The sequence below is a fragment of the Mariprofundus ferrooxydans PV-1 genome, from assembly GCF_000153765.1.
GTDB lineage: Bacteria > Pseudomonadota > Zetaproteobacteria > Mariprofundales > Mariprofundaceae > Mariprofundus > Mariprofundus ferrooxydans.
Genome location: NZ_DS022295.1, coordinates 1325192 through 1382231, shown reverse-complemented (window position 1 = coordinate 1382231; position 57040 = coordinate 1325192). Strand labels below are relative to the sequence as shown.

Annotated in this window: 59 protein-coding genes (2 of these 59 cut by a window edge); 36 read left to right on the top strand and 23 right to left on the bottom strand. The window is 54.1% G+C overall.

Annotated elements, in window-relative coordinates:
* From SPV1_RS13250 to SPV1_RS13235, 4 genes are all read left to right on the top strand, one after another.
* Positions 1 to 278: the 3' end of an AsmA family protein gene (locus tag SPV1_RS13250; protein ID WP_231288412.1), read on the top strand. Its footprint begins 2005 nt before the window's first position; the window shows 278 of its 2283 coding nt (coding positions 2006–2283); its start codon lies off the left edge, out of view; the stop codon is at positions 276 to 278.
* Positions 279 to 291: 13 nt separating this feature from the next.
* A complete protein-coding gene (locus tag SPV1_RS13245; protein WP_009851738.1) occupies positions 292 to 909 on the top strand; it encodes an L-threonylcarbamoyladenylate synthase in 618 nt (205 codons plus the stop codon).
* A 77-nt stretch (positions 910 to 986) separates the two neighbouring features.
* Entirely contained in the window at positions 987 to 1514 is a 528-nt protein-coding gene (locus tag SPV1_RS13240) for a YqhA family protein (protein WP_009851737.1), read from the top strand.
* Between the two features lie 36 nt (positions 1515 to 1550).
* Positions 1551 to 2237: a potassium channel family protein gene (locus SPV1_RS13235; RefSeq protein ID WP_009851736.1), complete on the top strand. Its 687-nt coding sequence runs from the start codon at positions 1551 to 1553 to the stop codon at positions 2235 to 2237.
* A 33-nt stretch (positions 2238 to 2270) separates the two neighbouring features.
* Here SPV1_RS13235 and SPV1_RS13230 read toward each other — a convergent pair whose 3' ends face one another.
* From SPV1_RS13230 to SPV1_RS13190, 9 genes are read right to left on the bottom strand one after another with little or no spacing between them, the layout of a single operon-like run.
* Positions 2271 to 2981, bottom strand: a complete 711-nt coding sequence (locus SPV1_RS13230) for a deoxynucleoside kinase (protein WP_009851735.1) — start codon at positions 2979 to 2981, stop codon at positions 2271 to 2273.
* Positions 2975 to 3472 (bottom strand): 2-amino-4-hydroxy-6-hydroxymethyldihydropteridine diphosphokinase, encoded by a 498-nt coding sequence (gene folK / locus SPV1_RS13225; protein WP_009851734.1) that lies wholly within the window; start codon positions 3470 to 3472, stop codon positions 2975 to 2977. The genes SPV1_RS13230 and folK overlap by 7 nt, the downstream gene beginning before the upstream one ends.
* Positions 3469 to 5064, bottom strand: coding sequence for a gamma-glutamyltransferase family protein (locus SPV1_RS13220; RefSeq protein ID WP_009851733.1), 1596 nt, complete (start codon positions 5062 to 5064; stop codon positions 3469 to 3471). Before SPV1_RS13220 ends, folK begins: the two co-directional genes overlap by 4 nt.
* Complete coding sequence (locus SPV1_RS13215; protein ID WP_009851732.1) at positions 5061 to 5639, bottom strand: SPOR domain-containing protein; 579 nt, start codon at positions 5637 to 5639, stop codon at positions 5061 to 5063. Before SPV1_RS13215 ends, SPV1_RS13220 begins: the two co-directional genes overlap by 4 nt.
* Positions 5640 to 5645: 6 nt before the next feature.
* On the bottom strand, positions 5646 to 6032 hold the full coding sequence (locus tag SPV1_RS13210; RefSeq protein ID WP_009851731.1) for a response regulator: 387 nt from the start codon (positions 6030 to 6032) through the stop codon (positions 5646 to 5648).
* An 18-nt stretch (positions 6033 to 6050) separates the two neighbouring features.
* Positions 6051 to 6875: a M23 family metallopeptidase gene (locus SPV1_RS13205; protein ID WP_009851730.1), complete on the bottom strand. Its 825-nt coding sequence runs from the start codon at positions 6873 to 6875 to the stop codon at positions 6051 to 6053.
* Positions 6872 to 8347 (bottom strand): exodeoxyribonuclease VII large subunit, encoded by a 1476-nt coding sequence (gene xseA / locus SPV1_RS13200; RefSeq protein WP_231288411.1) that lies wholly within the window; start codon positions 8345 to 8347, stop codon positions 6872 to 6874. Before xseA ends, SPV1_RS13205 begins: the two co-directional genes overlap by 4 nt.
* Positions 8348 to 8377: 30 nt before the next feature.
* Positions 8378 to 8572: a hypothetical protein gene (locus SPV1_RS13195; RefSeq protein WP_009851728.1), complete on the bottom strand. Its 195-nt coding sequence runs from the start codon at positions 8570 to 8572 to the stop codon at positions 8378 to 8380.
* A gap of 46 nt (positions 8573 to 8618) precedes the next feature.
* Positions 8619 to 9077 carry a hypothetical protein gene (locus tag SPV1_RS13190; RefSeq protein ID WP_009851727.1) on the bottom strand — a complete coding sequence of 153 codons (459 nt, stop codon included), beginning with the start codon at positions 9075 to 9077 and terminating at the stop codon, positions 8619 to 8621.
* Between the two features lie 177 nt (positions 9078 to 9254).
* Here SPV1_RS13190 and ppk1 point away from each other — a divergent pair, with 177 nt between their 5' ends.
* From ppk1 to SPV1_RS13175, 3 genes are all read left to right on the top strand, one after another.
* On the top strand, positions 9255 to 11339 hold the full coding sequence (gene ppk1 / locus SPV1_RS13185; RefSeq protein WP_009851726.1) for a polyphosphate kinase 1: 2085 nt from the start codon (positions 9255 to 9257) through the stop codon (positions 11337 to 11339).
* Positions 11340 to 11445: 106 nt separating this feature from the next.
* On the top strand, positions 11446 to 12108 hold the full coding sequence (locus tag SPV1_RS13180; RefSeq protein WP_040881884.1) for a hypothetical protein: 663 nt from the start codon (positions 11446 to 11448) through the stop codon (positions 12106 to 12108).
* The gene (locus SPV1_RS13175) at positions 12096 to 13097 is read left to right on the top strand and encodes a GGDEF domain-containing protein (protein ID WP_009851724.1); all 1002 of its coding nucleotides are present in this window, start codon (positions 12096 to 12098) and stop codon (positions 13095 to 13097) included. Before SPV1_RS13180 ends, SPV1_RS13175 begins: the two co-directional genes overlap by 13 nt.
* A 52-nt stretch (positions 13098 to 13149) precedes the next feature.
* On the opposite strand, the gene SPV1_RS13170 is transcribed toward SPV1_RS13175, so the two are convergent.
* Positions 13150 to 14952, bottom strand: coding sequence for a hybrid sensor histidine kinase/response regulator (locus SPV1_RS13170; RefSeq protein ID WP_009851723.1), 1803 nt, complete (start codon positions 14950 to 14952; stop codon positions 13150 to 13152).
* Positions 14953 to 15109: 157 nt separating this feature from the next.
* Positions 15110 to 16666, bottom strand: coding sequence for a Ppx/GppA phosphatase family protein (locus SPV1_RS13165; protein WP_009851722.1), 1557 nt, complete (start codon positions 16664 to 16666; stop codon positions 15110 to 15112).
* Positions 16667 to 16675: 9 nt separating this feature from the next.
* Between SPV1_RS13165 and ppk2 the strand changes: the two genes are divergently transcribed.
* The gene (ppk2, locus tag SPV1_RS13160; RefSeq protein ID WP_009851721.1) at positions 16676 to 17716 is read left to right on the top strand and encodes a polyphosphate kinase 2; all 1041 of its coding nucleotides are present in this window, start codon (positions 16676 to 16678) and stop codon (positions 17714 to 17716) included.
* A gap of 114 nt (positions 17717 to 17830) precedes the next feature.
* Here the strand turns inward: ppk2 and phoU are convergent, their stop codons facing one another.
* The 6 genes from phoU to SPV1_RS13130 all read right to left on the bottom strand — a co-directional run bounded on the left by phoU (position 17831) and on the right by SPV1_RS13130 (position 23554).
* Positions 17831 to 18541 carry a phosphate signaling complex protein PhoU gene (gene phoU, locus SPV1_RS13155; protein WP_009851720.1) on the bottom strand — a complete coding sequence of 237 codons (711 nt, stop codon included), beginning with the start codon at positions 18539 to 18541 and terminating at the stop codon, positions 17831 to 17833.
* Between the two features lie 11 nt (positions 18542 to 18552).
* Entirely contained in the window at positions 18553 to 19326 is a 774-nt protein-coding gene (gene pstB / locus SPV1_RS13150; RefSeq protein WP_009851719.1) for a phosphate ABC transporter ATP-binding protein PstB, read from the bottom strand.
* Positions 19323 to 20174: a phosphate ABC transporter permease PstA gene (pstA, locus tag SPV1_RS13145; RefSeq protein WP_050754746.1), complete on the bottom strand. Its 852-nt coding sequence runs from the start codon at positions 20172 to 20174 to the stop codon at positions 19323 to 19325. The genes pstB and pstA overlap by 4 nt, the downstream gene beginning before the upstream one ends.
* A gap of 1 nt (position 20175) precedes the next feature.
* Positions 20176 to 21111, bottom strand: coding sequence for a phosphate ABC transporter permease subunit PstC (gene pstC, locus SPV1_RS13140; protein WP_009851717.1), 936 nt, complete (start codon positions 21109 to 21111; stop codon positions 20176 to 20178).
* A 230-nt stretch (positions 21112 to 21341) separates the two neighbouring features.
* Positions 21342 to 22382: a phosphate ABC transporter substrate-binding protein PstS gene (gene pstS / locus SPV1_RS13135; RefSeq protein WP_009851716.1), complete on the bottom strand. Its 1041-nt coding sequence runs from the start codon at positions 22380 to 22382 to the stop codon at positions 21342 to 21344.
* An 83-nt stretch (positions 22383 to 22465) separates the two neighbouring features.
* A complete protein-coding gene (locus SPV1_RS13130; RefSeq protein ID WP_009851715.1) occupies positions 22466 to 23554 on the bottom strand; it encodes a hypothetical protein in 1089 nt (362 codons plus the stop codon).
* 177 nt (positions 23555 to 23731) lie between these two features.
* Here SPV1_RS13130 and SPV1_RS13125 point away from each other — a divergent pair, with 177 nt between their 5' ends.
* From SPV1_RS13125 to SPV1_RS13100, 6 genes are all read left to right on the top strand, one after another.
* Positions 23732 to 24247: a Crp/Fnr family transcriptional regulator gene (locus SPV1_RS13125; RefSeq protein WP_040881883.1), complete on the top strand. Its 516-nt coding sequence runs from the start codon at positions 23732 to 23734 to the stop codon at positions 24245 to 24247.
* Between the two features lie 41 nt (positions 24248 to 24288).
* The gene (locus tag SPV1_RS13120; RefSeq protein WP_231288409.1) at positions 24289 to 25011 is read left to right on the top strand and encodes a winged helix-turn-helix domain-containing protein; all 723 of its coding nucleotides are present in this window, start codon (positions 24289 to 24291) and stop codon (positions 25009 to 25011) included.
* A gap of 16 nt (positions 25012 to 25027) precedes the next feature.
* Positions 25028 to 26188, top strand: a complete 1161-nt coding sequence (locus tag SPV1_RS13115) for a sensor histidine kinase (RefSeq protein ID WP_009851712.1) — start codon at positions 25028 to 25030, stop codon at positions 26186 to 26188.
* Between the two features lie 182 nt (positions 26189 to 26370).
* The gene (locus SPV1_RS13110; RefSeq protein WP_009851711.1) at positions 26371 to 26745 is read left to right on the top strand and encodes a SirB2 family protein; all 375 of its coding nucleotides are present in this window, start codon (positions 26371 to 26373) and stop codon (positions 26743 to 26745) included.
* A 31-nt stretch (positions 26746 to 26776) separates the two neighbouring features.
* Positions 26777 to 27334, top strand: coding sequence for a thioredoxin family protein (locus SPV1_RS13105; protein WP_009851710.1), 558 nt, complete (start codon positions 26777 to 26779; stop codon positions 27332 to 27334).
* A 96-nt stretch (positions 27335 to 27430) separates the two neighbouring features.
* The gene (locus SPV1_RS13100) at positions 27431 to 27904 is read left to right on the top strand and encodes a single-stranded DNA-binding protein (protein WP_009851709.1); all 474 of its coding nucleotides are present in this window, start codon (positions 27431 to 27433) and stop codon (positions 27902 to 27904) included.
* A 40-nt stretch (positions 27905 to 27944) separates the two neighbouring features.
* On the opposite strand, the gene SPV1_RS13095 is transcribed toward SPV1_RS13100, so the two are convergent.
* Both SPV1_RS13095 and SPV1_RS13090 read right to left on the bottom strand, forming a co-directional pair.
* On the bottom strand, positions 27945 to 28673 hold the full coding sequence (locus SPV1_RS13095) for a type 1 glutamine amidotransferase (RefSeq protein WP_009851708.1): 729 nt from the start codon (positions 28671 to 28673) through the stop codon (positions 27945 to 27947).
* Positions 28674 to 28722: 49 nt separating this feature from the next.
* A complete protein-coding gene (locus SPV1_RS13090; protein WP_009851707.1) occupies positions 28723 to 30495 on the bottom strand; it encodes a lysophospholipid acyltransferase family protein in 1773 nt (590 codons plus the stop codon).
* Positions 30496 to 30753: 258 nt separating this feature from the next.
* On the opposite strand from SPV1_RS13090, the gene SPV1_RS13085 reads away from it, so the two are divergent.
* The 5 genes from SPV1_RS13085 to SPV1_RS13065 all read left to right on the top strand — a co-directional run bounded on the left by SPV1_RS13085 (position 30754) and on the right by SPV1_RS13065 (position 34783).
* On the top strand, positions 30754 to 31701 hold the full coding sequence (locus SPV1_RS13085) for an anthranilate phosphoribosyltransferase (protein ID WP_009851706.1): 948 nt from the start codon (positions 30754 to 30756) through the stop codon (positions 31699 to 31701).
* Positions 31702 to 31703: 2 nt separating this feature from the next.
* Positions 31704 to 32258 carry a DJ-1 family glyoxalase III gene (locus tag SPV1_RS13080; RefSeq protein WP_009851705.1) on the top strand — a complete coding sequence of 185 codons (555 nt, stop codon included), beginning with the start codon at positions 31704 to 31706 and terminating at the stop codon, positions 32256 to 32258.
* Positions 32259 to 32482: 224 nt separating this feature from the next.
* Positions 32483 to 33418 (top strand): methionyl-tRNA formyltransferase, encoded by a 936-nt coding sequence (gene fmt, locus SPV1_RS13075; protein WP_040881997.1) that lies wholly within the window; start codon positions 32483 to 32485, stop codon positions 33416 to 33418.
* Between the two features lie 73 nt (positions 33419 to 33491).
* A complete protein-coding gene (locus SPV1_RS13070; RefSeq protein ID WP_018295387.1) occupies positions 33492 to 33617 on the top strand; it encodes a hypothetical protein in 126 nt (41 codons plus the stop codon).
* A gap of 188 nt (positions 33618 to 33805) precedes the next feature.
* Positions 33806 to 34783, top strand: coding sequence for a DUF3187 family protein (locus SPV1_RS13065; protein ID WP_040881881.1), 978 nt, complete (start codon positions 33806 to 33808; stop codon positions 34781 to 34783).
* 43 nt (positions 34784 to 34826) lie between these two features.
* On the opposite strand, the gene SPV1_RS13060 is transcribed toward SPV1_RS13065, so the two are convergent.
* Both SPV1_RS13060 and SPV1_RS13055 read right to left on the bottom strand, forming a co-directional pair.
* A complete protein-coding gene (locus SPV1_RS13060) occupies positions 34827 to 36107 on the bottom strand; it encodes an HlyC/CorC family transporter (protein ID WP_009851701.1) in 1281 nt (426 codons plus the stop codon).
* A gap of 13 nt (positions 36108 to 36120) precedes the next feature.
* Positions 36121 to 36942, bottom strand: coding sequence for a cytochrome C assembly family protein (locus SPV1_RS13055; RefSeq protein WP_009851700.1), 822 nt, complete (start codon positions 36940 to 36942; stop codon positions 36121 to 36123).
* Positions 36943 to 37094: 152 nt separating this feature from the next.
* Between SPV1_RS13055 and ispD the strand changes: the two genes are divergently transcribed.
* The 3 genes from ispD to ettA all read left to right on the top strand — a co-directional run bounded on the left by ispD (position 37095) and on the right by ettA (position 40174).
* A complete protein-coding gene (gene ispD, locus SPV1_RS13050) occupies positions 37095 to 37778 on the top strand; it encodes a 2-C-methyl-D-erythritol 4-phosphate cytidylyltransferase (protein ID WP_231288408.1) in 684 nt (227 codons plus the stop codon).
* Positions 37779 to 37854: 76 nt separating this feature from the next.
* On the top strand, positions 37855 to 38349 hold the full coding sequence (gene ispF, locus SPV1_RS13045) for a 2-C-methyl-D-erythritol 2,4-cyclodiphosphate synthase (protein ID WP_407942780.1): 495 nt from the start codon (positions 37855 to 37857) through the stop codon (positions 38347 to 38349).
* A 154-nt stretch (positions 38350 to 38503) separates the two neighbouring features.
* Positions 38504 to 40174, top strand: a complete 1671-nt coding sequence (gene ettA / locus SPV1_RS13040) for an energy-dependent translational throttle protein EttA (protein ID WP_009851697.1) — start codon at positions 38504 to 38506, stop codon at positions 40172 to 40174.
* A 174-nt stretch (positions 40175 to 40348) separates the two neighbouring features.
* On the opposite strand, the gene SPV1_RS13035 is transcribed toward ettA, so the two are convergent.
* Positions 40349 to 41008: a DsbA family oxidoreductase gene (locus SPV1_RS13035; protein ID WP_009851696.1), complete on the bottom strand. Its 660-nt coding sequence runs from the start codon at positions 41006 to 41008 to the stop codon at positions 40349 to 40351.
* A 570-nt stretch (positions 41009 to 41578) separates the two neighbouring features.
* Between SPV1_RS13035 and SPV1_RS13030 the strand changes: the two genes are divergently transcribed.
* The 4 genes from SPV1_RS13030 (at position 41579) to SPV1_RS13015 (ending at position 47437) form a co-directional block, all read left to right on the top strand.
* Entirely contained in the window at positions 41579 to 42049 is a 471-nt protein-coding gene (locus SPV1_RS13030; protein ID WP_040881880.1) for a tetratricopeptide repeat protein, read from the top strand.
* Positions 42050 to 42337: 288 nt separating this feature from the next.
* A complete protein-coding gene (locus SPV1_RS13025) occupies positions 42338 to 43117 on the top strand; it encodes a Rossmann-fold NAD(P)-binding domain-containing protein (RefSeq protein ID WP_009851694.1) in 780 nt (259 codons plus the stop codon).
* A gap of 97 nt (positions 43118 to 43214) precedes the next feature.
* Positions 43215 to 46178 (top strand): PEP/pyruvate-binding domain-containing protein, encoded by a 2964-nt coding sequence (locus SPV1_RS13020; RefSeq protein ID WP_009851693.1) that lies wholly within the window; start codon positions 43215 to 43217, stop codon positions 46176 to 46178.
* A complete protein-coding gene (locus SPV1_RS13015) occupies positions 46175 to 47437 on the top strand; it encodes a serine hydrolase (RefSeq protein ID WP_009851692.1) in 1263 nt (420 codons plus the stop codon). The genes SPV1_RS13020 and SPV1_RS13015 overlap by 4 nt, the downstream gene beginning before the upstream one ends.
* Here SPV1_RS13015 and SPV1_RS13010 read toward each other — a convergent pair.
* Positions 47337 to 48308 (bottom strand): serine hydrolase, encoded by a 972-nt coding sequence (locus tag SPV1_RS13010; protein WP_231288407.1) that lies wholly within the window; start codon positions 48306 to 48308, stop codon positions 47337 to 47339. The two genes, SPV1_RS13015 and SPV1_RS13010, sit on opposite strands and share 101 nt — an antisense overlap.
* Before the next feature lie 282 nt (positions 48309 to 48590).
* Here SPV1_RS13010 and SPV1_RS13005 point away from each other — a divergent pair, with 282 nt between their 5' ends.
* The 10 genes from SPV1_RS13005 to thiC all read left to right on the top strand — a co-directional run.
* A complete protein-coding gene (locus SPV1_RS13005; protein ID WP_009851690.1) occupies positions 48591 to 49139 on the top strand; it encodes a YceD family protein in 549 nt (182 codons plus the stop codon).
* Between the two features lie 105 nt (positions 49140 to 49244).
* The gene (gene rpmF, locus SPV1_RS14215; protein WP_081442008.1) at positions 49245 to 49424 is read left to right on the top strand and encodes a 50S ribosomal protein L32; all 180 of its coding nucleotides are present in this window, start codon (positions 49245 to 49247) and stop codon (positions 49422 to 49424) included.
* 56 nt (positions 49425 to 49480) lie between these two features.
* Positions 49481 to 50539, top strand: a complete 1059-nt coding sequence (plsX, locus tag SPV1_RS13000; RefSeq protein WP_009851688.1) for a phosphate acyltransferase PlsX — start codon at positions 49481 to 49483, stop codon at positions 50537 to 50539.
* Complete coding sequence (locus tag SPV1_RS12995) at positions 50536 to 51555, top strand: beta-ketoacyl-ACP synthase III (RefSeq protein ID WP_009851687.1); 1020 nt, start codon at positions 50536 to 50538, stop codon at positions 51553 to 51555. The genes plsX and SPV1_RS12995 overlap by 4 nt, the downstream gene beginning before the upstream one ends.
* Positions 51556 to 51663: 108 nt before the next feature.
* Positions 51664 to 52605, top strand: coding sequence for an ACP S-malonyltransferase (gene fabD, locus SPV1_RS12990; protein WP_009851686.1), 942 nt, complete (start codon positions 51664 to 51666; stop codon positions 52603 to 52605).
* A 7-nt stretch (positions 52606 to 52612) separates the two neighbouring features.
* On the top strand, positions 52613 to 53353 hold the full coding sequence (fabG, locus tag SPV1_RS12985; RefSeq protein WP_009851685.1) for a 3-oxoacyl-ACP reductase FabG: 741 nt from the start codon (positions 52613 to 52615) through the stop codon (positions 53351 to 53353).
* 105 nt (positions 53354 to 53458) lie between these two features.
* On the top strand, positions 53459 to 53698 hold the full coding sequence (gene acpP / locus SPV1_RS12980; protein ID WP_009851684.1) for an acyl carrier protein: 240 nt from the start codon (positions 53459 to 53461) through the stop codon (positions 53696 to 53698).
* A 3-nt stretch (positions 53699 to 53701) separates the two neighbouring features.
* Positions 53702 to 54946, top strand: coding sequence for a beta-ketoacyl-ACP synthase II (gene fabF / locus SPV1_RS12975; protein WP_009851683.1), 1245 nt, complete (start codon positions 53702 to 53704; stop codon positions 54944 to 54946).
* 122 nt (positions 54947 to 55068) lie between these two features.
* A complete protein-coding gene (locus tag SPV1_RS12970) occupies positions 55069 to 56271 on the top strand; it encodes an anthranilate synthase component I family protein (protein WP_196795131.1) in 1203 nt (400 codons plus the stop codon).
* Positions 56272 to 56717: 446 nt separating this feature from the next.
* Positions 56718 to 57040, top strand: the 5' portion of a protein-coding gene (thiC, locus tag SPV1_RS12960; protein ID WP_231288406.1) for a phosphomethylpyrimidine synthase ThiC. 1543 nt of this gene lie beyond the right edge of the window; only the first 323 of its 1866 coding nucleotides appear in the window; it begins with the start codon at positions 56718 to 56720; its stop codon lies off the right edge, out of view.

The window sequence follows — 57040 nt, the reverse complement described above, 5'->3', positions numbered from 1 at the left end:
ATAATGTGCTACGCAAGGGGCTGGTTGTACCGCTACACATTACCGGCCCGTTTGATGCCCCCAAAGTGCGTCCGGAAATCAATGCCAAAACCCTGATAGACAATGCACCCGCACTGCTTGAGAAAGGCAATGTGGGAGGGGCGCTCGGCGGCTTGCTCGGCGGCAGAAAGAGCGCTGAGCCGGCCGGACAAGGACAGCCTGCCGCTCCGGCGAAGCAACCTGAAACGCCGGCCAAGCAGTTGCTCAAGGGGCTCGGCGGCATGATTCCCGGCTTTTAAGCGAAGCTCTGATATGCATGTTTTTGAACATCTGCGTCTGCATCCTGAGCGCCCTCAACTCAGGCAGGTTCGTCGTGCGGCGGATCTGCTGCGACAGGGGCTGTTTGTGGCGGTGCCGACCGATACGACCTATGCACTGATGTGCAGGCCGGATGCGACAGATGCTGTCGCGGCTATCCGGCAATTAAGACGTCTGGATGATTCTCACCTGTGGGCCGTGGCCTGTGCTGATTTGTCGATGGCCTCTGCATGCGTGCGCATGGATAATCATGCTCATCGTATACTCAAACGCTGCCTGCCCGGCCCTTATACGTTTATTTTGCCGGCCAGTGCAGCGCTGCCTCGGCGCATTTTTGGCAAAAGAAGGGATGTGGGCATTCGTATGCCGGATCACCCTGTATGTCGTATGCTGCTCGAAGAGTGTGGTGAAGTGTTGCTGGCGACGACGCTATTACTCCCGGGTGAGGATGAGCCGGCATTTGATCCGGATGAATTTGTACCGCAACTGAAACACTTTTCATGTGCAGTGCTCGATGCCGGCTGGGGTGGCATTGTTCCCAGTACGGTGGTCGATCTGTGTGATGGAGAGCCGGTGTTGTGGCGCGACGGTGCAGGTGATTGGCCGGCATAGTAGCTGTTGGTTTGAAATCTGCTGGTAGATTGTACGAATATCATTATCCTGTGGACAATTAAGCGGAAGGGGAAGAAATGAAGAAATTTCTTGAAAAGTTATTGTGGAATTCGCGTTATATGACTCTGCTGGCTGTTTGGTCCTGCGTGGTTGGCATGGCGTTATTGTTTATCTCTTCCGCGTTGGATATGGGACATCTGCTTCTGGAATTTATTAATGTTGAATTTCTCGGACATGAGTATGCGGGGGATTTTCATACCGATGTCGTCAGTCATGTTATTACTGCGGTGGACGACTTTCTGCTGGCCATTGTATTGCTGATCTTTGCGCTGGGTGTATATGAGCTGCATATTGATAAAATAGATTTTGCCCGTGATAACGCAAGTGCAGGGAAATTACTGCAGATTGAATCACTGGACGACCTGAAAGATCGATTGGGCAAAGTGATTCTGATGATTCTTATCGTAGCATTTTTCAAAAATGTACTGCATGTTACTTTCGATGACCCGTTGAATATCCTGTATATGGGTGCAGGTATTTTTCTGATTTCGCTGGCTCTCTATTTCGGTCACAAGGCGGGTGAAAAACCTGATGGCGATCACTGATGATGTGGCCGGCATGACTCTTTGCAGTTCTAAGCCTTGAGCAGACGTATCATTTGGCAGCGTGTTCTGGATACAGGGCTCTTTGCTGCGACGATCGGAGCGGTTGCTGCGTCACTGGTTCATACCCTGCCGGATTGGGTTTCACTGGTTGCGCTGGTTGCGTTTGTGGTGCTGTTTTTCATGCGCTGGTGGATTGATGAAAATCGTACTGCGTGGATGAAGTCCAACTGGTTTGATCTGGCGCTGGTGGTGTTGCTCTCTTCGCCGATGCTGCGTATGTTGATGGCTCTGAGGGTGGCGCATCTGCTGCCTGCCCTGAGGGTGGGGGTGCTTCTTCGCGCTAACAAGGAGCGGCTGCTACGTCTGCTGGTACTCTCCGGAGACAGTCTGCCGGTTGCCATGGCGCTGCTGTTTGCCGTTGTGTTTATATTCGGTACCACAACATTTCTCATTGAGCATGGTCAGAACCCTCAATTCGGTGAATTGCAGGATGGGCTCTGGTGGGCATTTGTGACGCTGACGACCGTGGGTTATGGCGATATTGTACCGATCACATCTGCCGGACGTATCGTGGCCGTCATGACGATGCTTTTCGGTATCGTCGTTTATTCCCTGATTATCGCCAACCTGACTGTTTTTCTTGAGCAGTATGGCCGAAATCACATTGCTGCGATCGCCAAGGTGCGCGTTAAGGATAAGGATGGGGATACCGACATCACCTGAAAAGTGTGACTGCCCGGAAGGTCTGTGCTGCGCTTAGCTGTAATCGGCCCAGAACTCGGTCTGGGAAGTCATGTTGCCGATACGCTCAATCAGGGAATCCACCGCCCCGGCGTGATCTGCAAAATTCATTCGGTCTGTCTGCACTATCAGAAGTGGCGTCTCCTGATAGTGGAAGAAATACTGATCATAGGCAGTAATCACCTTTTCCAGATATTCCATTTTCATGCCGCGTTCCATCGCACGATTTCGTTGCTGGATGCGCTTCATGATCACAGAGGGCTTTGACTGCAGGTAAATCACCAGATCCGGGCGTTGGATATCAACGCTGACAAGACGTGCTACCTGTTCATACAGGGCCAGCTCTTCATCACTGAGGGTTACGGTGGCAAAGATGTGATCCTTGGCAAACAGGTAATCACTGATCACGCCCTGTCGGAACAGGTCCTGCTGGTGAAGGCTCTGCCATTGTTTAAGGCGGGAAAACAGAAATGAAAGCTGTACGGACAGGGCATTGCGGGAAGGATCCTGATAAAATAGTTCAATAAACGGGTTATCGTCTACCTGTTCGAAGAATGTGTCGGAGCCCAGCTTGTCTGCCAGTTTACGGGCCAGTGTCGTTTTACCCACCCCGATGGCACCTTCGATGCAGATATGGCACTGGCTCAGTGGACGGTCGCGTGTATCCCGCGTTGCTCTGGATGAACCAGATTCGCTGCGTGTTCCATGCAATGATTTTTCTACCATACTACTCCCTCCGCTAATGGGTCCTCTCCTGCAGCAAGCAGATCTGCCAGCAGATCTGCGGCGGATACATCAAGCAGGGGATGGTGCCACGCCGGATATATATCGCACATGGGTCGCAACACGAACTGACGTGTATGCATAAGCGGATGTGGAATGCTTAGTTGTGGCAGTTCGACGATATCAGTATTGATGGCAATAATATCCAGATCCAGTGTTCGCGCACCCCAGTGGAGCGTGCGCACACGGCCATGCCGCTGCTCAATCGATTGCAGTGCGTTTAGCAGTGTCAGCGGAGAGATACCTGTTCCTGCGGCAATGACGGCATTGTAATAGTCGGGCTGACCGGGCGGACCGATCGGTGCAGTGCGATAGAGTAGTGATGATGCCGTCACCGTTGTGTCAGGCAGCGCCGCAATCTCTGCACGGGCACTGCCAAAGGCGGCTTTTACCTCGCCGAGGTTGCCTCCAAGGGCAATATAGGCGTATTTCATGTAAAGGCCGTGGTGCCGCCACGCCGGGGATCGCCAGCCGCCTGAAGATGGCCGTGCGCATCAATGGCGATGGCGTGCACGCCGCCGAAATAGATGCTGGTTTGCCGCCAGTCCCTGATAGACCAGCCGAGCGAGATGAGCTGCTGACGCTGGGCATCATTGAAGCAAGCAGGCTCCGCATCCAGTACCATGTTTTCATTATGCAGGCGGGGGGCATGCACCGCCGCTTCCATGGATTCGCCCAGCAGCAGGTGGCGACTGAGTACCTGCAGGATTGCGCCACGCAGCCGATTGGAGCCGCCACTGCCCAGCACGATGCTCGGGCGGCCGTTTTTTATGAACACGGAGGGAGCCATCATGGATGACAGACTCCTGCCGGCCGGCAGGGTGTGAAAGCCGAACGGGTTGATATCGGCTTCACCCAGTATGTTGTTCAGGTGGATGCCGGAGTCGGGTACAACAATGCCTGCACCTTCTCCATTGCTGGTGGTGACCGATACCACCATGCCATCGCCATCGACAATGCTGATATGGGTGGTGCTGCCGAGTCTGTTGCCGGCTTCAGTCGTGCTGTCGGTTGGTGTTTCCCCATTGCGCAGGCGGTGTCTGATCGTACTGCTGGCCTGTTGGATCTGTTCGGGTGCCAGGATCTGATTGTCAATATTGTCATCATATATACGTGCATCAAAGTATTCGCAGCGCAGCTGGCTGGCTGCACGCAGGCACTCGGCCAGCAATGCGGGTGCTTCCGCTTCACCTTTTAGTTGATCAAGCAGTGTAGCGGCAAATGCGATCAACAGCCCCCCTGAAGAGGGGGGAGGGTTGCTCAGCAACCTGCCGCCGAAGAGCGGTATCGACAGCGGTCTGCGGGCCTGAACCTGCTTTGCGCGCATATCATCCATGCCGAGCAGGCCATAGGGCATACAGCTGCGTACAATGGCTCTGGCCAGGTCGCCATGATACATCTCATCAATGCCCTCAAGCAGTAGCATCTCCAGCGTGTTGGCCAGTGCCTTGTTGTGAAAGGTATCTCCGGCCTGCAGCAGCTGGCCATGTGGCGCGTATAGCGCCGTGCAATCGGTTGTGTCGGTCAGAATCGGCCGTAGCAATTGGATAAAGGATGCCTGCAGGTCGTTTAAACGAATGCCGCTACGGGCGGCATCCATACCCGGAGCTATTGCTTCGGCAAGTGGTAAGCATCCGTGCTGCCGGTGAGTCTCAAAGAGCATGGCCAGCAGTGATGGCGCAGCGACCGAGCCCTGTCCGATATGAAAGTGCTGCACGCTATCGCCGAAATCGATGGGCGTGGATTTGAGCTCGGACTGTACTCCCGCAGGCATACGGCCTGACGGCATGCGGGCAAAGCCATCATACAGTATTGGTTTGCTGCTGCCGGCAATGAGCATGAATCCGCCGCCGCCGGCAGAGGTGAGTACCGGCTCTGCAGTAAACGAGGTGGTGACAGCAGCAATGGCGGCATCTACGGCGTTGCCGCCCATGCGCAGGATGGCAGCTCCGGCCTCGGCAGTTGCCGGATGACCGGCCGCAACCGCGCCTCTTCTCGCCCCGGTTGTACGGACCGATCGCCTCATCTGGCCTGTTGACGAATAATGAAGCCCTGATTATGCAGTTTGGCCGCGATGGCTTTTTGTAGCTGCTCAGCCTGAGCGCGCGTTGTCGTCGGTCCGGCCCAAACGGCATGCAGTGATCCTCTGACGATAATGTGCGATTGCCAGCCCAGATGGCTCAAGCGGGCGGTCAGCCCTTTTGCGCGGGCAGATTCCTTGAACGCACCTAACTGGACATAGTATCCGGCACCCGGCTCTGACCGGGCGGGAGTGGCCGCCTGTGTGGTTATAGTTTTGCTGCGGGAGGTCGGGCGGGTAGTCGGCTTGGCAACCGGGGTGTGGGCTGGTGAAGGCGATGGAGCCGCGACAACAGGTGGTGTCGGGGTGGGTTCGGGCAGATCTATTGTGGCAGGTTGGGGCACTGCCGGTAAATCACTGCTGTCGTTTTGTACGGGAGTTGTGGTAGTCAGCAGTTGTGAAAAATCAAACCATTGCGGGCGGAAGGATGCAACCATGACTGTAATAATACAGCAGGTAACAATGACCCAGGCAGTGCGCTGTTCGGTTTGTGAGGCCTGCCAATACGTGTGTTCAGGCATTGGATGTCAGGAGTTTAGTAATTCGTCTAGTTTGCGGGAAAAGCTTTCATAGCGAAATGGCTTTTGCAGCACATTGAAATGCTTGTTCGGGAAACGCTCATAGAGGTCTTCCGGATAACCGGTAATGAACATAATGCGATCCAGAATGCCCGGATTTACCTGCTCGATGGAGCTGTAAATTTCATCGCCTGAGAGCTTGGGAATACGCACATCCAGCAGTATTAACTGATACTGGTCGCCGCGCGCCGTTAGCTCAAACAGACTTTCCACCGGGTCTTCCATGCCGGTGATGTCGCTTTCCAGTTCATGGTCGCTGACATAACGATTCAGGAACGCAGTCAGGATGCTTTGCACCGAATCTTCATCATCAATAATCAGTACCTTGATTTTCATGTGTAGCGTCCTCTCGATTTACAAACCGGCTTGATCATCCAGCAGGCTTGCCGGGTTGACGCGTGCATTGTAGAAACGAACGCCCCAGTGCAAATGCGGGCCGGTTGCCCGCCCGGTTGCTCCGACTTTGCCTATGATTTCACCGGTTTTCACCCACTGGCCCTTGTGAACGGCTGTGGACTCCATATGTGAATAGACGGAGACTAATCCATTTCCATGACCGATGGCTATCGTTTTGCCGTTGAGGTACATATCGGCGACCAGCAGTACGGAGCCGGCCAGTGGCAGGCGAATAGGGGTGCCGGCGGGGACTGCGATATCAATGCCTGAGTGGGGCGAGCGTGGCTCACCGTTGACGTAGCGCTGGGCGCCGAACGGTGTGGATTCAATGCCATCAACCGGTTTGAAATGCATTACGAGGTCGATATCGGCTTTCACCGGCTCACTATACGTTGCCTTGAGCGCTTTCACTTCACGCCGGATGCGCTGCAGTGTTTTCTTGTCGAAGACGGCCATGTTCTGTTTAACGCTGATTCGCGAAATACGAAAATTACCCTTGTTGACGTGCAATCTGTCGCGAGCCAGTAACTGCCCGCCTTGCTGCCAGCGGATATTGTAATTGCCCGGCTTCTTCTTTAAGTCCACGCCAATCCAGCCGCGCCAGCGATGTTGTCCGAGTGCCTTGACCGGCCACTTCCTGCCGAAACAGCTGAGGCTTGGCTTCGTATCACTGAGGGGGGGTTCGACGGTGATGACATCACCCTGGGTGACGGAATACTCGGCCGCCTGTGAGGGGGCTACCCAGAGAGAGAGCAATATTGAAAGGTAGAGGTATCGTTTCATGTCGGATTCCTTTTTATGGATTCAATGCGTGTGTCGGCAGACCCATCCTGAAACTCCACACGCAGCCGGGCGCCGGGATGTAGTGCCGCCACACGGGTGACCAGCTTGTCGTCCATGTCATAATTCAGGCTGAAGCCGCGTGCCAGAATATCTTCCTTGTCGTATGCGGCCAACCGGCCGTGGTATAGCGCCAGACGTTGCCGGTGGGCGGGGATCTGCGTAAGCAGGAGCTGTTTCAGTCGCAATGCTTGCGGCATCAGCTTTTGCCGACGGGGTGGCAGCAATGCAGCGGCAGCCAGATGCAGCCTCCGGGACTGTGTTTGCGCCAGCTTCTGTTTGCGTTGCAGGCTGCCATGCAGCATCTGATGCAGTTGATTGACGGTGCCGGTCAGGCGATGTCTGCGGTTATGCAATTGGTGACCGGGTTCCATAGCAGAGAGTCGTTTCTCCAGCGTTTGCAGGTGAAGCCGTTGTTCGTGTCGTTGCACACGCTGCAGGTGTTGCATGCGGCTGTGCATCTGTTCCAGTCGATGATGGCGTGTATCCGTGAAGCGGTGCCAGGTTTGCTTCAGGCGGTGGCTAAGCGCATGGCTGTGGCGGTCATGTCCGGCCAGCGTCTGATGCAGCATGGCTGCCATGGCGGCAACTCTGGGTATCTGCTGGCGTAATTGCTGGCGGGACGGGCAAGCCAGTTCGGCGGCATTGGACGGGGTGGCGGCGCGCACATCGGCAGCGAAGTCGGCCAGTGTGACATCAATTTCGTGGCCAATCCCCGTGATGACGGGGACGGGAGATTCCATCACTGCTTTGACTACTGTTTCATCGTTAAAACACCACAGGTCTTCGATGCTGCCGCCGCCGCGTACCAGCAAAATGAGATCGGGTGGTTGCGGCATGGTTGCCAGCGCCTTCAATGCCGTGACGATGGAGGAGGGGGCACCTGCTCCCTGTACCAGACAAGGGCTTAGCGTGAGTTGCAGCCATGCTGGCCGTGTAGCCAGCACTTTTCTGACATCCTCAAAGGCTGCGGCCGTAGCCGAGGTGGCAATGCCGATATGTCGGGGCAGGTGTGGTGGTGTTTTTTTTGTTGCCGGGTCAAACCACCCGCGTTCGGCAAACAGCTGTTTCCGTCGCTCGAATTCAGCGGCCAGTTTACCGGCTCCGGCTGACTCGATGCGGGTGACGACGAGTTGGTAACTGCCGCGCGGCTCATAAACACTGAGGTGGCCTGTAAATATGTATTCACCACCCTCTTTGAGCAACGCGTGCAGACGCATCGCCGTTGTCCGCCACACGACTGCGGAAATCGCTGCATGGGCATCCTTGATGGTAAAATAGAGGTGACCGGAAGCCGGTCGGGTCAGACGGGATACTTCACCACTGACGGCAATGGCGGCAAAGCCCTGCTCCAGCATCTGTTTGATGCGGGCAGTGAGCTGGGTAACGGAAATGGGTGCGTGCGAGTTAGTCACTTGCCAATCATGGCAGCACCCTGTTACAGGTCAATGTGCGAGAGGGGCGGTTGTGATATCGGCGGTAGTATTTCGGGTTTCGGACTGTTTTGTTCCGCAAGCCGGCTCATTGTCACGCTCATCCGGCATGTAAGGCATCAGCATCATTCCGGCTATATCGGATATAGAGAACAGAGAGCTGTCCGCCAGTTCATCGTATTGGATTTTTTCGTACTGTTTTTTCATGGACTGCTCCTTGTAAAGATGGGATGGATTTAATCAACTTATCATGTCAGCAGGATGACATGGAAAAAGTCTGTGATGGCTGAGGTAGTCGCCCACCCGAAAACTGGTGCCGGTACTGCTCCTGCAGGTCCATTGATTTGGCAAATCCGCGATGGAAATCAATCATGCCGTTTGCATGGTTGATGTAGAGGAATCCGGCAACACCGATCTCCCGTGCCCGGCGCATGGCGGGCGTGTTTCCGCCCATACAAAGAGGCACGAGTGCTGCCTGGGGGCTGAAGCATGAGATGTACTGCAGGATGTTCAGGTTGTCGGCGTTTGAGGGGGAAATATCGGTCAGTATCAGGCTGCTGTGGTAGAGTGAGGGTTGACTCATGATGTCAGACGCATCTATGCGCCGACAGTAGTAATCGCGACATTGCAGCCAGGCTATAAGCTGCTCGATGGCCGGGGTATCCTCGGCGATAATGGTGGCAAATTTTTGTCTATAGATTGCGGTTGACATGTTTGCAGGCCTCCTTTGCCTGCAAGGATAAAAAGTGAAGATGTCAGCATGATGTCATATCTGTTACAGTTCGATGTCAATGCATGACACACCGGTGTCATGCAAATCTGACAATATTCACATATTTGTTAACCTATGCTTGTCGGCCATAAATACCCCCCCTCATGAGGTGATCGATTGAAACAGGCTACATCGCTATCGCTGGATAGTCCGGAATTATATCTGAACAGAGACCTGAGCATGCTGGCCTTTAACCGGCGCGTGTTTGAGATGGCATGTGATCCGGATATTCCGTTGTTGGAGCGATTGCGCTTCCTGTGCATTTGCACATCCAATATGGATGAGTTTTTTGAGGTCCGCGTTGCTATCCAGAAGCAGCGTCTGGTTGTTGGCTCCATGCATGTTGGCGCGGATGGTTTGACAGCCAGTGAAACACTGAAACAGATCCGGGAGCAGGTCAGTAAGTTGGTCAGCGATCAATACAGCCTGCTCAATGACGAGCTGTTGCCGGCTATGCGTGAAGAGGGTATCAGTTTCCTTCATCGCTCAGAATGGAACGAAGCACAGCAGGATTGGATCCGCCGTTTTTTCATGCGCGAGTTGCTGCCTGTGCTGACACCGATCGGTCTTGATCCGGCACATCCTTTCCCGCGCCTGTTAAATAAAATCCTCAATTTTATGGTGGCCCTGGAGGGCAAGGATGCATTCGGACGCGAGTCCAATTATGCCATTGTGCAGGCTCCAAGATCATTGCCCCGGGTGATTCGATTGCCGGAAGAGGTGGCGACATCGGAGAACTGTTATGTGTTTCTCTCGTCGATTATTCATGCACATGTGGGTGAACTGTTTCCGGGCATGAAAACGAAGTTCTGCCACCAGTTCCGCATCACCCGCAACAGTGAGCTGGATGTGGATGAAGATCTGGCTGATCTGAAAAAAGCGATTGCCGGTGAGTTACTTGAACGGCGCTTCAGTCAGGGTGTGCGACTGGAGGTGTCCAACAGATGTCCGGCTGAGCTGTCCGACTTTTTGCTGCAGCAGTTTGGCTTGCAGGATGTTGACCTGTATCAGGTTGAAGGGCCGGTCAACCTGTACCGTATGGCGCTGGTCTATGATGATGTGAAGCGACCGGATCTGAAATTCCCTTCGTTCGAACAGGGATTGCCGGCGCGTCTGCAGGTGGAGGATATGAATCTGTTTCAGACCATTCGGGATGGGGATGTGTTGCTATATCACCCCTATCACAACTTTTCGCCGGTGGTTGAGATGCTCAAACAGGCGGCAGCCGACCCTGATGTACTGGCGATTAAACAGACCCTGTACAGGGTTGTGCCCGAATCTCCGATTGTTGATGCGCTGGTCAAAGCGGCACGGGCCAACAAAGAGGTTGTGGCAGTCATTGAATTAAGAGCGCGATTCAATGAAGAGGATAATATTGCTCTGGCAGATCGACTCTCTGCTGCCGGCGTGCAGGTCGTATATGGTGTGGTGGGCTACAAGACGCACTGCAAGATGATGCTGATTGTCCGTCGCGAGGGGCGGAAGATGCGTCGCTATGTGCATCTGGGGACGGGGAACTATCACACCATTACTACGCGATTTTATACTGATTTCGGCGTGCTCAGTTGCGATCCGGATCTGGGAGAGGATGTGCATCGCGTATTCCAGCAGCTGACCGGCCTGGGGCGAGTTTCCAAGTTGAAAACCATGTTGCAGGCGCCATTCTCGCTACATTCGGGGCTGATTGAGCGCATCGGACTGGAGGCGGCTAATGCTGCCGCCGATGGCAAGGGACGTATTATCGCCAAAATGAACGGTCTTGAAGAGCCGGAAATCATTCAGGCGTTATACCGGGCATCGCAGGCCGGTGTGAAGATAGATCTGATTGTCCGTGGTATCTGCTGCTTGCGTCCGGGTATCAAGGGCGTCTCCGAAAATATTCGTGTGCGTTCGGTGTTGGGACGGTTCCTCGAGCACTCACGCGTGTTCTATTTTTATAATGGCGGTGAACCTGAAGTGCTCTGTGCCAGTGCTGACTGGATGGGACGCAATCTGCTTCGCCGCGTGGAGACCTGTTTCCCTGTGCGCGATAAAAAACTTGCGCGGGAGGTGCTGAATCTTGGTCTGCGCCCCTTCCTAGCGGATAACACCGGCGCATGGATCCTGCGCAAGGATGGCAGCTACCACCGCGTTCATTCACTGGCCAGGCAACGTAATGCCCAGCAGGAGTTGATGAAAATGATGGGGCATTATCAGGGCTAAGTTGCCTGTCATCATATTGACATGAACAGAGTCCAGACTCCGCTCATGTTTCGACAGAGTGATGAAATTGAAATCGTCAATCTGCGAAACAGATGGAGTGTGTGATATGCAGACGACGGCAGAGCAATATCAGCATGAGTGGGGGGGAGTCAGTTCAGCAGGGCAGATGATTGCCATGCTTGCCGGTATGCGATTGAGCCACTCTCCCGTTTATACGCTGACCGGTCGAACCATGGATGGCGTACGCGTGCAGTCTGTATGCATGCCCGGATGTTTGCCTGATTCTGTTGCCGAAGGCCGACAAAAAACGCTCTTTATCCTCAACGCCATACGCGATTTTGCCGTGCAACAGCTACCGGGATATCTCTATATTGACCTGTCACTCTGCGATTTTATCGCTCTTGCGCTGGATGATCTGCTGGCTGCTGTCGATCGCAGTATGTTGCCTGTGCAGCGATTGGTGATTGTATTGACGGAGGAGCCGGGCGACGCTGTCGACAGACAGGTTGTGATGCAAGGTGTCGCCACGTTGCGTGAAGCAGGTATCCAGGTGGGAGCCCGACTGTTAAGTGAGGGTTACATACAGCTGGCTCTGATCTGTCTGTTAAAGCCGCAATGTCTTGCATTATATGCATCCGATCGCGCTCTGTTGCCGGCAAGAAATATTGCGGGTTTGCTGGCATCCTTGCCTCGCATGACAGGAGAGCTTGCACCTCCGGTTATTGCTGATAACTTCGATACGATGGTGAGTGGTTCATGTTCGATGTGAGCAATGCGCAGATACGTGCTGTAGAGACAGAGCCGGATGAAGTGCTTGCGGCGGCGGCTCTGCAGTATGCGGAGCCGGTAAATGGCGGCGCGATGGCTACGGCGGTGCTGGAGCGCTTCCGCAGAGATGAAAACCTGATGGCGCTGCCTGTGGTGGATGCCGAAATGAGGCCGCTCGGTCTGGTTACACGCCGGAAAATACTGTCGGTATTCGGCCATAAATTTTCGCATGAATTGTATCGACGCAAGCAGGTGGATTTCCTGATGGAGGAGAGCGCCATCGTACTGGATATTCGTGTCGGCATTGAGAAGATCAGTCATACTATGACCGATCGCGAGGCATATTGTGCCTTTGATCCTGCAATCATAACCAGTGATGGCGTTTACAGTGGTATGTTATCGGTGATCAGCGTACTGAGATCTATTACCCAAAGCCGGATTGAGCAGGCGTTTGATTGTAATCCGCTGACCCATCTGCCCGGCAATAATAGTATCAACATGGAAATCGACCGCCGGTTGCAGGGTGGCGGGTTGTTTGTACTGGCCTATATTGATCTCGATTTTTTCAAGGTGTTCAATGATCATTACGGTTACGAACGCGGTGACCGGGTGATTCAACTGGTAGCCGAGCTGCTCCGGGATTGTACTGGTCCTGATGATTTCACCGGTCATGTCGGTGGCGATGATTTTGTCATACTGTTTGAGCCTGAACAATGGCGTAGTCGTGCAGAGCGGTTGCTGGATCATTTTCAGCGGGAATCCGCACTGCTTTATGATGCCTCTGACAGGGAGCAGGGCTATCTGGTGGGTGAAAACAGGCAGGGTGAGCGCATGTGCTTTCAATTGATGAGCTTGTCTGTTGCAGCCGTGCCATGTGATCCCGGCGTGTTTCGGTCGCACATTGAACTGGCCGAGGTTGCCAGTGAAGTCAAACACAAGGCCAAGCTGGTGCCGGGTAACAGCATCGTGGTGAACCAGCGCCACTATTGATTCATTCTGTTCTTATCGGCTCTTTTCTTTCCAGCCAACCTCAGAAATATCATCAGTAACCGATAGCCAGATCCAGCTGCTTTTTTTCCGTAGCATAGCCGGTTGTCTCTTCTCCTGACTCATCAGGATGCAGCAGATTGTGTACCGTTTGGCTTAAGGTGACGATGGAGAATGGCTTTTCCATTATAACCGTCAGGTGATTATCATATGTGTCATCAAGTACGTTGTCGTTCGTGTAGCCTGTCAGGAAAATGGCCGGAATCTCCGGTCTGATCTCACGCATCAATGTAACTGCGGACGGACCGTCCAGTACAGGCATGACAATATCCGAGATGACCAGGGCTATCTGATCCGAATACTCATAGAATTTTTTCACGCCCCTTCTGCCATTCTTTGCCAACAGTACTGTGTAGCCCAGGCTCTGGAGCAGCTGGGACAACGTTGCCCGTACGATGTCTGAGTCATCAATAACCAGCAGCGTCTTTTTTGTGTCAGCGGCAATGATCTGCTGTGTATGCTCCGTTTCAAATGCTTGTCCGGATATGAGAGGGATACATATTTCAAACTTGGTTCCGACTCCGAGAGTGCTGTTGACACGGATTACGCCGCCATGCATTTCAACGATGCCCTTGGCCGAAGAGAGGCCAAGGCCTGTGCCGTTGCCGACTTTTTTGGTAGTGAAGAAAGGGTCAAAAACATGTGTGATATCTGTTTCAGCGATCCCTGAGCCTGTATCCTCAACAGCAATATATACGACTTCCGGCGTGCATGTCTGACATGAAGCCATGGACGGGCAGTCTTGGCGCTCCTTTTTTTTCACGGTAACCATGATTTTCCGGTTTGCCGAACCCAATGCATCACGGGCATTATTCATCAGATTGATAAGCACCTGTTGAATCTCCACCGGGTCACAATAGGTCGTCAGTGCTTCGCTGGTGAAATCGGTGGTCAGCACAATGTCCTCTCTCATACCTAACTGTGCTGTTTTTATAGCATCTTTTAGCACCTGTACGATATTCATGTTCTGTTTTTTCTGAGGACTTGCATGTGAAAAAGTGAGCAGTTGGCTGACAATTTTCGCGGCATCGTTCGACAGGGTTTCGATGTCTTGCAGGTGGACAAGTGCTTTCGGATGTGTGGTGTGTTTCTTCGCCAGATACAACTTCCCTGAAATTCCGGCTAACAAATTATTAAAATTATGAGAAACGCCGCCAACGAGTGTTCCGACTGTTTCCATCTTCATTGCCTGGCGGAGCAACTTCTCCTGCTGTTTGGACTCGGAAATGTCGCTGAGGTTGGCGATGTATGAGGCAAGCTTGCCCTGACTGTCAAACATAGACTTAATATGCAGGTGCCGGGGGAGCTCCTCGCCACTCTTGTGCTTGCTATAGATATCACCTTTCCAACTGCCCGTGTTTACGACTGATCTGATCATCACCTGATAAAAGTTGTGGCTGTGCTGTTCTGATTTCAACAGACGGAAATGATGGCCGTTCACCTCCTCTGAAGCGTACCCTGAAATGGTCTCAAAGGCTTTGTTTACATAGGTAATATTTCCACTTGTGTCCATGATGATAATTGCATCGCCGGCATCTTCGACGGCATCGGTCAGATACTGCAGTCGATGTTGGTACATGGTGGTCATGACGATGACCGGTTTGATGATGAAAAAGTAGATTGGGCCGGCAGCAATAAGAATCAGCAGCAGCGAGTCGGCTACTGCTCTGGTCTCCCGGGAGAGTGTATGAACGATCTGTGTATGACTGAGCAGTTCTATGACGAGGTATTCAGAGACACTTACTATGGCGATCAATAGCAGTGAATATTGTATGTGATCCGCCAAAACTTTTTTCATGGCAACATGATATTAAATGCAAGTGACACATTTATGACATCTCGTTGTTTGCCATTATGTTGAGACTATCTACGGCTGCAGCTCACCGGTACTTGCTTTGCAGTGGTGTTACACGGGCTGACCTGAAATGCCGACTGATCCGCTATTTTCTGCTTGGCTATTGTGATGCAGTAGTAATATCGATATGCAGTTTTTCTCCGAATGCCTGCTCTATATAGTCGGCAACCTGCAATACAGCCCATTGCTCCAGCAGCATATCGCCGTCACCGGCAAGGTGTAGTTCGATCTGTTTATGATCAAGTTGAACACGGACGCTGCTCACCCGGTCGCGACGCTCCCTGTTCAGGGCAATACCCAGACGCAGCAATGCGCTTAACTGCCAGACTTTCTTCTGATCAGCAGCTTGCAGCGCGGCGAAATCTGCATGGGTGTCAGATGGTGCAGCCTTGCGCTGGTAGCGTACAATTTGAGACAATACCTGTTTTTCATGCTTGCTCAAACCGAGCAGGGGCGATACCGAAATCAGGTAGGCAGCGTGGTGGTGGTAGCCACCGACGCGCACATACATGCCGATCTCATGTACCAGCGCTGCAATCTCCAGCAGCAGCCGCTCCCGGTTTCCCAGCTTGTGAATTGATGTCAGCTGGTCAAACAGGGAGAGAGCCAGCTTTGAGACCTGAACGCCGTACTTCTGGTCAACGTGGTATTTCTTTTTCAGTGTGCGCGTCCATGCCAGCAGGTTTCGACGCTGTGAGAGGAAGGTGAGCTCTTCGCCGTCCACCATTTCCAGGATGATGCCGTCGAGCAGGCTGGCATCCGGCATATGCATACTCTTCGCGCCGGCCAGTGACATGATTTCGTGAAATACCATGGCTGCAGGCAGTATGACATCGGCACGATCCGGCCTTAAGCCGAGATCGCGAATGCGCTCCTCAAAGCTGAGGCTGGAAAGCTTTGTGATCAGCTTTTTTAATTCTTTGCGTTTGATGCTTGTCGACGAGTCCGTGCCCAGGATTTGTACAGCTATTTCGCCGATGGCAGAGGCATTACCGCCGGTGGCGACGCACAGGTCTGCCTTGCGTTTGCCGATCTGTTCACTCAGTTTTTTTCGTGTCCCGTCAAGATACTCTGATAACAGGGTGTTAAAGTCACCGGTTTGTCCCATCATTTCCAGCAGCCGTACCGTGCCGATCTTGAAGCTTTGAGAAGCGACAACCTCGCCGTTATCGCAGAGCGTGACCTCTACACTGCCGCCTCCCATATCGATCAGCAGGGTGAATTTGTTGCTCAGGTCCACGCGGCGGGCAATGGAGTAATGAATCAATCGCGCTTCTTCTTCACCGGAGATCAGTTTGAGCTCAATGCCGGTCTCCTGCTGGATTCGGTCGATCAGTTGCTGACCATTTACGGAGTCGCGCAAGGCGCTGGTAGCTGCAGCCCGATATACGGTGATTTTATGTTGATCCAGGATGCGTCGGAACTGGAGGAATGCCTCGACCGCACTGTCCATGGTCTGCTGGCTCAGAATGCCGCTGGTGAATGCATCGTGCCCCAGTCGTACCGGCTCCCTGTAACGCTGAAGCATGGTCGGCACTCCGTCTGCATCGCGAGTAGCTACGCCAAGTCGAATCGCATTGGAGCCCACATCAATGGCGGCAACCAGTGCGCCGGGATCGAGAACGGCATCATCAGCAATGTATGAAATGACTTCCATGCCGTTATCATGCCGTCTGGATTTGAAAACCGCTATCTTATTTCGACGCTATCCGGTGACCTTTTAAATACAGATCCGGCGGTGTATCATCTATCCTCTCTGATCGCAGGTGTTATGAGTGAGAAGAAGGAGGGTGATATGCATACGTCTGTTACTGAAGCAGGGGCCCCGCCTGAAAATCTGCAGGAGTCAGTGGCGCCTGCTGCGCGCTGTTTTGATGCTCTGGCGGCCGAACATCATCTGGACGATGAGAAAATCCGCTCGGTATTGACTAAATACCTGCAGGAGCAGGAGCTCAAGCCGTTCCAGGCCGAGCTGATTCATCTGCAGCAATACCTTGAAGATACCGGTCGCCGCATGATCATTTTGTTTGAAGGGCGCGATGCAGCAGGCAAGGGCGGAACCATTCGCAGCGTCACGCGCTATATGAATGAGAAGCACTACCGGGTTATTGCCATGGGTAAACCGACCGAAGAGCAGCGCAGCCAGTGGTTTTTTCAGAAATATGTATCGCAGTTTCCGAGAGGTGGCGAAATCGCGATCTTTGATCGCAGCTGGTACAACAGGGCGATGGTGGAGCCTGTATTCGGTTTCTGCACCGAACAGGAGTATAACAACTTTATGCGGGGCGTGATTGGTTTCGAGAAGGATCTGGTGCGTCAGGGTACAATACTGGTAAAACTCTATTTTAGCGTCACCAAAGAGGTGCAGAAGAAACGTTTCAACCGCCGCAAGCACGATCCGCTACGCCAGTGGAAACTCTCCGAAGTGGATGTGCAGGCGCAGGAGCGCTGGGATGACTTTGACAAGGTAAAGTATGAGATGCTAAGGAATACCCACACTGCGGCGGCGCCGTGGACGGTTATTCGTTCGGCCAACAAGCATCTGGCTCGCCTGAATGCGCTCAAGGTGATCCTTAATGCGGTGGATTATGAAGCAATCAATCAGGAACTTGATTACGTGCCGGATGATGAGATCGTTGTTTCAGGTGCGCGTGAAATTGAGCTGATGCAGAAAGATAAGTTGCACAAGAAAAAGAAAAAAAGCTGATATTTCTCCCGCCCTGATCAGAGGGGACGCGACTGCTTACCCGGCGCTGAAAAAGTCACTGTTTCTGCGGCATAGCCGCATCAGGGCGCGCTGCTTTTTTACTGTCTTGAGTTTTTAAGCCTTTGTCTGTTCGTCTTCAGCAACGAGGGCGGCAGCTTTTTTGTAACTGGAATGGCGGACATCCTGTCCCCTCACCATATAGACCACCATTTCAGCAATATTGACGGCATGATCGCCGATGCGCTCAAGATTCTTGCCAATGGAGTAAGCCAGCAAGCCTGAAGTAATCTGGCGATGATCTTCCATCATATAGGTCAGGTTCTCGCGTTGCAGGCTCTTGAACAGGGTGTTTACTTTTTTATCCGATTCAATAATTGCCATGGCCAGATCCGCATCCCCATGCGCAAAACAGTCCAGAGCCTGTTGAAGTTGGAGAATGGCCTTGTCAGCCAAGTTATGCAGCGAATCGGTATGCGTTAACGGATGATCCTCGGTTTGAAGCATGGCTTCGGCAATGGCTTCGGCCAGGTCTCCGGACCTCTCAAGGTCGGTCACGATTTTGATGGTTGTGATAATGAAGCGCAGGTCGCCTGCGGCCGGCTGGCGCAGAGCAAGCAGGTTGCGGGTCATCTCATCAACCTCAATTTCCAGCGAGTTGATCGCCCGGTCACGCTCAATGACTTTGCGTGCACGCTTGGCATCCTGCTCAATCAGTGATTTCATCGAACGGCGAACAGCTTTCTCCACCAGGGAGCCCATGGATAGAACCGTCTCTTTGAGTTCGTTTAATTCGTCCTCATATCGTTTGATCGTATGTTCACTCATGCGTTTCCCCTTCAACCGAATCGGCCGGTGATATAATCTTCAGTTTTCTGATTCTGCGGCGAAGTAAAAATAACCTGTGTATCATCGTACTCTATCAGTTTTCCGAGATAGAAGTAGGCGGTGTAATCGGATACGCGTGCCGCCTGTTGCATGCTGTGTGTGACGATCACGATGGTGAACTTCTTCTTCAGCTCATCAATCAGTTCCTCGATTTTAGCCGTGGCGATCGGGTCCAGTGCGGAGCAGGGCTCATCCATCAGAATGACTTCCGGTTGCACGGCGATAGCGCGGGCGATGCAGAGTCGCTGTTGCTGGCCGCCGGAGAGGGCGGTTCCGGGCTTGCGCAGGGAGTCCTTGACCTCATCCCACAACGCGCCGTCACGTAGAGCCTTCTCCACCCGGTCATCGAGTTCACTTTGCGGGTAGTTTCCATGCAGCCTCAGGCCGTAGGCGATATTATCATAAACCGTCATCGGAAAGGGGGTTGGCTTCTGGAAAATCATGCCGACCCGGTGGCGCAACTGCAGCTCCGGCACTTTCGGGTCGAGAATATTCTCACCGTCAAACAGAATTTCGCCTTCGCCGCGATGGCCTTTGTAGAGGCTGAACATGCGATTGTAGCAACGGATATGGGTGGACTTTCCGCAGCCGGACGGACCGATGAATGCTGTTACCTTGTTGGCGACGATATCCAGCGTGTTGTCAAACAGGGCCTGCTTGTTGTCGTAGAAGAAGTTCAGATTGCGTACGGCAATCTTGACGTCGGGCTTGTTAGTTTTGGTCAAGGCTTGCTCCTGCCAGAAGAAAGTATCAGGCGTGTAATAATGTTCACGCAAAGCACGGAAACGGTAATCAGAAAAGCTGCGCCCCAGGCCAGTTCCTGCCAGTCATTATAGGGACTCATGGCATAATTGAACAGGGTCACTGTCAGGTTAGCCATTGGCTCGTTCATGCTTTGCATCCAGTATGGACTGTTCATGGCGGTAAATAGCAGCGGGGCAGTTTCTCCGGCAACACGGGCGACTGCCAGCATGATACCGGTCGCCATGCCGTTTTTCGCGGCGCGAAAAACGATATTCATCATCATGTTCCAGTAAGGTGCGCCCAGTGCGAGAGCCGATTCCCGCATTTCACCGGGCACAAGCCGTAGCATCTCTTCGGTGGTGCGAATCACGACCGGTAGCATCAGGATGGCCAGTGAGACGGAGCCGGCCCAGCCGGAGAAATGGCCCATGGTTTTGACCATAATCAGGTAGACAAAGACGCCGACAACAATGGACGGAGCGGAGACCAGAATATCCGAGAGCGAACGTACCAGACGACCGAACAGGTTATGCTTGCCGAATTCGGACAGATAGGTGCCTGCCATTACGCCAACAGGAACCGCCATCAGGGCTGCCACGATTGTCATTACCAGCGTGCCGATAATGGCATTGGCCAGTCCTCCCCCCTCTTCGCCGGGCGGGACGGGTAGTTCGGTAAAGAAGTTCCAGTTTATAACACCGAAGCCGCGCAGTACTACGTCGCCCAGAATCCACACCAGCATGACAATGCCCAGTAGTGCGGCGAGCGTAGAGATGATCAGTACAAAGCGGTTGATGAATTGCCTGCGAAAGGTGCGTGAATTGAGCATATCAGGCACCCCGCTTTTTGTTGGTCGAATGCAGCCAGAATTCGGCAATGCTCAGTACAATAAAGGTGATGAGGAACAGTACCAGGCCGAGTTCGATCAGTGCTGAGGTATAGAGTTTGCCATCGGCTTCGGTAAATTCGTTGGCCAGCGTGGAAGCGATCGAGTTGCCCGGTGCCAGCAGCGACCAGGATAGGTGGTAGGCGTTGCCGATAACAAAGGTCACAGCCATGGTTTCGCCCAGCGCCCGGCCCAGGCCGAGGAAGATGGCGCCGACGATGCCCTTGATACCATACGGAATCATTACATCCTTTACGACTTCCCAGTTGGTGGCTCCAAGTCCGTAGGCAGACTCTTTCAGGTTCTGGGGACACATGAGAAACACATCACGGGTGATCGAAGCGATAAAAGGAATGATCATCAGTGCCAGTACAAGGCCGGCTGTGAGTATGCCGATGCCGATCGGCGGCGTTGAAAACAGCGGCATGAAACTGAAGTGATCGTACAGCCAGGGTTGAACCGTGTCAGCCATAATCGGAACAATAACGAATAGCCCCCACATGCCGTAAACAATGCTGGGAATTGCAGCAAGCAGTTCAATAGCCGTGCCTACGGGCTTGCGCAGCCAGTATGGAGAGATCTCAGCCAGAAACAGGGCGATACCGAGGCTAACCGGCAAGGCAACCAGCATGGCAACGAGCGTGGTCAGCAGGGTGCCGATAATGGCAATCAGAGCGCCATATTCATTGCTTACCGGGTTCCAGTCGCTGCTGGTCAGAAAGGAGAAGCCGAACTTATCAATCGCCGGTTGTGACTCGTGCCAGAGGACGCCCAGCATGACAATGAACAGAATGGCAATGAAGGTGGCAAATGCGGCAGTCAGCAGTCGAAACAGTTGATCGGCTGTGAATCCGGGTCTGCCGGAACTTGCAGTTGACATGGAATGATCCCCTCTCTTCTTATACTGTGACAGTCTCTAAATGATGACGCATAAAGTCAAACCCAATGGTTTTTTTCAAGCCGGACGATACATACAGATGCCCCATTGACTCGTTATATAAAGCCTGGCGGATATGCATCGTGCGGATTGAAAAACGGGGCCAGGTAAACCTGGCCCCGTCCTGATCATGAGCGAGCCTTACAGCTGTATGTCAGCTATAAAGATGCTTTTTACTTCCAGATTGCACCGCCGTTGGCAGTACGGATCTCGGCAGACCATGTCTTCTCGACCATATCGATAACCTTTTTCGGCATCGGTACGTAGTCCAGCTCCATGGCCATCTTTGAACCATTCTTGTAGCTCCAGTCAAAGAACTTCAGTACTTCTTTGGCGGTGGCTGCATTAGCCTGGCTCTTGTACATCAGGATGAATGAAGCGCCGGTGATCGGCCAGGATTTAGCACCTGGCTGGTCGGTCAGCACCATGTAGTAACCCTTGGCATGAGCCCAGTCAGCGCCGGCAGCGGCAGCCTGAAAGTTCTCGGCAGTTGGAGCAACAGCGTTGCCTTCGTGGTTGACGAGGCGAACAGATGACATGTGGTTCTGCAGCGCATAGGCATATTCAACATAGCCGATGGAGCCTGGAACCTTGCTGACGAATGCAGCTACGCCCTGGTTGCCCTTGCCGCCCAGACCGGTAGGCCATGATACAGCCTTGTTGTTGCCGATATCCTTGGCCCAGTCAGCGCTGACCTTGGTCAGGTAGTTGGTGAAGATCCAGGTAGTGCCGGAACCGTCTGCACGGTGGACAACAGCGATCGCATCATCCGGCAGGTTAACGCTCGGGTTCAGCTTTTTGATGCGCTTGTCGTTCCACTTGGTGATCTTGTTCAGGTAGATGTCTGCCAGCACGTCGCCGGAGAGAACCAGCTGGTTAGCGCCGATACCCTTGATGTTCACAACCGGCACGACGCCGCCCATGATCATTGGGTACTGCATCAGACCTGCTGCATCCAGTGCTTCAGGTTTGAGTGGTGCATCGGATGCACCGAAGTCAACGGTTTTAGCCTTGATCTGCTTGATGCCGCCGCCGGAACCGATGGCCTGATAGTTCAGACGAACGCCGGTTTCCTTGTTGTAGGCATGTGCCCACTTACCATAGACCGGGTAAGGGAAGGTTGCGCCAGCACCATTGATGGTGGCTGCGGCGTGTGCCTGTACGGCAAAGCCGAAAGCGAATGTAGCCAAAGCTGCAATAATCATCTTTTTCATGCTTATCTCCTTGTATTAAATTGAGGGTGAAAAGTGGGTAAAATAATCAGGCCGGGACAACAGGCCCCGGCCTTTCATTGTACTTAGTAGGTGTACTGTGACCAGACACCGATCTGGGTAGTCTTGGCAATATCGCCAACAACGTGAGCCAGTGCAGTGGTCTTGTCCTGAATATAACCCAGAGTGAAGGTTACATGCTTGGTCGGATCGTAGCTAACGCCAGCGAGGAAGCGGGTGCGCTTCTGCTTGGCCTGACCGGCAGGGATTGCGCCGGCAACCAGTGTATTGCTCTTCTCCTGCTCATAGCGACCGACAACACCGAAACCGTTACCTACGTTCGCCCAGCCCCACAATGCAGCTGTTTTTGCATCAATGTTCTTGCTGGCCTTGTCCTTGTTCGAGATATAGTTAGCACCGATGCGGAAGTCATGCGTACCGTAGGTGACCATGATCTGATACATGGACTGCTTCAGCGGGTTGGTAGCAACGTTGGCTACAAAGGTCTTCTTGCCGCGGTAGCCTGTGTTGTAGCCCAGATCGATGGTCAGGCCTTCGATCGGATAGATGCTGACACGTGACTTGTAATCGATGCCGTTGCTCTTGGTCAGATTGCCGTAGCCGCCGCCGTTCACTGCAGTTACCCAGTAACCGATCAGGCCGTCAGCCAGCTTGCCCTTGAAGCCGATGCCGATATCAGCGGAATCATCATATTTGAACTCATCAGAAGATACTTTGCTGAAGTAGCGATGTTTCCACAGGCCCTGCTCGTAATCGATCCATGGGTTGTGTGATACACCCAAACGCATTTCCAGTGCCTTGCCGTACAGCTTGCCTTCAAGGTAAGCGTACTTCAGGTACACGTTGGTGGTTTTACCGAGGCCGGCAGCTGTTTCAGTAGCTACGTCGGTAGTGATGCGCATCATCCAGTCACTGTTGAAGTAGTATTTACCCGTCAGATAGGCACGGCCCAGATTGAAACCCTGAGTTTTTGTTGTTGATGTTACACCGGCAGTAGTTGTGTCGGATTTTGAATTGGTAACGTCGACAAAGACCTTGCCGCTGAGCTTGAGCTTGCTTTCACCGTTGTCATAAACGCTCACGCCACCGGCAAATGCCGGAGCAGTGAATGCGAACATGGCGATCGCAGCAATAGATTTGATAATTGCTTTCAATTGTATCTCCTTTTTTGTGTTGCTAAGAGGGTCCCTTTCGGGTCGCGGCGGACGTTAACCGGTGTTTGTGTCATTGCTGTGACATGCAGGGAGATCGGGTTGTCTTGTCACAACAATGACTTGTTTGACCGTATATTTCGTTGTCAATCAAACGAGAAGAGAAGAGGAGTGCATGATATGCATGTCACTGATAGTTTATTAGATGCCTATGAGGCGACACTGGAAGCCAGTCCGGTATATATGCGTTTTCGGGGAATGCCTGTTTGCGAATCCATGGGGGGGCGCGAAAGCATGATGTTGTTTTCCTGCCTGGATGTTGTGTCGGTAGCTGCCGGGGAAACAATTTATGAAGTCGGAGAAGTCTCGGATCAGACCATGCGGCTGGTGATAGAAGGACGCGTGTCAGTAATCAGCCCGTCGCTGGATACTTATACAGAGCTCGGCGCCGGCGATACCTTCGGGCTGTTTTCCTTCCTTGATGAAGATCGCCCTCATTCAGCCAGCCTGAAAGCGATATCCAATGTAACGCTGCTGACACTGAACCGCGACTATTTCAACGTGATCACGCTTGAAGACCCTGTGATGGGGAATCATCTGTTGCGTTTTATGTTCCGCTTGCTTTCGCGTATGTCGCTAAAACTGGAAACTGAATATGCGGCCATACACAATTATGTGACAGCCAGAAGGGTTTGATGCTTGAGATTGCCGGCGTCAGATTACAGTATCACGATCTTATGAATAATAACCAAGAGAACAACGCCAGTGGTGCGGATATTCTTATTATCGAGGATGAAGATGCTATCGCACGACTGATGGGGCTGCATCTGCGTGCCGCCGGCTATACAACATATCGCTGTGCGGATGGAGATGATGCTCTGAGTTGTCTGCGTGATGGTCAGTGGCGGCTGGTAGTGCTTGATCGCATGTTGCCCGGTACCGGCGGCATGCAGGTATTGCGCTGGCTGAAAGCTTCTGAGAAACGGGCACATATTCCTGTGTTGATGGTGACTGCGCTTGCGATGGCGTCTGAACGGGTGCAAGGCCTGAATGATGGCGCGGATGATTATCTGCCCAAGCCGTTTGAGCCGGATGAATTGGTGGCTCGTGCGCGTGCACTGTTGCGCCGGAGCCGCATTGTTGAATCAGGTGTTGCTGTTGAGCAGGGTATTCAGCTCGATCCGGATGTACCGGTCGTATTCGAAGGTAATGTACGGGTTGATTTACGCCCCATGGAATACAAATTGTTGCAAATGCTGATGAAAAAGCCCGGTAAAACCCGCAGCAGGGATTATCTGCTCGACCATGTCTGGGGTAATGATGTTTATGTGGAACCGCGTACCGTGGATGTCACGGTCAAGCGTTTACGCAAGGCATTGAAAGAGCTTGGGCGCAAGAATTGTGTCGAAACCGTGCGTGGCATGGGTTACCGCTTCCTGCCGCCATCCGAAAAAAAGTGAAACAGCGAACAAACCTGTGAGTACAAACGGTTTTCTGCTGCTTCTGGGGGGAGTGGCAGCGGCATGGTTTTTTTCTCTCTATAGTATGCGTCGTCAGGTACGCAGTTATCAGCGCGAGGTTCGGCGCCTGCGTGACCTCTGCGGCAGTGCCGGGGAGATCTCCGAGCAGCATCTGAACTCATTGCTGGCCGCAGTGGATCAGGTGATGCTGCGCATGAACAGCAGGGGGATGGTGGTTGCGGCCAATGCCAGTGCCTTGTCTTTATTCAGCATCAAAGCGGAGGATTTGCCGCAATCTATCCTCTCTTTCTATCGGGACAGCGACTGGCATGATGCATTCAAACAGGTGTTTAACCGGCTGCCACAAGAAGGAAATCTGCCGGATATTTTGCTGCCAGATATCACGATGGCAGGCCGGGTACTGATGCCGAGAGTTGCGCGCCTGGGTGATAATGAGGTGCTGATGCTTTGTCTGGATATTACCGACAAGCACCGGCTGGAGATCCAGCGTCGAAGTTTCATGGCAAACCTGATGCATGACCTGAAAACTCCCCTGACATCATTGCTCGGCTATGCTCGTAGCCTGCAGCGTTTTGGCGATGATCCGGGCTTTCGTCAGGAGGCGATTCAGGTGATTGCAGACGAGGCAAAGCACGTGAATCACCTGCTCGACGCCATGCTGACACTCGACCAGATCGAATTTGCCGGCAGCGATCCGGATGCCTCCTGTGACGCCGAAGATGTGATCCGGCAGGTGTGTGATATGTTGAAAGAGCCTGTCTCCAATAAAAAGATCTCACTGATTTGCGATATCCCGGATGATTTGCCAGATATGCGTATGGATGTGGACAGCTTTGAGCGGGTTGTGCGCAACCTGCTGGAGAATGCGACCCAATATGCACCCAAGGGTGGAAGAGTGACCTTGTCGCTGCAGCAGGAGGGGGATATGGGGCGGCTGGTGGTGCGCGATGACGGGCCCGGTATTCCGGATAAGCATCTGAAGCGCGTGACCGAGCGTTTTTACCGGGTGGATAAGGCGCGTAGTCGCGAATATGGCGGTCATGGACTGGGCCTGGCGATCGTTAAGGAGTTATGCGAAGCGCATGGTGGCAGTGTACAACTGACCAATGTCGATCCCCACGGCCTGGAGGCGACACTGGCTATTCCGTTTGCCTGAGAGCCTGCCTGAATTTAATCGGACAGAGCTTTTTCGGCCGGTTTAACGAACGCCTCGCCTCTATTCGGCAAGTGCATTTTTTTTATGCGGATGTGTATGATTAGCGCAATGTGGGATGATGCGAATATGGACTGCAATGGCAGGACGCAGGGTGTTGTCGTAATCTTTGCGCAGGAGAGCCGATGATTACCTGGCTGTTGCCGCTGCATATCAGCCTGGTCGGCTTGTCACTGGTGCTATTTACATGGCGTGGGGTGCGTACGTGGCAGGGAAGGCCGATAAATGGCCGCCTTCTGCATCGATATGTACCCGATACGGTGGACACGATGTTGCTGGCCAGCGGTATTTTTCTGGCCTGGTCGCTGCAGGTGATGCCCTGGCACGCTGCATGGCTGGCAGCGAAATTGATAGCTATCCTGCTCTATATCCTGCTGGGCTTCGTCGTGTTCAGGTACCGGGGCGCAATATGGATTAACCGCGCAAGTTTTGTTATTGCCCTGATTGCGGTGGTCTATATCGTTGCCGTGGCTCATACCATGCAGCCGTGGCCATGGTGATGAGACCATGCAGATGATGAGGAGGATATAGATGGCGTTAGTGGCCTCAATACATGTGGATCTTGGCTGGGAGATGCCGGATATCACGCTCAAAGACGTGGAAGGTCAGACACTCTCCCTGCGCGAACAGGCAGGGACGAACGGGCTGTTGGTGGCGTTTACCTGTAACCATTGTCCCTATGCGCTTGCTGTCTGGCCGCGGCTGATTCGACATGCGGCCACCCTGAAACAGATGGGGATCCATACCGTGGCCGTCAATCCGAATATTCATCCGGATTATCCTGCTGATGGGATACCTGCGATGAAAGAAAAAATTACCGAGTGGGGCATCGATTTTCCCTATCTGGTCGATGCGACTCAAGATGCGGCCAGAGCCTTTGATGCTCAATGCACCCCGGATCTGTACCTCTTTAATGGCGACGGCAGGCTTTATTACCACGGGCGTTTTGATGACTACTGGAAGGATGAAACGAAGGTGACGCGTCAGGAGTTGATGGCTGCCGCTGAACTGCTGACCGCCGATGAGAATCCGCCGCAACCTCAGCACCCGACGATTGGCTGCTCGATCAAATGGGTGGAGGAATCATAAAGTTGGGTTATGATCGCCGCCTTGCACTGATTGGCAGGCAGAGGACAGTTTTTAATATAGCAGTTTGATAAATAAGTTCGTGAGGGAGTTTGTTTTATGAATGTTTATACGTTTACCGGGCGTCTTGCCCGTGATTGTGAAACCCGTTTTACCCAGAGTGGTATGGCTATCTGCTCATTTTCAGTAGCTGTGGATTATGGTTTTGGTGATAACAAGGGAACGAACTGGATTCGCTGCTCCCTGTTCGGCAAGCGTGCTGAAGGCAAACTGCCTCAATACCTGCTCAAGGGAACGCAGGTAGCTGTCAGCGGTGAGTTGAGGGTTCGAGAATATACCGATAATGACGGTAACAAGCGCACATCGGTTGAATGCAATGCCGACTCTCTGGATCTGATCGGCGGACGCTCCGAGGGCTCAGGATCATCGGGCGGTGGCGGCGGTGGAGGCTTCCCAACCCACGGTGGCGGCGGCAATGCCCCGCGTGGCAATGCTCCTGCCAAAGGTAATGATCCGTTTGCCAGTGCACCCGACTTCGGCAGTGTGCCGGTGGATGACGATATTCCTTTTTAAAAAAACACCTTAGGTATAACGTATTACTGGAAGCCCGCTTTTATAGCGGGCTTCTTTTGTTATGGTTGTTTGCGCAGGCGTGTTGCCATGCTTCAACCAACCTGCGGCAGAAAGAGCGCATGTCCGGGAGGTAAGCGGTTGTATGCTGTCGCAGTGTATTTAACCCCGAGTTGCCCAGATGCGCACACTCGCTGGTTCCAAGCGCGATCCAGTTTTCAATGATGCTTGCATCAACTTCGATATGAAATTGCATACCATACTGGCAGTGCCCCAAACGAAACACCTGAGCCGGCACATCGGGGTGGGTCGCCAGCAGGGTGGCGTGATCAGGCAGGGTGAATGTCTCCCCGTGCCACTGGAATACGGTAAGCTCTGTGGCTGGCAGGGCTGAAAACAGCGGGTCTGCTGCTGCCTCTGCTGTCGGATAGACCGGAAACCAGCCCAGCTCGCGCACAGGTGATGGCATGATGCTCCCGCCTGCCGCTTTGGCCATCAACTGTGCGCCGAGGCAGATGCCCAGCATTGGCACCCCTTCATCGATTCGTTTTTGCAGCCACAGTAATTCATCCCGTATATAGCTAAGGTGAGTGTCATTGGCCGACTGCGGACCGCCCATGATGATGATGCCGTGCAGGTGATCGGTATTGGCAGGCAGCGTGTCGCCTGCATAGACATGAGCTGTGTGCAGGTGATGGCCGGCTTCACGTAGCAGGTCGCCGATCAGGGCCGGCGATTCGATATCCAGATGCTGAAGGACAAGAAAATTCATCTGTCGAGGCTACTGCTGCTCAGGCATATCAGCAACGGCATAGCCCTGTTTATACTTGCGCCTCATCACCCTTGTCGGCATCAATATAGCGCTGTCGCTTGGCTGCTTTAAGTTTGTGCAGGTCAACCACGACCAGTCCGTCCACGCAGTTGGAGAAATCCGGATCAATATTGAAGTCCAGAAAACGGACGCCGCCCGGCTCGCACAGTTCACCATACTGTTTGAACAGTGTCGGCACGCTGCAGCCCAGATGCCGTAAACGGCTTTTCAGCGTGATGTAGTCGCGTTTGCAGTCATCGCCGGCAAAGCTTGCATGCATCTCTTCGATTGTGGCGGCATTCAACCGGTATGGCAGACGGGCCTTGGCCATGCAGGAACCGGAAGCGAAGTAGGTGCCGTAAAAATGGATCAGCATATCTCTGGCGGCAGCCGGGTAGCTGTCGCTGATGGTGACCGGTCCGAACAGATAGCGATAATCGGGATTGCGGCGCAGAAAGGCGCCGATGCCGAACCAGAGATAATCCAGACTGCGTTTGCCCCAGTAGCGCGGTTGCACAAAGCTGCGCCCCAGCTCCAGTCCCTGTTGCAGTACTTGTGCCATATCGGGCTGGAAATCGAACAGTGTTGCACTGTAGAGGTCGGAATCGTCGGGGTTGCGGGTATCGCGCAGGCGGTAGGCGCCGACAATTTCCAGCTCTGCTTCATCCCACAGGATAATCTGCCGGCAGTGGCGATCAAACGGATCAACATCCCGGCGCTGGCCAGTGCCCTCGCCAACAGCCCGGAAAGAGAGCTCTCGCAAACGGCCGATCTCACGCATAATGCAGCAGTCCGGGTTGAAGTTAAACAGATAGATGCGCTTGCCGTCGCTGGTTTCACCCAGCTGTTCGCATGCGTGTATCTCCTGGCGCAGTTGCTGGCGATTTTCCGGATGGGCGATGGCGCGGCTGGTGGCGAATACCGGCTCCTTCTGTTTGCCAATACGGTAGAGATGCCGCTGAAACAGTTTTACGCACGATTTCATCGGCAGGTGGGTGCGCTGGTAGCTGTCGAACGGGACAGGATTGCCGATGGAGATATGTACCGAACGGCGGGCCTGTTTGAACATCTCGCGTACCAGCCACAATGTTGATAGCGGACGAGAGAAGAGTGACAGTGCATAGAAAAACATCGAATTCCGCCCATCAATATAGACAGGCAGGATGGGCGCGCGAGTGGCTGTGGCAATGCGTAAAAAGCCGCTGTTCCAGCTGCCATCCCGGATGCCGGCTGGACTCATGCGTGAGACTTCACCGGCCGGAAATATGATAACGGCACCTTCATTTTCCAGGTGCCGGTATACGGATTTCAACTGCTCGCGGCTGCTGCGACCACCCATATTGTCCACGGGCAACAGTAAAGGAGCCAGCGGCTGGATACCGGAGAGTACCTGATTGCCGACAGCCTTTACATCACGCCGTATCTCGCCGACCAGTCGGATCAGGATCGCGGCATCGAGCGTGCCGATCGGATGGTTGGCAATAATCACAACACGACCGCGTGGCGGAATACACTCCCGCTCGGTACCGCGCAGCGTGTAGCCGAATGAGAAATGTTCCAGTAACTGCTCGACGAAATCGAACCCTGTCAGGTGGGGATATCGGGCCTGAAACCGATTCAACTCTTTTTCGTGAAACAGGATCCGCAATATGGCCTGTAGCGGTCTGCGCAGCACTCCCGGCTTGTTCAGCAGGGCGGGCAGGTGTTTGGCGGTGAGTGCGTCTACATTTAGCAAGGGAGACCTCCATGCGATCAAACGCATAATGGCATGCTTGCATGACATCCCTGTTGCAGGGCCATGACAGGGGCGTGACACTTTTAACCCGGAATATTCATAAACACTGTTGCGCCCTTGCTTGTCCGTTTGTCTTCACCAAATCCTTCGTCAAAAGTCCGTAAGCACCGCTACGCACTATTTCCTCATAATTCGTTGCAAACAAACGTTCGGCGCAATTATCACAACGGTTCATGAATAATCCGGGTTAAGTGGCTGTAGAAATGCGGGGTTTCCAGTCCGCGCGGCCAGTGGTACAAGTCGCCTATGGATATCTCTCCCCTGATCAATCGCGTGGCGCGTGGAAAAAATGGTTCGGAAAACCTGACGCAGCAGGAGGCGCAGACTGTTTTTGGCCAGCTTCTGCAGCCGGGAGCGGACCCGTTACAGCTGGGTGCATTGCTGATTGCCATGCGCATGAAGGGGGAGGTGTCGGAGGAGTTGGCCGGATTTGTTCAGGCGGCGCACTCCCATATCAAGGGTTTTTCTGCAACCGAAGCTCCGGCCGGAGCGGTGGATCTGCCCTGTTATGCGGGCAAGCGCAGGGCGGGCCATGCCTATCTGGCAGCGGCGCTGAAGGCGCGGGATGCCGGCATCCCGATATTTGTGCACGGTGTTGAAGCCATCGCAGGGCGGGTTACGGCCTGGCAGGTGTTGGAGGCGGCTGGCGTGACACGGGCAGAGACGTTGGCTGATGCCCGGGCTGTGTTGCAGGCCGAGGGCATTGTTTATACCGATCTGTCCGACTTTTGCCCCGATCTGTTTACGATCTACAATCTGCGTCCGCGTCTGGGAGTACGCTCATTCGCCAACTCTGTGGCGCGACTGTTGAACCCCCTGATGTGCGCAGGACAGCTCAACGGTTTTTTCCATACGCCCTATGCCGATTATATGGCCGGAGCCAATGTGCGCCTCGGACAGGTGCGCTCGCTGATTTTCATGGGGGCGGAGGGCGAGCCGGAGCTCTACGCCGATCGGCAGAAAGTGATTGTGCAACAACAGGGAGATACGGTCAGTCGTGTATGTTTTGATGAGGCGGGTTTATCACCCTATCCGCGTGAGGCGATGGATGCCGGACTGCTGAAACAACAGAGTAGTGCTATGCTCGCGGGCGATATGAACCACCGGGAGGCGGCAGTACTTCAACGTATGGGCGAGGCCTTTGCCTGGGCTTCAACGGGTTGTTTTCCGGGTGGATGGAGTAAGGAGGTTTAATCATGGCAAGGGTACTGGTGCCGTTTACCACAGGGGTGGAAGAGATTGAGCTGCTGGCCATCGTCGATATTCTGCGACGCGCGGGGGTTGAGGTATGCATGGCGAGCCTTGATGGCAACATGGTGACAGGTCGTTCCGCCGTGACCATGGCTGCTGATGCGGATATTCGTGATGTGGCCGACGATGCATGGGATATGGTGGTGTTGCCGGGCGGTATGCCGAACGCACATCTGTTGCGCGATGATGCCACCGTCAAAATGGTGGTGGAGCGCTTACGGGCTGAGCGCAAATCGATAGCAGCGATCTGCGCTGCTCCGACTGCGCTGGCCGCCTATGGCCTGACTGCCGGCAAACGGGTGACCTCATACCCCGCATGTCGGGCGGAGATGGAGGCCTTGCAGCCCTCCTCGGTGTATGTAGATGATGTGGTGGTTGAGGATGACTTTTTGATTACCAGTCGGGGAGCGGGCACGGCAGTCGCCTTTGCGCTGTGTCTGGTCGCCCGCCTGTGCGGTGTAGCCAAAGCGGTAGAGGTCAAATCTGACATCGTAGCCTAGAGTCAAAATCGATTCACAGCTGCGTATGCAGAGTAAGAAAAAGTGTGTGTAATTTATTGGCTGGGATGCTGTAAATAGTCGGGCCTGCCCACCAGTTTTACCCAACGCGGTGTCCTTTGTGATGGGCAGGAGCAAGGCTCGGCACTCCCGAGCTGCGATAGCTTAAATGAGCCAGCCGCATGGATGCGCAGGTGCGGCCGGTGATTAGTTTTTTTGGAGAAAATATGAAAATTGTATTTGCCGGTACGCCCGGATTTTCCGTTCCCTGTCTGCAGGCATTGATTGCCTGTCGGGATGTTGATGTGGTGGGCGTAGTCTCCCAGCCGGACCGCAAATCGGGCCGGGGTATGAAATTGCAGCCCTCCGCGGTCAAGCAGGCGGCGCTTGATGCCGGTATTGACGTGATTACGCCGGAGCGCCTGCGTGATAATACAGAAGCGCTGGCATGGCTGGAGAGCAAGCAGGCGGATATGCTGGTTGTGGTGGCATTCGGCATGATCTTGCCGAAGTCATGGCTGGAGGCGGTGAAAATCGCCGCAGTGAACGTGCATGCATCGCTGCTGCCGCGCTGGCGCGGTGCCGCACCGATTGAGCGCGCACTGCTGGCAGGAGACAACCAGACAGGTGTTTGCATCATGCAGATGGAGGAGGGGCTGGATACCGGCGGTGTTTATGCCTGCCGGACGCTGCCGATTGATGAGACAACGACCGGCTCCGAGCTGTGGTTCGCACTGGCTCCGCTGGGGGCGCAGCTGCTGGTGGAAACGCTGCCTGCGATTGCCGCAGGCCTGCAGCCTGAGCCACAACCGGCAGAGGGCATTACCTACGCTGCCAAACTGAGCAATGACGAACGGGTGGTCGACTGGTCGCAACCTGCAGCCAGTGTCGCACGAGTCGTGCGCTGTTTCTCGCCGCAACCGGGAGCACGCACGCAAGCGCAGGGGAAATGGCTGAAGTTGATTGTCGGATCGGTAACGGATCAGCGGAGTACGATGGCTGCGGGGAGCGTGGCAGGTACGGACGGTGCGCTGGATATAGTCTGCGGTGATGGCGCACTCTATCGTATTGAATCATTGCAGCCGGAGGGTAAAAAAGCGATGTCAGCGGCCGATTACTTGCGCGGCGCATCGTTGAAAGTCGGAGATGCTCTGACCACGTGATGTGACTCACTGTCACAAGCCTAAGATGTTGTCAGGCTTGGTTTTGTCGAGTACAGATGACAAGGAGGAAGCCATGCCTGCTATTTTTCATATTGAGAACCAAGACACGTTTCTTCACCGGAATAAAAACGAATGGCTACTGCTGTTGCAGATACCGCTGGCTGTGATCATGCTGCTGGTTCTGCTTCTGCCACGTTAGGAGGAAATCACGTTCACCGCGTGCTTCTAATCTCATGGACAAGAGAGGCTCCGGCGTACTGAATATTTTTGACAGGAATCCATACCCCAGCATCACTTTCTGTACCAGATAGATTGAAACAGCAGGCCATGTCTGGCATGGCCTGCTGTTGGATTATAGCATAGCCCCTCAGTAGGGAAGGAGCGCCGATGCTATTATTATATCGACTGTTTGGATGTGTGCTGCTAACAATGTCTGTTGTCACACAAGCGGCAGCTGCTGATCTGTCGCAGCCTCTGCCTGTACGTAACTTCTATCCTCCCATGATGCGTTTTTTTGCCCCGACACCGGACTCGGCGTTGCGCCTGTATGACCCATCGTGGACGTTTGAAGTGAATCAGTCTTTATCATCCATAAGCATTATGGATCGTTATCCTAATCCGCAATTGCTGACGGATATGGAGCTCTATGTTGTGGACGGCGTAATCCGCCATGCGTTCAGCGATCATTTGGAGTTCACCATGCGCACTCCCGTACTGCGGCCATTCAACGGCGTATTTGATGGTGCCATTAAAGGCTTTCATGACATGCTCGGCATTGCTGTGGGCGGTCGTCGTATGCGTCCGAACAACAGCTTTGCGTATGCCTTTGATAATGGGCGGGGAACAGCCTGGCAGGGTCGATCGCAGTGGGAGTTGGGTAACATTGAACTTTCCGGCAGATATAGTCTGATCGCAGGCGATGACTGGGGAGTGGCAGCTCTTGCTGCCGTCAAGCTGCCGACAGCCTCAAGGGCGCGTGGCTGGAGCAGCGGATCGCCGGATCTGGCTCTGGGGGCAGTGCTTTCATGGCGACTCGGCAGCTGGTTTACCCATACGGAAGGCTGGGTGATAGAGCCGCTGCTGAAACATGAGCCGGGTATCTCCTATTCGACTTATCTTCAGGGCTCTTTTGTTGTCGGCTACCGGTTTGATACGCTGGCCCTGATCGTGCAGGCACAGGGTGGTGGTTCACCCTATCACGCAGCCAATGTGTCCGATCTGGGGCTGTCGCCACTGCTTGTTTCTGTCGGATTACGCGGCCAGATCGCCGGCGCTACGGGCTGGACGCTGTCAGTTGTTGAAAATGTCACCCAAAAAACCACGCAGGATATCAGCCTTGCCTTTGGCCTGAGCTGGATGCGCTAGATTCTCCGGCTTCTGTAAGGGTATGCTTTATTTGGCGTTCGATTCAGGGGATGTTTTGCTCTTGTTCGACGACGGGATAGAGGCGGACGCGGCGGATCCAGTTGCCGCGCACGCTGAGTATTTCAACGCGCATATTGCCGAGGCTCATGCATAAACGCCCTTCGGGCTGATCGCCGAGAATCTGGACGACCAGACCGCCGATGGTTGTAGCGCCCTCTTCAGGCAGGTCGGCATCCAGGGCTGTGTTGATATCATGCAGTGCGACCGTGCCGGCGCTGACCAGCGAACCATCCGGCTGTGGCCACATTTCCAGCTGCGGCGTAATGTCAGACTCATCGTGAATCTCGCCGACAATCTCTTCAATAATATCTTCCAGTGTAATCAGACCCTCAATATCGCCGAACTCATCGACGATGATGGCCATGTGCTGATGGTTGCTCTGGAAATCGAAGAGCTGCGCCAGTGCATTTTTGGTGGCCGGTATGTAAGGCGGGGTCTTCCAGATCATGGCGTCGCTGAGACGGCGGTCTGTACGTCCGATTTTCAATAGGTCCCTGATATGGACAATGCCGATGATGTTATCTGTTTCATGCAGGTAAACGGGGAAGCGGGAATTCGGTTTGTTGACGATCATTTCCAGACAGGTAGCGACACTGTCGTGGCCGTTAAGCATACGTATTTTCTTGCGCGGGGTCATCAACGCTTTCACCGCTACTTCGTGCAGGCTCAGGCTGCTGTTAAGCATCTGTTCTCTGGCCTGATCCAGTACCCCCGACTCAGCACTCATGTCGATGATGCTGGCCAGCTCCCTGTGGGTGAGTGGGGTATCTTCCTGGTGGGGAATGCGCAGCAGTCTCTTAAGCAGGGTGATGACGGCCATCAGCGCCGTGACCAGGGGTTTAAGGACGGCCTGGATGACGGACATCGTGCCTGCCACTTTGCCTGCTATGCCTTCAGCATGTGCGACGGCAATGGTTTTGGGCAGAATTTCAGCGAATATCAGCACAACGACAGTCATGGCGATGGTGGCGTAGAGGATGCCTGCATCACCGAAGCGTTCAATGAACAGGGAGGTGGCCAGAGCCGAAGCTGCGATATTGACGAAATTATTGCCCAGCAGAATGGTCGAGAGCATGCGTTCCGGATGATCGAGCAGCTGCTCTGCCTTTTGGGAGCCCTTGTCCCCCTGTTCGCTTCTGACCCGCAGACGAACGCGGCTGGATCGGGTCAGTGCGGTTTCAGAGCCGGAAAAAAAGGCGGAGAGCAGCAGCAGAAAAAACAGTGTGCCGGCAGCGATGGAGAGGGGGAACCCGTCAATGTTCATGTAGTTGCGGTGATCAGTACATCCAGCTCTTGATCAGGCTGACACCGAAATAGGCCAGCATCAGCAGGAAATAAGCGCCGATTACGGTGCGGCTGACGATGCGCGTCGGCCAGTCGGAGTAGTGACGCTTGATCAGCAGCAGGATGAGAATACCGAGTGAAAACAGGGCCAGCAGAACCTTGTGATTGAGGATGGCAAAATGCTGGAACTCCATCCATTGCCAGCTCAGGCCGCTGAACACGCTCAGCGCAACCAGAACAGTAGCTATTTTGACCTGAGCCATCATATGCCGCTCAATATCAAACAGCGATGGCAGGGCCTGTACCAGCACAGTCAGCCGTTTTTTCTTTAGCGCCCGGTCCAGCATGATCTGCATCACGGCATGTAGCGCGGCCAGTGTCAGCACGGCGTAGGCCAGCAGGGAGATCAGTAAATGACCTGTTTCCAATGGCGATGAGGTCTGTACCCAGTTGGGCGTATGCGCTTCGGGCAGGATGGGGATCAGTATTAACGGCACGACCGAAGCGGGCAGCAGAAACAACCCCAACCCCCGAATGCCGTGGCGCATAATGCCGATCATATAGATGCCCTGTACAAGCAGTGTTGCCACAGCAACGCCGGTTGCCAGTGTGAAATTGATGCCGTTGGCGGTGAATGAGTCCATCAGGTGAACTGCCCATATATTCAGGCCGATGGCAATCGCCAGTAGTGAGGTGATCTGATTGGCGGGCTGCTGGTTGGCACCGGCGTATCGCCCCAGCGCTTCGCGCCAGATAATAAATGAAGCCACGAGCATACAGGTGCCGGCAGTCAGAAACAGTAGGCTGGAATTCATTGGCGGCAGGCTGCCATGGTAAACAGGGATGGAAAGAGATCATTCATAATGAAGCGTGTTCTATCCGATGGCCGCTGAAAAGACAATGTCAAAACAATGCAGGCAGAGCGGTGGTATTTGACCATGTCGGCGAAAGCCGCACAATCCCGGACATGAATGTTGGCCTGTTACTACTCTCTGCCGGTTCCGGCAGCCGATTTGGCGGCGAAGTACCCAAACAGTATATTGCCGTGGGCGGGCAGGCGCTGCTGCTGCATACGCTTGAGCATCTGGCTGCAGAGCCGCGTATCGCACTGGTGCAGCCGGTGATTGCGGCCGGAGACAGTTATTTTGCCTCACTGGTGGCTGGCTTGAGCTTTCCGTTTACGCTGTTGCCGCCGGTGGTTGGCGGCGCCACACGTGCGCACTCCATGCAGCAGGGATTGCAGGCACTGCCTGCTGATATTGACCTTGTGGCCGTGCATGATGCAGCCAGACCGTTGCCGTCGAAGCGATTGCTTGGCGATGTGATTGATACCGCTGCGCGCTATGGTGCGGCCGTGCCGGGCCTGGCTGTGCATGACACGATCAAGCGGGTTGATAGCGACGGGCGGGTGCTGGAGACGCCGGCACGTGAGAGTCTGCGTGCCGTTCAGACGCCGCAGGTTGCGCGCCGGGAGTGGTTTCACAAGGCACTGCGATGCGAGCAGGAGCGTTTGCAATTGCATACCGATGACGCTTCGTTGCTGGAGGCGGCCGGTTTTGACGTTTATGTCAGTGAAGGCGATGCAGCCAATCGAAAAATCACGACGCCTGCAGATATGGCCTGGCTGGCCGATCGTTTGCAGCAGTCGTGACGTCATCGCCGCCCGGACTTTTGGATTGCGGCGGTTGTTTGATATGCTCAGGGGAGAGTAATATATGAAGTTGAATATCCGTGTCGGTCAGGGTTACGATGTGCATCCGTTTGCGGACGGGCGCAAGCTTATCCTGGGCGGTGTTGAGATACCCCATGAGCGGGGGCTTGCCGGACATTCCGATGCCGATGTGCTTTGCCACGCGCTCTGTGACGCACTGTTGGGTGCTGCCGGGCTGCATGATATCGGCGCCCACTTTCCCGATACAGATGAGCAGTACAAGGGGGCGGACAGCACGCGTTTTGTATCCCTGTGCGTCAACCTGCTCGCGCAGCTCGGCTGGTCGGTCGGTAATGTGGATGTGACGGTTATTGCCCAGGAGCCGAAGGTTGCGCCGTTCGTGCCGCTTATGCGGCAACGGCTGGCAGAGTTACTGCTGGTGGATGAAGATGAGGTCAACGTCAAAGCCACAACCACCGAGCGACTGGGTTCTATCGGTCGCAGAGAGGGCATTGCCGCTCAGGCTGTCGTGCTGATTGCCCGGGACCCCGGACATCAGACTACCGGCTGAGCCTGTGTGATTTGCAATAACATGGGTTTATAGCAATCGGTGGAGGCATTGCCTGTCAGCGTGCTTTTGCACCTGACTGCCTGCATCAAACTAATGCCTGCAAGTTTTCTGATCAGACAGTAGCGTTGCCGGCCGATATTTTACAGGAGTACACATGGCCGATTATCAGTATATCTATTCAATGGAAGGCGTTGGCAAGGTGGTTGCCGGCAAGAAAGAGATTCTCAAGGATATCTATCTCTCTTTTCTGCCGGGAGCCAAAATCGGTGTGCTGGGCCTCAACGGCTCCGGTAAATCCACGCTGCTGCGTATTATGGCGGGTCTGGATACCGAAATACTCGGTGAAGCACGGCCTGCACCAGGCATTCGTGTTGGTTATCTGTCGCAGGAGCCTGATCTGGATCCTGCGAAGGATGTGCGTGGCAACGTCGAAGAGGCGGTGCAGCCGATGAAGGATGCGCTCGCCGAGCTGGATGCCGTGTATGCGGCCTATGCAGAGCCGGATGCCGATTTCGATGCGATTGCCGCCAAACAGGCCAAGCTGGAAGACTTTATTGAGGCCGGCGACGGGCATAATCTGGATCGCAAGCTGGATGTCGCGGCCGATGCGCTACGTCTGCCCGACTGGGATGCCGATGTAACCAAGCTCTCCGGTGGCGAGCGTCGTCGTGTTGCGCTCTGCAAGCTGCTGCTTTCCAATCCCGATATGTTGCTGCTTGATGAGCCGACCAACCATCTTGATGCCGAATCGGTGGCCTGGCTGGAGCGTTTCCTGCATGACTATCCGGGCACTGTGGTGGCCGTTACCCATGATCGTTATTTTCTGGATAACGTGGCGGGCTGGATTCTGGAGCTGGATCGTGGTCGCGGTATTCCGTTTGAAGGTAACTACTCCGGTTGGTTGGAGCAGAAAGAGAAGCGTCTGGCTGTCGAAGAGAAGCAGGAGTCATCTCGCCAGAAGGCGATGCGGGAAGAGCTGGAGTGGGTACGTGCCGGCACCAAGGGGCGTCATGCCAAGTCCAAGGCGCGTCTGAAGGCCTTTGATAACCTCTCCAGCCGTGAGATGCAGGAGCGCAATGCCACCAAGCAGATCTTTATTCCGTCCGGTGAGCGTCTGGGCGACATCGTATTCAAGGCTGTCGATGTAAAGAAGGGGTTTGGTGACCGTCTGCTGGTGGAGAATCTGAATTTCGATCTGCCACGCGGCGGTATTGTCGGCATTATCGGAGCCAATGGTGCCGGTAAAACGACGCTGTTCCGTATGCTGACCGGTCAGGACAAGCCGGATTCAGGCGAGCTGATCGTCGGCGAGACGGTGAAGGTCTCCTATGTGGATCAGTCGCGCGATGCGCTCGATGACAATAAAACAGTCTGGGAGGAGATCTCAGGCGGCTCCGAGTCGATGTATCTGGGCAAGATTGAGGTATCCAGCCGTGCCTACTGCGGCCGTTTTAACTTCAAGGGCGGCGATCAGCAGAAAAAGATCGGCATGCTCTCCGGCGGTGAGCGCAATCGTGTGCATCTGGCCAAAATGCTGAAAGAGGGCGGCAATGTGCTGCTGCTCGATGAGCCGACCAACGATCTCGATGTGGAGACGTTGCGTGCGCTGGAAGAGGCGCTGCTTGATTTTGCCGGCTGCGCCGTCGTGATTTCACATGATCGCTGGTTTCTCGATCGCGTGGCCACGCATATGCTGGCCTTTGAAGGCGAAGGGCATGTCGAGTGGTTCGAGGGTAACTTCGAAGAGTATGAGGCGGATAAAAAGCGTCGTCTGGGCGAGAATGCCACCCAGCCGCACCGCATGAAATACAAGAAGCTGGTCTGATCTGACCACAGAGACACGAAGGCACAAAGAAGCAGATAACACGAATAAGCGCGGTCTGCTCCCTGTCGGGGCGGACTTCTCTTTGGGCGATGTGGGTCAGTTCTTTTGCTGTGCAGTTTTATGAGTCATAGCTGCAGCACAAGAACTGACCCCGGCCGTTCGTTTGTTACCGGGTTAACACCAGCTCGCCGTACCGGCAGCCGGTGAGCGCAGCAGCTCCTTGATGTTTGCTTCGATGACACCATAGCCAACGTTTCCGTATAGTTTTTGGCGTCCCTCGTTGAGAACGAATGTGGGGCTGCCCTGAACCATTAGTATCTGCTGGTCACGACGATCCGCTTCCAGATCGGCATAAGCCGCACCGCTATCGATCGCCTCCTGAACGTCATTGACTGGTACACCGACAGCCTCCAGACACGCATTGAGAACCGGGCGACTGCTGATATCCAGACATCTCTCAAAGAACGCCAGCCGAAGCTCCTGCAGAACGGCCCTGCAGCTGCCCTTATCAACGCGTTGTACCGCCTTTAACAGAATGTGTGCCGGCATGGACGATGTCGGTCGGTTGAGTTGCCAGATGTCGGGATGGAGTTTGATATGGGTAAATTCCGAGACGGCTTCCTTGAGGTGGTCTCCGAATCCCGCATAACTGCCGCGCTCGGCCCATCCTGTTTCAATTTTATAGGCAGTGTCGCCGAATACCGAACAGAACCGGTAGTCGATGGACACCTTATCGGAGAATTTCGCTGCGACTTCGTCGACGCGCGCTTGTGATATATATGCCCACACACAGAGGACATCGGAGTAGTAGGTTAGTGAGATATTTTTAGTCATCGTCCTCGCCTGCTAAAGGTGCAATTCGTTTATACTCAACGCTACTTGCCGTAGAGTGATATACAACGCTGATTAGACTGTAATGGTTTGCATCGTATGGCAATCACAACCAGTCCATCCAAAGACGAGGGTAAGTCCTTTAATTCCGCAGTATTATGAGTCATAGCTGCAAACTGAAAAACTGTCTTCGGCAACTTGACTATGTTGCTTTGGGCAATGCAGCAGTAATAACCCTTCGGGCTGGCAGTGAATTGATAGACAAGGGATTGATGCAGTGGTCGGAGTCCTTAGCCAATAATGCTCGAATGTCATCCAATCAGTTTGGTAGTCCGGCCTTAAACCATGTACAATTAAACATTCGGAATTATAGAGTCCGTTCCGTCACAGACTTGAATGCAAGTAGGTTAAATAACAAGCAAGAAGAAATGGCGATGTAAAATGGTCTGCGTGTGGGAAACGAAGTGACAAACGGATTTACTTCTTCTATCCCCAAAACGCCACTTCAGAAGAAGGTGGAGTTTGTTAGAAATGTGTTGTCACTATTAATTAAAAAGATGCATGGGACAGTCGATGAGCTTGATAAAAAAGATAAAATATTTATGGGCGATTCCGGGAGCTGCCTCAGGCTGGGTAAAATCTTTGGATTTATGCTCGAAAGGAAGCTTTAAGGAGGCGTTGCAATTACTTCAGAAAATCGAATTGATGCAGGCAGGACGTAATGTTGAATACCACCTATTAAGAGGATTTGCCTTCTGCAAGGTCGGTGAATATGAACATGCCATCGATGATGCTCGTATGGCTATGCAGCTAATACCAAGCGACACGCAATATAATAACGAAGAAAAGAAATACCTTTATGCCCATGCTCAAATAACTTGGGCAAGGGCATTACAGGATGAGGGCAAGCAATCTGAAAGTGACCAAATACTTCTCCAATGTGATATTCCCTCGATAAAGCTGAATAAAGTTTGCAAATCAATAAAGCTAAACTTTCCATTTAAAGCACATCCAAATTGGGAAAAGGATATGGGCAAAGATTAAAGCCCGTGGAGCAGCCAATACCCAGGTTGTATCAAAGGTTGAAGGATAGCAAAGGATACGGGTCACAAAGGATAGAAGGATAGGGGTCAAGTCTTGAATGTTGAATCATGATCCCTCCCGTATCTTTGATAAGTACACTTGGCAGAGAGTAGTTCACTCCGGCATGTTCCGCAAATTCAGGGAAAAGTGGCCGCTGCTCTTTTTTCTGCGTACTAAACTTTACGCATTCAATGGTTTTACCTGCCGCGCAGATACGTAGGCTTTGGCGACAAAGAGTGTGAGGTGTGTATGAATAAACCGGTAGTAGTAATTGGCATTGGTGAGATCGGGTCTGTGTTTGCGCGTGGTTTTCTGCGGCTGGGCTATCCGGTGGTGCCGGTGATGCGCGATATGGATATGGGCGTGGTGGCAGCGGATGTGTCCGAGCCCGAGATGGTTATTGTTGCGGTGGCGGAGAAGGATCTGCATGCCACGCTGCAGCAGCTGCCGGATGCGTGGCGCGATAAACTGGTGTTGTTGCAGAATGAGTTGTTACCGCGCGACTGGCAGCAGCACGGACTGGAAACTCCGACGGTGATTTCGGTCTGGTTCGAAAAGAAGCGGGGCATGGATTCGAAGGTGGTGATTGCATCGCCGGTCTGCGGCCCGTTTGCAGATGAGGTGAAGCAGGCGCTGGAAGCACTGAATATTCCGGTCTCTGTCGTGGCTGATGCCGGTGCCATGCTGCGTGAGCTGGTAGTCAAGAATCTCTATATTCTGACTACGAATATCGCCGGTCTTGAGTGCGGTGGCAATGTGCGGGAATTGTGGCTGAATCATAATGAGCTGGCCTGTTCCGTGGCCGGCGATGTGCTGGATATTCAGGAGTTTCTGGTAGGTGAGGCACTGGATCGCACTGCGCTGGTGGAAGGAATGCTGGCGGCTTTTGACGGGGACCCGGAGCACGGATGTATGGGCCGCTCGGCTCCGGCACGGCTGCAGCGTGCGCTGGCGATTGCCGATGAGGCGGGGCTGGAGGTACCGGCACTGCGACGTATCGCGGCAGCGGCTCTGCCATCGGACAAGTGACCCGTTACAGCAAATAGCAGCAACCCGCTTTTTTCGGGATACGCCAGGCTACGCTGACCCGTTTCATGTTGGAGTGCTTTACTCTATAATCTGTTCTATGTTTCAAGCCAATATGCGCCGTTTTGTGATGATGACCGGCATGGTTATGGTGCTGTTTATACCGGTTTTTCCTTTACACACAGCTCTCGCTCTGGGGGCTGAAGAGCTTGATGCAGCAGCACTCAAAAACACGGTGGATCGATTTAAGCTGGAGGCGCGGGGACCATTCAGACGTATCCGCTGGTTTTGCAATGATGGCAGCATCCTGCCAACCGGTGAATATGTCTGCCGGGAGCACGGTGGCGGACGGCAACATGGTCAATGGAGCAAACAAACCCTTGCTTTGCGTGCACAGGGTTACCTGGTTGCCAATGTGCTCGCAGCGGTAAAACCGGCCGATTTTACCGGAGCCACGCCGAATCTGGATGAGTTGAAACAGATACTGCTGGAGCGTTATCTGATCGGTGCTGACGATGGCTGGGTCTTTCGCCGGGCGCGCTTTTATCGTGGCGCACTGCAAAGCGAGGATGAGCAGGTGGCGGCAACGAAAATCCTGCTGGCTTTACTGGCTGATCCTGCCTGGCGCGCACCCGAGCGCTTTTTGCTGTTGCGCGAAGCGGTGCGGATGTTGCCACTGCCCGGTGATTCGAAGCTGGCTTCGAAGGTAAGACAGGCATCGAGTGATTTGGGTGAAAAGGATGCGGGGTTTCATACACTGCGGGTCAAGATTCACGGCATGCCCGATGAGCTGGATGCTGCTCGCGTCAGAGCTTATGCCCGCGATTCCGGCAGTCCTTCATTGGCCACATCCTATGAGCAGCTGGCCCGGATGCTGGATGCACTCTACGCCCCGGATACCGGCATTGCCCGGCTGAAGCAACTGGCGGCAGACTCACGTAATCGCGATTTTAAACGTCAGATCGGGGAGGCAGCTGAGCTGCTTGGCAGAGGAGACGACCCTGCCGAAACGATGACACTGATCGCATCACGCATGCAGTCATGGCGTCGACTGTTGCAGAACAGGAACACCTACTCGGTTGAGGACAGGCTGCGCCTGTTGCAGGCCTCGTTGGTTCTTGAGCAGGAGGTGTTTGTGCGCGGCAACCGGTTGCTGGAATCATCGCCACAGGATAGCCGGGCTTCCCGTCTTGTCTGGCTGCGCGCTTTAGGGGCTGCCTTAAACGGTGCAGGGATGCTTTCCGGGCGGCAATGGCTGGCATTTCACCATGAAGTGGACCGGTTGCTTGCATCGGGATCCCCCGCTGCGAGTGAATATTATGCCGCACTGAGCTATCTGGCGCGTATTCCGCAGTGGGCACAGCGTTCTCTGGAGTTTCACTTCTCGGCCACAGTCGGGCGCTGGAGTGTGTTAACGCCACTGGCCGGGCATATGGTGCCTGAGAGACTGCGCAACAGCCCGTTGTTGCTTTATTCACGGGTGCTTGATCAGCTTGTAGCCGATGCCGGACGTCTGGTTGGCATTCGGCACAGGGTGTTCGGGCGCGAGATTGACAGTAATGTGCGGGCCCTGAATCCCGGCCTGAAGCGGGGAGTGCTGCTTCTGCCACCGGCCAAAGGGGAGTATTTCAGGCCTGACGGCATCTATATCCTCGCCTCTACAACGCAGGATCTGCCGCCGGTGGCGGGGATTATTACGCTCGGCGAAGGCAGTTCGCTCTCGCATGTGCAGTTGCTGGCGCGTAATATGGGGATCCCCAATCTGCTTGCCGATGACGGGTTGCTGCGTGTGATTCGTGATCATATCGGTGAGCGGGTTGTGCTGGCCGTGAGCCGGCGCGGCTCGGTCGAGATTGACAAGGATGGCCCGCAGTGGGATAGCGTATTCGGCTCCGATACGGCTGCAGATCAGATCAATATCGATGCGGATATGACAAGGCTGAACCTGAATGACCACGCGATGTATGCGTTGCGACGCATACGGGCTGAAGACTCAGGCCGTATTGTCGGGCCGAAGGCCGCCAACCTGGGTGAATTGCGCAGTCATTATCCGAAGATGGTACCGCCCGGGCTGGTGATCCCTTTCGGCGTGTTTCGCCGCTATCTGGAGCAGCCGTTGTTTGCGGGTGGTCCTGCGGTGTTCGACTGGATGCGCTCGGAGTACGCCCATCTGGATAACATAACCGATAAATTGATGCGCCAGCGGGAAACATCGGCGTTTCTTGCCCGCCTGCGTGCGTGGATTATCACCAGCGATCCGGGTGCCCGATTTCGGCAACAGTTGCGCTTCGGATTTGGCAGCGTATTCGGCAAGGGTGACAATGTCGGGGTGTTTGTGCGTAGCGATACCAATGTCGAGGATCTGCCCGGCTTTAATGGTGCAGGACTGAACCTAACGCTGCCCAATGTGGTCGGCATGGATGCTATTGTAGATGCGATCAAGCAGGTGTGGGCATCGCCGTTTTCAGAACGGGCCTACGCCTGGCGACAGTCGCATATGATCCACCCCGAACATGTCTACCCTGCAGTGATGCTGCTACAGAGCTTTGCATCCGAGAAGTCAGGTGTTCTGGTGACGGAGGATGTTGATACAGGTGATCGTAACTGGCTCTCTGTCGCTGTCAGCGAGGGTGTCGGCGGCGCAGTAGCCGGACAGGCTGCCGAAGAGATCAGGGTGGAGCGTGCGACAGGCCGGGTGCGCCTGTTGGCACAGGCTTCAGCGCCATGGCGGGTGAAACTGCTTGAGAATGGTGGTGTCGAGAAAGTAGCGGCGAGTGGCCGGGAGCAGTTGCTCACTGCCGCTGAAACAGAGCAGCTGCGAGAGCTCTCCGCCGATGTGGTGCGCTACTTCCCGTTGCCGCGGGATGAGGCAGGTGCACCGATGGCGGCCGATATCGAGTTCGGGTTTCGTCATGGTCACCTGGCCCTGTTTCAGCTCAGGCCGTTTATCGAAAGTCCGCGTGCACGGCAAAGTGAAGCACTGATTGCTATGGACAGACAGTTGCCGGGTGTTGCTGGGATAAAGGTTGATCTGGAGCAGGCGCCGCAGGCGGGCGCGCCATGATCCGGCTTATACTGTTTGTGCTGGCGCTGTCGGGTCTCTCGGGTGCGGTGTCTGCATATCCTTTGGACGGAGCAGATCAGACCGGTATCAGTCGACTGGAAGGCTATCGTCTCGCGCAACAAGGTAAGGTGCCCGGAAACCGGCTGCCGCCGGGGGCACTGTTGAGTCAGGCGCAGGTGCAGTTGCGCCTGCAGGGCGTGTATGACGATCATCTGCTCACCCCCGACCCCATGTTAACCAACCGTGTGCTCGCCTTGCTGGGGGCGGATGCTGATCATTACAGTATCAGTGTACTTGATCTCAGTGATCCGGCACAGCCACGTTATGCCGAACATAATGGCGTGTATACGCGCAATCCGGGCAGTGTGGGCAAGTTGGTGATAGCGCTGGCGCTGTTTCAGGCACTGGCGGATATTTATCCTGATGATACGGCGGCCCGGGAGCGACTGCTGCACAACAGTATGATTGTGGCAAATGAATTTATACGCTTTGATCATCACAAGGCGCCGTTCTGGCAGCCGGAACATATGCGCCTGCTAAAACGAAAAATTGTTGAGGGCGATACCGCTAACTACTGGACCTGGCTGGACTGGATGCTGTCGGCCAGCTCCAATGCTGCGGCGAGTATGGTGCTCGAACATGTGCTGTTACTGCGTCATTTCGGTCGCAATTATCCGGTCACTGTTGAACAACAGCGGGCCTGGTTTAATCAAACGCCGAAACGTGAGCTCAGCGCAGCACTGCGCTCAGCCTTGCAGGACCCGCTTGTACGCAATGGTCTGAACCCGAACCAGTTACGGCAGGGCGGCTTCTTCTCGCGTGAAGGCAAGCGACGTGTACCGGGGACGAACAGCGTCTGTAGCACGCGCGAATTAATGCGCTATCTGTTGCTGATGGAGCAGGGGAGGCTGGTTGATGCCTGGTCGAGCTTGCAGATCAAGCGGCTGCTTTATATGACCCAGCGCCGTATTCGCTATGCCTCTTCACCCGCGCTTAAGGATGCTGCAGTTTATTTTAAATCCGGGTCGTTTTATAAATGCAAGCCGGAAGAGGGTTTTGTGTGCGGAAAATATAAGGGCAACAGCTTTAACCTGATGAATTCGGTGGCCATCATTGAGTCGCCGGCCGGTGCGCCGCGACTGGACTATATGGTAACGGTTACATCAAATGTACTGAAGAAGAACTCGGCTCTGGACCACCAGCGACTGGCGACACGCCTGCATGCGCTGTTACGTAGCTTGCATGGGGTTCAGCCATAATAATGTTGTCCATTGCGCGGATTAATTTGGTCATCCATATACCGCCGCGCGCATCATCGGCCAGTGCAACGGCAATATAACGGCGTCCGTTATGCTCAATCAGCGCGCTGTCGGCATGATAGGTGCGCCATGTGCCGGACTTGCGATACATCCGGATATCCGGGTTATGCATGGCATCCAGTCCCTTGACGAATTTATGGTTGATGCCCGAATCGGCCATGATGCCCTTCATCTCGGCGGAATAGCGGGGTGAAACCAGCTGACCGGTCTGCATCATATAATAGAATCGGGCAACCTGCATGGCGGTGGCGCCGTGCGAAAGGTTGTGCAATGGGTCGCGATGGTAGGCGGTGCCGCCGGCATACTCCTTACCGACCCACAGCCCGCCATTATATTTCGGGTCATAGAGACGGTATTTGGGCGATTCCATTACCGTATTGATATAATCCTTGCCGACCATATCAATCATGGCGGTGGCATCCTTGTTGGATGAATAGCGGATCATGCGGGTCATGGTATCGCGTGTTTCCCGGTTCAGTGGCAATTTACCCTGCTTGATCAGCTCAAAGGCGGTCAGCAGTACGGCGATTTTCGGCAGGCTGGCGGCATACATCATCTCATCGCCGTTAACCTGAGCCAGTTCCGGATTTGACGGGTCGGTCATATCCACCAGGGCAATGGACAAACGTTTGTTGCGTACAGCTCCATTCAGATGGAGGCTGGCAATGCGTTGCTCCAGCATGTGCTGCAGTTCAGGGTTGGATTGCTGACGGATGGGAGGGACGCTGCTGCTTGCTGCACTGGCAGAAAAAAATGGTGCCATCAGGATGGCACTGAACATCAGAGCAGACAGAAACTTCAATACCTTCATAAGCAATCTCCATAAACAAAAAGTGCCAACATAGCGTGACATGCTGAATTCAGCAATAATCGTGCCGGTTTGCTGTGTCACATCACCTCTGTAGTCCTGTGGGGTGGATGTTGTGACACTTTACGGGGTGGAAGCTATAGCAGTGATTTTTACTGGCGGTGATGCCAGTCACATGCCTTGTATATAGTGTAATGCATCGAAAACTGTCTGGAAACAGCGTGCTTGACCGTTTAAGAGCATTATTGATAATGCGCGCCTGCTTTGTACCGCCCGGAGGTGAGCATGCAGAAGCAATGGCTGATGACTTTGCAGAGAATGCCGGCATCGGGACGCAGCTGGGATGCAGTGATATCCGCTGATCTGCTGGGTGATGAGCAGAGTGGGAAAGTGGATGCTATACCGGGTCTGGTTAGTGATGTTCACTGGTCGGCCAGTCTGCAGCGCAGTGGTGATCTCTTTCATCTGAGCGGCGAGTGGAGCACTGCGATCAGGCGAGAGTGCTGTCGTTGTACGGCGCCGTTTGACTGGCAGGTCTCCTCTGTAATGGAGCGGGATTTTCAGTTGGGCAAGGCGGATGACACCGATGCTCGCGATACGGAAGCGGACGAAGGTGTTTGTGAATCGCTGCCGGCACCGGGCGAACTGGACTTGCTGGACGTGTTGCGCGAAGATATCTGGCTGGCATGGAAGGCGGATGTGGTATGCAGTGAAGCATGCAAGGGTCTCTGCCTTGGTTGCGGATGCAACCTCAACACAGAGGTGTGCAGCTGTACACGGGATGATTCCGATCATCCGTTTGCTGCGTTGCGTAAGCTGAAGCTCAACGGATAGCGAACCGGTCGGCAAGAGTGACTGGCCCGCTGACAGTTTGAAAGTATGAACGCGTGCTATCATTGTCACGCATAAAGTTCACCGTATGGTGACAGGAGAGTAGAGATGGCAGTACCAAAGAGAAAGACCAGCACTTCCAAGCGCAATATGCGTCGGGCCCACGACAAGATCGTACCTGCCGGCATGTCTGAGTGCCCGGAGTGCGGCGAAATGATGCGTCCGCATCACGCCTGCCCGCATTGTGGTACCTACAAGGGTCGCGAAGTAAAATCTGTAGAAGACTGAGTCACTGTTTTGAATTCTGACCGCTCCGGTCCGGATGGCGTTAACCGGAGTCGCAGTTGAGCGACGAGCTCGGACAGCAGCGTCCTGAACGGCAAATCCGTGTCCTTGTTGACGGACATGGCGGTGATGATGCACCGGAGATGGTGCTTGATGCGTTGCAGCAAGTGCTTTCCCCTGCTTTTGCAAGTCAGTTTCTGTTGCCCCTGACATTCGGCATTGTCGGTCAGGAGGATCTGCTGCGCCCGTTGCTGGAAAAGCGCGGGCTCACCGACCGGGTCACGCTGGTGCCTGCGGCCGATATCATCGGCATGTGCGATGCTCCGGCTCTGGCCCTGCGCCGCAAGAAAAACTCATCCATTCATGTCGGAGCCCGTATGGTGCGCGACGGTGACTGGGATGCGCTGGTCTCCGCCGGTAACACCGGTGCGTTGATGGCGGTCAGCAAGTTCATACTCAAAACATTGCCCGGTATTGATCGTCCGGCCATAGCCTCGATGATTCCTGCCAGCAATAATGGTCGTACCCTGATGCTGGATGCCGGAGCCAACTCCGAATGCACATCTGATCATCTGGTTCAGTTTGCCATCATGGGGTCGTGCTATATGCAGGCTGCCGAAGGCATTGAATATCCGCGTGTCGGGCTGCTGAATATCGGCAGTGAAGAGATCAAGGGTACGGATGTTATCAAGCTGACCTCCGCTAAACTGACTGATTCAGAGCTTAACTATATCGGCAATGTCGAAGGCACCGACCTGTTCGGTAATGATGTTGATGTGGTTGTCTGTGATGGTTTTGTTGGCAATGTGGCGCTGAAAACCATGGAGGGAACTGCGCGTTTTCTGGCTGAAAATATGCGCTCCGAGTTGACCTCCGGGCTGGTGGCGAAAACCGGCGCGCTGATGGCGCGCAGCGCTCTCAAACGCTTCAAGGATAAGGTGAATCCCGGTAAATATAATGGTGCGCCGTTGCTAGGTCTCAATGGTATCGTGGTCAAAAGCCATGGTGGTGCCGATGCAGACAGCTTTACCTGTGCTATTGGCGTGGCCTGCAGGGAAGTAAGTGAAAATTTGACCGACCGTATTACCGAATCGGTACAGGAGCTGATGGACGCATGAGTCTGGCCACGGTACATATTACTGGCATTGGCGGCTACCTGCCGGAACGTGTGCTGACCAATGCTGATCTGGAAAAGATGATCGATACCACTGATGTGTGGATCAGGGAACGTACGGGTATTGAGCAGCGTCATATCATTGCCGAAGATCAGATGACCTCGGATCTGGCAGCAGCTGCCGCAATGCAGGCGCTGGATGATGCCGGTATCACGATCAATGATATCGATGCGCTGGTGGTGGCAACCACGACACCGGATATGATTTTTCCGTCTACAGCTACTGTGGTTCAGAGCAAGCTGGGCGGCAAGGATTTTCCCGCCTGGGATATTCAGGCGGTCTGCTCAGGATTTGTTTATGGTCTGGCTCAGGTGGATGGCATGATGCGTTCCGGCATGTTCAAGCGGGTCCTGCTGATCGGTGCAGAGGCGATGTCCCGGATTGTTAACTGGCAGGATCGCGGCACCTGTATCCTGTTTGGCGATGGCGCCGGCGCTGTGGTGCTGGAGGCGCGTGATGCCAGTGTTGATTATGGCATGGTTGGCTCTGTACTGCATGCTGACGGCTCTTATCGGGACCTGCTCAAGGCGCATCATCCGCACCCGCCGTCTAGTCCGGAGATGCATCATGGCGCAGCTGATTTTGCGCTGGACTCTGCCGGTGCGGCCGCAGTGGAAATGAAAGGTAATGAAGTGTTTCGCGTGGCTGTTACCAAGCTGGGCAGTGTAGTTAATGAGATACTCGAAAAATATGAGCTGGTTGACTCCGATATCGATTGGCTGGTGCCGCATCAGGCCAACATCCGTATCATTCAGGCGACGGCAAAGAAGCTCAAGATGGATATGGATCGGGTAGCATTGACCGTAGCCAGACATGGCAACACGTCATCGGCCAGTGTGCCGCTGGCGTTGAATGATCTGTATCGAACAGGACGCCTGGAGACGGGGCAATTGATTCTGCTCGAAGCGTTTGCCGGCGGCTTTGCCTGGGGTGCAAACCTGCTGCGTTGGTCGAAATAGAAGCGGCTATGGGCGAAGTTTTTATTGCTGCGGCCATATGATCGGTTCAATATCGCCTGACTTCGTCTGTTTTGCCTGCTTCGTAGTGAATGATAGAAAGGATATAAAATGACTGATTTTGTATTTTTGTTTCCCGGTCAGGGCTCGCAATCCAAAGGCATGCTTGATGCATTTGATGGTATTGAGGTTATCGAGCGGACGCTGGAAGAGGCGTCGGATGCACTGGGCTACGATATGGCGGCGCTGATTCGTGATGATGCTGACGATATGCTGGGGCAGACCGAGTTTACACAGCCGGCACTGCTGACCGCTTCCACGGCCATACTGCGTTTGTGGCGAGAGAGAGGCGGCCCCGATGCCGCGCAGGTTGCAGGTCATTCTCTGGGTGAATATTCAGCGCTGGTTGCGGCCGGTGCTATCGATTTCAGCGATGCCGTCCGGCTGGTCGAATTCCGCGGCAGGGCTATGACCGATGCGGTTGCGGCAGGCGTAGGTAAAATGGCTGCGATCCTGGGGCTGGATGATGGTGTAGTGGAAGAGTTGTGTGCAGCGGCTTCCGACGATGATGAAAAAGTCTGGGCGGCCAATTACAACTGCCCGGGACAGCTGGTAGTGGCGGGTCACGCTGCCGCTGTGGAGCGGATGATGGTGAATGCCAAGGCAGCGGGCGCCAGGCGCGCATTGCCGCTGGCCGTGAGCGCACCGTCGCATACGCCGTTGATGCAGCCTGCGGCTGACGCCATGGCGGCGCGTTTGCAGGAGATCACAATTCACGCACCGGCCTGTCCGGTATGGAGTAATGCAAACGCCGCTCCTGAGCAGGATGTGGCGCGCATTCGTACGGCGCTGGTGGCGCAGCTGGTCTCTCCGGTGCGTTGGACTGAAACCGTGCAGAAACTGGCAGCAAGTGGAATCAGGCAGGGCGTGGAGATGGGACCGGGCAAGGTATTGTCGGGGCTTGTGAAGCGTATTGACAGCGGTATGCAGGTCGGCGTGAGCGTGAATCCGGGACAGATAGAAGCCAGTCTGGCTATGATTGCGGGAGAGTGAGGTAGAAATGGGTGATCTGAAAACAGCACTGGTAACGGGTGCGAGCCGCGGTATTGGCTTTGTGGTTGCCAGCCAACTGGCGGAAGCCGGCTACAATCTGGCTATATGTGGTACGACCCGGTCTACGATAGATAAGGCAGCTGAGCAGATTCGTTCGGCTTGCGGCGTGGAAGTGCTGGCCAGAGCGGTGGATGTTTCCGACCGGGAACAGATGCAGGGTTTTGTGCAGGAGACCGCCAAGCATTACGGGCGTCTGGATGTGCTGGTCAATAATGCCGGTATTACCCGTGATAATCTCTCCATGCGTATGAAGGCTGACGAGTGGGATGCAGTGATTGATACAAATCTGTCATCGGTGTTTAACGCCATGCAGGCGGCACTCAAGCCGATGATGCGCGCACGTAGCGGTCGTATTATCAATATCTCATCGGTGGTGGCCGGCATGGGTAATCCCGGTCAGCTCAATTATTGTGCCAGCAAGGGCGGCGTGGAAGCTATGACCCGTTCGCTGGCGCGTGAAATCGGTTCGCGTGGTATTACGGTCAATGCCGTTGCTCCGGGCTTTATCGCCACGGATATGACAGCAGGTCTGGGCGATGATGCACATGCCGCCCTGACTGACCAGATCCCGCTTGGGCGCCTGGGGCAGCCGGCTGATATTGCTGCTGCAGTTGTGTTTCTGGCCGGTGAATCGGCCGGATATATCACCGGTCATGTCTTGCACGTGAACGGTGGTATGTATATGTAATTTCTTTCTGCCTGCATCTGTGCAGGCAGGTGGAACGGCTTCAGACTTGTGTGCATCTGAACCGTATGATAGAAGCCGCACCTACAATTATTTCGGGAGGACTATATGTCTGCAGAAATCGAAGCTAAAATCATTAAAATCGTTGGCGATCAGCTGAATGTCGATGAGGGTGAAATCAACCCGGATTCCTCATTTGTAGATGATCTGGGTGCTGACTCCCTGGACACAGTTGAGCTGGTGATGGCTTTCGAAGAAGAGTTTGGCGTTGAGATTCCGGACGAAGATGCTGAAGGCATCCAGAGCGTTCAGAACGCAATCGACTATATTGCGGCTAAAGCTGAATAAGTTATGACCAGACGAGTTGTCGTCACCGGTGTAGGACTGGTTACTCCGCTCGGTACAGGCACGGATATCACCTGGAAAAACCTGATTGCAGGCAAGTCGGGTATTCGTCGCATCAGCTATTTCGATGCGGTCGATAAAGGGATGGCCTGTACTATTGCGGGTGAAGTACCTGATTTCGATGCCGAGCAATACATCAATCGCAAAGATGCGCGAAAAATGGATCAGTTTATCCAGTTTGGCGTAGCGGCATCGATGATGGCACTGGAGCAGTCGGGGCTGGTGATTGACGAAAGCAATGCCGAACGTGTTGGTGTGGCTGTCGGTGCAGGCATCGGTGGGCTGGTAACCATTGAAAAGACCATGCGGGCTTATGACGCTGGCGGAGCGCGCAAAATCTCTCCGTTCTTCATTCCACAGACCATTATCAATATGACATCCGGCTGGGTGTCGATGATGTCCGGAGCCAAGGGGCCGAATGTAGCCACGGTGACTGCCTGTGCAACAGGTACGCATGCCATTGGTGATGCATTTGAAATCATTGCCCGCGGCGCTGCCGATGCGATGATTGCAGGCGGAACCGAAGCTTGTATCTGTGAGTTGGGTGTCGGCGGCTTCTCGGCTGCACGGGCCCTCTCCACGCGTAACGATGAACCTGAGCGTGCATCCCGTCCGTGGGATAAGGATCGCGACGGTTTTGTTATGGGCGAAGGTGCCGGCGTGTTGGTACTGGAATCACTGGAGAGTGCCAAGGCACGTGGTGCCGTGATCCTGGCCGAGGTGATCGGTTATGGTATGAGCGGTGATGCTTACCATATGACTTCTCCCTCTCCGGGTGGCGAAGGTGGCGGTCGCTGTATGAAGGCAGCGATGAATCGTGCGGGTATTAATCCGGAAGATGTGGATTATATCAATGCGCACGGTACATCCACACCTGCAGGCGACGTGGCAGAAACACAGGGTATCAAGTCGGTGTTCGGCGATCATGCCAAAAAGCTGATGGTTTCATCATCGAAATCGATGACGGGTCATCTGCTCGGGGCTGCCGGCGGCATTGAAGCGGCTTTTTCGGTGCTGGCTGTACATAATGGTGTTGTTCCACCAACCATTAATCTGGATAATCAGGATCCTGAATGTGATCTGGATTATGTACCGCATGAAGCGCGTCAGGCTAATATTAAGGTGGCTATATCCAACTCGTTCGGTTTCGGCGGTACCAACGCTTCTGTTATCGTACGCAAGTTCGACTGACGTAAACGCGAGCTGACGTGATATTCCGCGTCATATCAAATCAGGGCCGTAAGCTTTCCGCTTACGGCCTTTTTTCTGCATTTCCGGATCATTTCTCCGCAGTTCTTGAAGACCCGTCCGGTTTGGGGAGACAGTTTCTTGTTTCACAACACGGACAGTCGGTTTCGCTGGCTCAGGATGCCGGTGTCGAGCATGTGGAACTGTTTTTTAACAGCTGGAAACATGCGGTTGCAGGCGAGCAGGAACACTCGCCGGCCATCCGTTGTCTGTTTTATGCCGCCTATGAGGCGTGCGCGTTGATTGAGGAGCTGCCTGCCCCCAAGACGGCGGTTCCCGGCCCTGTGCTGTGGACATTATATCCGACTTTTTCACTATGCTTTGACGGTGATGCGATCTATCTGGCAGCAAAAAATGAACAGGCGGTGCAAGCTGTGCTGCTGATGCTCGATGAAGTAGGCAATGTATTGCTACCCGGCGTATCCCTGCAGATGCTGGCCAGACCGGAAGTAACTTCCGGTGCGTCTTATAAACAGGCCGTTGAACGGGTGAAGGATTACATTGGCGCTGGCGATATCTTTCAGGCCAATATTGCCCGCTTCTGGTCCGTGCCTTTTGAGCAGGCTGATCTGGTCGGGCTGTACGATCAGTTGCGGCGTGTGAATTCCGCACCATTTTCGTCATTTGTGCGTGTTGGCAGTGGCAAAGATCTGCTGACGCTGGTTTCAGCGTCGCCTGAGCGTCTGTTTCGCATGCATCCGAATGGTGAAGTGGACACAAGACCCATTGCAGGTACCCGCCGCCGTGCTGAGGGCGAGATGGATGACTCACTCCGGTCGGAGTTGCTGTTGTCTGAAAAAGAGCGTGCAGAGCATATTATGCTGGTTGATCTCGAACGTAATGATCTTGGACGGGTATGTAAGCCGGGTACAGTAGAGGTGAATGAGCGCATGGTGATTGAGCAATATGCCACCGTGCAGCATATCGTTTCCAATGTGCGCGGTACGCTTGAGCAGGGAAAGGATGTCGTTGATCTGTTTAAAGCGATGTTCCCCGGCGGCACCATTACCGGTTGCCCGAAGGTGCATTGCATGGAGATCATCCACGAGCTGGAACATAACGCCCGCGGTCCTTATACAGGTGGTCTGGGTTATCTCGGCTGGGATGGCACGGCCGATATGAATATTCTCATCCGGACCTTCTGGCACTACGCTGGAAACTTGAGCTGGGCGGCGGGAGCGGGGATTGTTGCCGACTCCGACCCTGAGCACGAACTGGTCGAAACCGAACATAAAGCAGAAGGCCTGCTCAGGGCTTTGTCGGTCTAGGGCCCTGTTGTAACGGCTCTTCCTGCAGGTGAAAAAAACAGGGGGCTCTGAAAGAGCCCCTGTTGAGATCATTTATTCCGGTATCAGAAATCGCCCGTCTTCCCTTTTCATGCCGGGTACGAAAATATATCCCTCATTCTCGTTTTTTGTACACTGTTTCGTCTGCTGATGTTCATTGCTCTGTGTGGCCTGATCCTCAGATGCCGTGTGCAATTTATTTCCCCCCGATAGTAGTATTTCAGCCCGCCTTATACTTAAGGAAAGTAAGGTGATTTCTAGCTGTTTGACTCTATCAGGTCAACCGGTGATTTTATGTTTTTCCCGGCTGAAAGGCTTGCCAGGCGCCAATCCGCAGGGGAATGAGGGCTCCCGAATCAACCATCTATACCCTAGTCGCCTGCTCGGGTATCATTCGGCGCTGAACCGGTATGACTTCTGGAGGAATGATGACGACACAGGCAGATACAACGGAGATTATCAGCAATGATCAGGCTGCGCGGCAGCCGTTTCCGAATTCCCGCAAGATCTATATTGAGGGGTCTCGCCCTGACATCCGTGTGCCGATGCGTGAAGTGTCGCTCTCGCCGACGACGACCCGAACCGGCCTGGAAGAGAACCCACCGATACTGATTTATGATACATCAGGTCCGTATACCGATCCGGATGTGGAGATTGACCTGGAGCGTGGGCTGGAGCCGATTCGTTCGCCATGGATTGCAGAGCGTAACGATACCGAAGAGTTATCCGACCTGAGCAGTGACTATGGTCG

Coding starts and splice junctions, on each gene's coding strand:
- SPV1_RS13100 (WP_009851709.1), top strand. CDS start 27,431: ATGAATGTTTATACGTTTACCGGGCGTCTTGCCCGTGATTGTGAAACC.
- fabD (WP_009851686.1), top strand. CDS start 51,664: ATGACTGATTTTGTATTTTTGTTTCCCGGTCAGGGCTCGCAATCCAAA.
- SPV1_RS13120 (WP_231288409.1), top strand. CDS start 24,289: ATGAATAATAACCAAGAGAACAACGCCAGTGGTGCGGATATTCTTATT.
- SPV1_RS13125 (WP_040881883.1), top strand. CDS start 23,732: ATGCATGTCACTGATAGTTTATTAGATGCCTATGAGGCGACACTGGAA.
- SPV1_RS13110 (WP_009851711.1), top strand. CDS start 26,371: ATGATTACCTGGCTGTTGCCGCTGCATATCAGCCTGGTCGGCTTGTCA.
- SPV1_RS13245 (WP_009851738.1), top strand. CDS start 292: ATGCATGTTTTTGAACATCTGCGTCTGCATCCTGAGCGCCCTCAACTC.
- SPV1_RS13240 (WP_009851737.1), top strand. CDS start 987: ATGAAGAAATTTCTTGAAAAGTTATTGTGGAATTCGCGTTATATGACT.
- SPV1_RS13230 (WP_009851735.1), bottom strand. CDS start 2,981: ATGGTAGAAAAATCATTGCATGGAACACGCAGCGAATCTGGTTCATCC.
- SPV1_RS13180 (WP_040881884.1), top strand. CDS start 11,446: ATGCAGACGACGGCAGAGCAATATCAGCATGAGTGGGGGGGAGTCAGT.
- SPV1_RS13095 (WP_009851708.1), bottom strand. CDS start 28,673: ATGAATTTTCTTGTCCTTCAGCATCTGGATATCGAATCGCCGGCCCTG.
- folK (WP_009851734.1), bottom strand. CDS start 3,472: ATGAAATACGCCTATATTGCCCTTGGAGGCAACCTCGGCGAGGTAAAA.
- SPV1_RS13035 (WP_009851696.1), bottom strand. CDS start 41,008: ATGACTAAAAATATCTCACTAACCTACTACTCCGATGTCCTCTGTGTG.
- ppk2 (WP_009851721.1), top strand. CDS start 16,676: ATGCCGTCTGGATTTGAAAACCGCTATCTTATTTCGACGCTATCCGGT.
- SPV1_RS13005 (WP_009851690.1), top strand. CDS start 48,591: ATGCAGAAGCAATGGCTGATGACTTTGCAGAGAATGCCGGCATCGGGA.
- rpmF (WP_081442008.1), top strand. CDS start 49,245: ATGGCAGTACCAAAGAGAAAGACCAGCACTTCCAAGCGCAATATGCGT.
- SPV1_RS13210 (WP_009851731.1), bottom strand. CDS start 6,032: ATGAAAATCAAGGTACTGATTATTGATGATGAAGATTCGGTGCAAAGC.
- phoU (WP_009851720.1), bottom strand. CDS start 18,541: ATGAGTGAACATACGATCAAACGATATGAGGACGAATTAAACGAACTC.
- pstS (WP_009851716.1), bottom strand. CDS start 22,382: ATGAAAAAGATGATTATTGCAGCTTTGGCTACATTCGCTTTCGGCTTT.
- acpP (WP_009851684.1), top strand. CDS start 53,459: ATGTCTGCAGAAATCGAAGCTAAAATCATTAAAATCGTTGGCGATCAG.
- ispD (WP_231288408.1), top strand. CDS start 37,095: ATGAATGTTGGCCTGTTACTACTCTCTGCCGGTTCCGGCAGCCGATTT.
- SPV1_RS13205 (WP_009851730.1), bottom strand. CDS start 6,875: ATGAAACGATACCTCTACCTTTCAATATTGCTCTCTCTCTGGGTAGCC.
- SPV1_RS13170 (WP_009851723.1), bottom strand. CDS start 14,952: ATGAAAAAAGTTTTGGCGGATCACATACAATATTCACTGCTATTGATC.
- SPV1_RS13090 (WP_009851707.1), bottom strand. CDS start 30,495: ATGTCATGCAAGCATGCCATTATGCGTTTGATCGCATGGAGGTCTCCC.
- ettA (WP_009851697.1), top strand. CDS start 38,504: ATGGCCGATTATCAGTATATCTATTCAATGGAAGGCGTTGGCAAGGTG.
- SPV1_RS12995 (WP_009851687.1), top strand. CDS start 50,536: ATGAGTCTGGCCACGGTACATATTACTGGCATTGGCGGCTACCTGCCG.
- SPV1_RS13080 (WP_009851705.1), top strand. CDS start 31,704: ATGGCAAGGGTACTGGTGCCGTTTACCACAGGGGTGGAAGAGATTGAG.
- SPV1_RS13165 (WP_009851722.1), bottom strand. CDS start 16,666: ATGGAAGTCATTTCATACATTGCTGATGATGCCGTTCTCGATCCCGGC.
- SPV1_RS13025 (WP_009851694.1), top strand. CDS start 42,338: ATGAATAAACCGGTAGTAGTAATTGGCATTGGTGAGATCGGGTCTGTG.
- fabG (WP_009851685.1), top strand. CDS start 52,613: ATGGGTGATCTGAAAACAGCACTGGTAACGGGTGCGAGCCGCGGTATT.
- SPV1_RS13190 (WP_009851727.1), bottom strand. CDS start 9,077: ATGTCAACCGCAATCTATAGACAAAAATTTGCCACCATTATCGCCGAG.
- SPV1_RS13085 (WP_009851706.1), top strand. CDS start 30,754: ATGGATATCTCTCCCCTGATCAATCGCGTGGCGCGTGGAAAAAATGGT.
- SPV1_RS13070 (WP_018295387.1), top strand. CDS start 33,492: ATGCCTGCTATTTTTCATATTGAGAACCAAGACACGTTTCTTCACCGG.
- SPV1_RS13010 (WP_231288407.1), bottom strand. CDS start 48,308: ATGAAGGTATTGAAGTTTCTGTCTGCTCTGATGTTCAGTGCCATCCTG.
- SPV1_RS13105 (WP_009851710.1), top strand. CDS start 26,777: ATGGCGTTAGTGGCCTCAATACATGTGGATCTTGGCTGGGAGATGCCG.
- SPV1_RS13175 (WP_009851724.1), top strand. CDS start 12,096: ATGTTCGATGTGAGCAATGCGCAGATACGTGCTGTAGAGACAGAGCCG.
- SPV1_RS13055 (WP_009851700.1), bottom strand. CDS start 36,942: ATGAATTCCAGCCTACTGTTTCTGACTGCCGGCACCTGTATGCTCGTG.
- pstC (WP_009851717.1), bottom strand. CDS start 21,111: ATGTCAACTGCAAGTTCCGGCAGACCCGGATTCACAGCCGATCAACTG.
- SPV1_RS13220 (WP_009851733.1), bottom strand. CDS start 5,064: ATGAGGCGATCGGTCCGTACAACCGGGGCGAGAAGAGGCGCGGTTGCG.
- SPV1_RS13215 (WP_009851732.1), bottom strand. CDS start 5,639: ATGCCTGAACACACGTATTGGCAGGCCTCACAAACCGAACAGCGCACT.
- SPV1_RS13065 (WP_040881881.1), top strand. CDS start 33,806: ATGCTATTATTATATCGACTGTTTGGATGTGTGCTGCTAACAATGTCT.
- SPV1_RS13020 (WP_009851693.1), top strand. CDS start 43,215: ATGTTTCAAGCCAATATGCGCCGTTTTGTGATGATGACCGGCATGGTT.
- pstA (WP_050754746.1), bottom strand. CDS start 20,174: ATGCTCAATTCACGCACCTTTCGCAGGCAATTCATCAACCGCTTTGTA.
- SPV1_RS13030 (WP_040881880.1), top strand. CDS start 41,579: ATGAGCTTGATAAAAAAGATAAAATATTTATGGGCGATTCCGGGAGCT.
- SPV1_RS13060 (WP_009851701.1), bottom strand. CDS start 36,107: ATGAACATTGACGGGTTCCCCCTCTCCATCGCTGCCGGCACACTGTTT.
- fabF (WP_009851683.1), top strand. CDS start 53,702: ATGACCAGACGAGTTGTCGTCACCGGTGTAGGACTGGTTACTCCGCTC.
- SPV1_RS13015 (WP_009851692.1), top strand. CDS start 46,175: ATGATCCGGCTTATACTGTTTGTGCTGGCGCTGTCGGGTCTCTCGGGT.
- SPV1_RS13195 (WP_009851728.1), bottom strand. CDS start 8,572: ATGAAAAAACAGTACGAAAAAATCCAATACGATGAACTGGCGGACAGC.
- fmt (WP_040881997.1), top strand. CDS start 32,483: ATGAAAATTGTATTTGCCGGTACGCCCGGATTTTCCGTTCCCTGTCTG.